Here is a 57,671-nt window from a genome sequence, read left to right as displayed (position 1 = left end):
TTAACACGGAAGCCCCGCCTGCGGAACGCGACATTGGCATGACGGGGCTCTACGAAAGTCGCATGTCCCCAATGGATTGGCGTCGTCCCGCTCAGGCCGCCGCGATGGCGCCCTTGAGCTGGTCCCGAACCTGGCCCGCAATGGCGCGGTAGATCGCCGCATGGGGGCCGTCCGGCTCGCTGTCGACGACGGGATTGCCGGCGTCCGAGGTAGCGCGAATCGCCATGTGCAGCGGGATCTCGCCCAGGAACGGGACTCCGAGCTTCTCGGCCTCGTGGCGCGCTCCGCCATGGCCGAAGATGTCGGATTTCGTGCCGCAATGCGGGCACTGGAAGTAGCTCATGTTCTCGACGATGCCGAGCACGGGCACGTTGACCTTGCGGAACATCGCAAGCCCCCGCCGCGCGTCGATCAGCGACAGGTCCTGCGGGGTCGAGACGATCACGGCGCCCTTCAGCGGCACGTTCTGCGCCAGCGTGAGCTGGGCATCGCCGGTGCCCGGCGGCATGTCGACGACGAGCACGTCGAGGCTACCCCATGCGACGTCGCGCAGCATCTGCGTGACCGCCGACATCACCATCGGACCGCGCCAGATCATCGCGGTCTCTTCCTCCACCAGGAAGCCGATCGACATGATCGCGAGGCCGAAGCGCCGGAGCGGAATCATCTTGCGCTCGCCATCCAGCTCCGGCTTGTCGCGCAGGCCCGTCAGCCGCGGCACCGAGGGGCCGTAGATGTCGGCATCCAGAAGCCCGACCTTGAGGCCGAGATCCCGCAGGCCCAGCGCCAGATTGAGCGCGGTGGTGGACTTGCCGACGCCGCCCTTGCCCGAGGCGACCGCGATCACGGCGGCGACGCCCGGAATCTCCGATTGCCGCGCCATCGGCGACCCACCGCCCTGCGGCGGCTTGTGGGCATGGACCGGCTGCACGCCCGGCGTGCCGCGGCTTGGCGTGGGCGGCGGCGGAGGTGCAGAGCCCGGCTTGCGCTCGGCGGTCAGCGCCACCATCACGGTGGTGGCGCCGGGAATGGCGCGCACGGCGGCCTCGGCCTCGGCCCGGACGGCCTCCCAGGCCCGCGCCTCCGCGGCATCGACATTGATCGAGAAGAACACCTTGCCGTCCGAGGCGCTGATCGCGCTCAGCACATTGGCATTGGGAAGCGCGACCCCGCGCGGCGATTTGATCCGGGCGAGGCTGTCGAGAACCTGTTGCTGCGTCACGCTCAAAGCGCATCTCCTTGAGTCCAGGATGTGCCCCATTAGAGCGGAAACGCCCAAAAGGCTACTGCCTGCCGATATCGTCAGCCATCTCGGCGGGCGCCGCCCCCTGCTCCAGGGCTGCCTCGTAATTCAGCTCGATCATCACCCCGTTGGGGTCGTGCACGAAGATCTGCCAGAGGTCGCCGCCGGGCACCTGGCGGGAGTCGAATTTCATCCCTTTGGACGTCAGCCGCTGCTTCATGCCGTCAAAACCGCGGCTGACGAAGGCGACGTGGTGAACAACGCCGGAATCCGGCTTTTGTGGCTCCGAGGTCGGAGAAATATCGACGAGGTGCACCACCGGCCTGCCCTCGCTGTACATCCAGGCACCCGGGAAAGCGAAATTCGGCCGGGCGCCTTTTTCCAGGCCCAGCACGTCCTCGTAGAAGCGGACCGTCTCGGCCAGATTACGGGTCCGGATGTTGAAATGATCGAGGACGCCAACGCTCACGCCGCCCATGCTTTCGCTCCCTTTTTTTGAAGTCCTTTAGTCCCGCCATCCTAGCACAGGGGGCCGCCAAACGAAGCCGTTGCCCTCTGCCCTCAAGGGTTTATGGTGCGCCCCGATCCGCCCTCACGGCGGAACCCGGCGCGCCCCGCCCGGCAAGAACCGTAAAACCCAAACTACGGACAAGGTACCACACATGGCTAAAGTCGCTTTCCTCGGTCTCGGCGTGATGGGCTTCCCCATGGCCGGACACCTCGTAAAAAAAGGGGGCCATGAGGTCACCGTCTACAACCGCACCGCGGCCAAGGCGAAGGAATGGGCGGACAAGTTCGGCGGCAAGACCGCGGCGACCCCGAAGGCCGCCGCCGAGGGCCAGGATTTCGTGATGTGCTGCGTCGGCAACGACAATGACCTGCGCGCGGTGACGATCGGCCCCGACGGTGCCTTCGCCGGCATGAAGAAGGGCGCGACTTTCGTCGACCACACCACCGCCTCCGCCGAAGTCGCGCGCGAGCTCGACGCGGCCGCCACCAAGGCCGGCTTCAAGTTCATCGACGCCCCGGTCTCCGGCGGCCAGGCCGGTGCCGAGAACGGCGTGCTGACGGTGATGTGCGGCGGCGCCGAGGATGCCTACGCCGGCGCTGAGCCGGTGATCACCGGCGCCTATGCGCGGATGTGCAAACTGCTCGGGCCCGCCGGCTCTGGCCAGCTGACCAAGATGGTCAACCAGATCTGCATCGCCGGCCTCGTGCAGGGCCTCTCCGAGGGTATTCACTTCGCCAAGAAGAGTGGCCTCGACGTCGCCGCGGTAATCGAGACCATCTCCAAGGGGGCGGCGCAGTCGTGGCAGATGGAGAACCGCTACAAGACCATGAACGAGGGCAAGTACGATTTCGGCTTCGCCGTCGAATGGATGCGCAAGGACCTGTCGATCTCGCTTGCCGAAGCCCGCCGCAACGGCGCCACCCTGCCGGTGACCGCGCTGGTCGACCAGTTCTACGCCGAAGTCGAGAAGATGGGCGGCAAGCGTTGGGATACGTCCAGCCTGCTCGCGCGCCTCAACCGCTGACACCTGACCATCTGAAACGACCTTGCTGATCGCGATCGCCGCCATCTTCGTCCTGGCCTATGCGGCGATCGCGCTCGAGCACCCGCTTCGCGTCAACAAGAGCGCTTCCGCGCTGCTCGGTGCGGGCCTGCTCTGGAGTGTCTACGCGATCGCGACGGGCGACCACGCGCTGGTCGGCCGCCAGCTCGACGAGTCCGTCGGCTCCACCGCGCAGATCGTTTTCTTCCTGATCGGCGCCATGACCATCGTCGAGGTGATCGACGCCCATGACGGCTTCGAGGTCATCACCTCGCTGATCCGCACCACGAGCCAGGTGGCGCTGATCTGGCTGATCGGCTTCGTGACGTTCTTCCTGAGCGCGATCCTGGACAATCTGACGACCACCATCGTCATGATCTCGCTGATCCAGAAGCTGATCGCCCGTCGCGACGACCGCCTGCTGTTCGCCTCCCTCATCGTCATTGCCGCCAATGCCGGCGGCGCCTGGACCGTGATCGGCGACGTCACCACGACCATGCTCTGGATCGGCGGGCAGATCTCGCCGCTGAGGATCATGAGCGCGGTGTTCCTGCCCTCGCTCCTCAATCTGCTCGTGCCGCTCGCCTTCATCAGCTTCTCGCTCAAGGGCAAGACCATCGCGCCGCCGTCGAAGGACACCGGGCTGCTGGCTGTCGACCGGTTCGAGCGCAACCTGATGTTCTATCTCGGGCTCGGCACCCTGATCGCGGTGCCGGTGTTCAAGGCGGTGACGCATCTGGCGCCCTTCATGGGCATCCTGTTCGGGCTCGGCGTGCTCTGGCTGGTCGGCGAGATCGTGCACCGGCACAAGGACGAGCATGTGCGCCAGCCCCTCACGCTGGTGCATGCGCTGGGACGGATCGACATGACCTCGGTCGTGTTCTTCGTCGGCATCCTGCTCGCGGTCGCCTGCCTCGACCATGCCGGCCTGCTCTCGATGCTGGCCAAATGGCTCGACGCCACGCTCGGCCGACAGGACGTCATCGTCGTCGTGCTCGGCCTGCTCAGCGCCATCATCGACAACGTGCCGCTGGTCGCCGCGACCATGGGCATGTACGACCTCGCGCATTATCCGCCCGACAGCTTCATCTGGGAGTTCATCGCCTATTGCGCCGGCACCGGCGGCTCGATCCTGATCATCGGCTCGGCCGCGGGCGTTGCCGCGATGGGGCTCGAGCGGATCGAGTTCCTCTGGTATGCCCGCCGCATCGCTGGCCCCGCGCTCGCCGGCTATCTGGCGGGTGCGGTGGTGTACATCGCACAGCACGCGGCGCTGCATTGAGCGGTTCGGACCGGCTCCAGATTAACGCCCGGTTAACGTAATTCTTTAGCTCCTTAAGTCAGCTCTTAAGGATTTCTTGCCAGAGATAGACAATGCAGAAGGCCCGCGTCCGGCGTGGGCAGGAATCGTGTTGCTTGATGAGTAACCCCGCTGAAAAGCCTGAGGTTGTGCAGCTTCCGGCCGAGCCGGTAAGCGCTCCATCGGCGAGCAGCCGAAGGGCTGCGGCGCAGCGGGTGCGCGAGGCGCGCGATAAGTTAACGTCGACCAGTGGAACCCGGCCGGCTTTCGACGCCGAGATGCTGCGCCAATATGCCCAGACGCGGCTGTCGGCCTCCTATGTCGTGATGCTGCTGGTGGTTGCGACCGGCGTGCTGTTCGGACTGTGGATGCAGCCGATCCCGGCCGCGGCCTGGACCGCCGGCATGCTCTGCATCCACGGCGCGATGATCCGCAGCTGCCGCCGGTTCCTGACCGAGCCCGCCTCGCCCGCCGCAACGCGCGCGTGGCGAACACGCTTCGTCGTGCTCGACCTGCTCTACGGCCTGTGCTGGATGGCGATCCTGATCCATCCCGTGCTCGACATGGTCACGGAAACGCTGATGATGTTCCTGATGCTGCTGGTGATCGCAGTATCGAGCATGCTCGCCGCCAATCTGCCGATCGCCGCCCTTGCCGCCACCGCACCGGTCGCAGTCGCCATGGCGCTGAGCTTTGCGGTGACCGGCTCGCTGGACAATTACATCCTGGCCGCACTCGCGCTCGCCGCCGAAGGCTATTTCGTGCTGCTGGCGCATCGCCTGCATTCCTCGACCTTCGCCACGCTCGAGGCGCGCGCCGAGAAGGACGCGCTGATCGGCGAACTGGAGCAGGCCAAGGCGATCTCGGACGAGGCGCGCCACCGCGCCGAATCCGCCAATGTCGCCAAGTCGCGCTTCCTCGCGCAGATGAGCCACGAGCTGCGCACGCCGCTGAACGCGATCCTCGGCTTCTCCGAGGTGATGAAGAGCGAGATTTTTGGCGCGCATGCCGTGCCGGTCTACAAGGAGTACTCGGCGGACATCCACAATTCCGGCGTGCACTTGCTCAACCTCATCAACGAGATTCTCGATCTGTCGCGGATCGAGGCCGGCCGTTACGAGCTGAACGAGGAAGCCGTGTCGCTGGTCGGCATCGTCGCCGACTGCCACCATCTGATGAAGCTGCGCGCTTCCAACCGCGGCATCACCATCCACGAGGTATTCGAGCAGGCCATGCCGCGGCTCTGGGCCGACGAGCGCGCGATCCGCCAGGTCGTGCTCAACCTGCTCTCCAACTCGATCAAGTTCACGCCGCAGGGCGGCGAGATCTGGCTCAAGGCCGGCTGGACAGCTTCGGGCGGACAATATCTCTCGGTGAGGGATACCGGCTCCGGCATCCCCGAGGACGAGATTCCGGTCGTGCTCGCTTCCTTCGGCCAGGGCTCCAACTCGATCAAGTCGGCCGAACAGGGCGCAGGGCTGGGCCTGCCGATCGCAAAGAACCTGATCGACCTGCATGGCGGCACGTTCACGCTGAAATCGAAGCTGCGCATCGGCACCGAGGTGATCGTCACCTTCCCGCCGGAGCGCGTGATGAGCGCGCTGGCGCCGCTGTCAGATGATTCTCCGCCGCTCCAGCCTGAGGGCTCCCTCGCGCCTGACGAGAAGCGCCGGCCGCGCCACAAGCCGATCATGAGCGCAGGCACGGGCTCTTAACGATATGCTTGCAGAAATGCCCGACCATCCCTCACTATGCCGAAATGAGCAAAGAAACGCCGTGCGTCGCCGTCTGCATGATCGATCCCAAGACCAAGCTGTGCTTCGGCTGCGGCCGCACTTTGCCGGAGATCGCGCGCTGGCACGCCATGGAAAGCGCGGAACGGCTCTCGGTCATGGCGCTGCTGCCGGCACGCATGGCGGAAGCTGGACTTGCGCCGATCGCGGGATCGCGGAAACACGCCTGACCGGCCGGCGCGCATATGGAGGTGCGCAATGATCCGCTTCCTGCTCGTTCTCGTCATGCTTGCCGGCACCGCCGGTGCCGTCGTCGCCTATGGCGATCCCGATCAGATCGCGCGCGCGAGCAACAAGGTCTCGCACATCTTCCGCACCCAGACCGTCACACCGGCACCCGCCGTGCAGATCCAGCGCGGCCAGGGCGGTGAATTCGCGCTGCGCGCGAAGATCAACGGCGTCGCCGCACCGATGGTGATCGACACCGGTGCGACCTCCGTGGTGCTGACCTGGGAAACCGCAAAGGCGATCGGGCTGCCGCTCGAGATGCTCGAATATGACGTCGATCTCGAAACCGCGGGCGGCCACACCAAGGCGGCCCGGCTCACGCTCGACCGTCTTGCCGTCGGCCACCTCGTCGAGAAATCGGTGCCGGCCCTCGTCGTGCAGCGCGGGCAGATGAAGACCAACCTGCTCGGCATGAGCTTCCTCGACCGCCTGGAGAGCTGGGGCGTGCGCGCCGACAAGCTGATGCTCACCGGCTATCCGGAGCTCCAGGGCAGCCCCCGCCGCGCGCGGATGGCGGTCGACTAGAGCGCCGACGCGAGCCGCCGCTCGCCAGCCGACAGGCTCAATCGCGCGGGCTGTGACCCATCCAGACCACGACTTCAGTTGGCGCGCCGCGGTGTGGCATTTGCCCTATTTACAAACCGCCTAGTCGGTTTATAACAATCGCAGTCCCGGATCGGGGTTGGACAGGCGCTGCTCCCGAAGGGACGCGGCCAAGTGGGAGATTGTGAATGATGACTGCAAGAGCCGCGTTACGCCGCACGATGTGCGCCCTGCCCTTTGCGGCTGTGTTCGCCGCAGGCAGCGCCTGCGCTGCCGACCTGTCGCCGCGCTATGCAGCGCCCGCCTCCGCCTATACGGCACCGCAGCCGGTGTATTCGTGGACGGGTCTCTATGCGGGCTTCAACGCCGGCTATGCCGAGAGCGGCGACGACGCCTTCAACAATCTCGCTGGCGCGACTGGCGGCAAGGTCAAGCGCGCCGTCGGCGGCGTGCAGATCGGCTACAACTACCAGCTCTCGCCGATGTTCGTGGTCGGCATCGAGAACGACTTCGAAGGCGGAGACATCAAGAACCACGACGCACTCAACAGCGCCGCGGTCAGCCTGCCCTGGTACATGACCGGCCGCGCCCGCGCCGGCATCGCGACGATGGATTCACGCCTGCTGTTCTTCGGGACCGCCGGCCTTGCCGCCGGCGAATTCAAGGACGGTCCGATCAACAAGATGAAGATGGGCTGGACAGCGGGTGGCGGCGTCGAATGGGCGTTCCTGCCGAAATGGTCGGCCAAGGCCGAATATCTCTACACCGAGTTCAAGCACGACGACCTGCCGGACTGGAACGCTGCGAAATTCCACACCTTCCGCGTCGGCGTGAATTATCACTTCGACCTGTTCCGTTGAGGCCGATCGACGAAGAGCCGGATGTTGCGATCCGGCTCTTCACGTCGCGGCAGTCAGGCGGCCGCCTCCGCCGGCGCACGCACACCGACGCGCGCGATCGAATCGCGCAGCACGTCGAGACCGGCGCCCGGCTTTACCCCCTGCTCGGCAAGATAGCGGCGGAAGGCACGCGCACCGGGCACGGCGTGGAATGCACCGACGAAATGCCGTGTGATGGCGTGCAGCCGCGTACCGCGCGCGAGCTGCGCCTCGATATAAGGCATCATCGCTTCGAGCGCGTCCTGCATGGTCGCATGCGGCGCCGCCTCGCCGAAGATATCGGAATCGACGGAGAGCAGCCGCCATGGCTCCTGATAGGCGGCGCGGCCGAGCATCACGCCATCGACGTGTTCAAGATGCGCCTTCGCCTCGTCGATGCCTGGGATGCCGCCATTGATGATGACGGGCACATCAGGCATCGCGCGCTTGAGCCGATAGACGCGCTCATAGTCGAGCGGCGGAATATCGCGATTCTCCTTCGGTGACAGGCCGTTGAGCCAGGCTTTCCGGGCATGCACGATCAGCGCATCGCAACCCGCTGCGACCACCGCGTGCGCGAGCGTATCGAGCGCCACCTCCGGATCCTGGTCGTCGATCCCGATGCGGCACTTCACCGTGACGGGCACGGCAACTGCGCGCTTCATCGCATCGACGCACCTCGCCACCAGCTCCGGCTCCGCCATGAGACAGGCGCCAAAGCGGCCATCCTTCACGCGATCGGACGGACAGCCGACATTGAGATTGATCTCGTCATAGCCAAACGCCTCGCCGATGCGCGCGGCCTGCGCGAGCTCGCTCGGATCCGAGCCGCCAAGCTGAAGCGCCACCGGGTTTTCGCACGCATCGAACCCGAGCAGCCGCTCCCGGTCGCCATGGATGATGGCGCCGGTGGTCAGCATCTCCGTATAGAGCAGCGCCCGCCGCGTGAGATGACGGTGGAACACCCGGCAATGCCGGTCGGTCCAATCCATCATGGGGGCCACGGCAAATTTGCGCCCTAAGCTGTTCATCTTATTGAGGTATTTCAACTCCGATCAGTCCTTTATGTGATTAGACCGACTGAGAATTCTCGTTTGACGAGGGCTTCCGTAGCCTGGCTCTTCTAGGACGATATTTGCATGAATTGGAAGCGGAAATCGCTTCTTCGGATTCTCAGTGCACACGTCAGGCGGAGGTCAAGTCGTGCATGTGCAGGCAAAGCTTCTTTGGACATCGAGGTTGTAGCTGCCTGAGTCATACTCACTTCGCGGTGTGAGTATAATTTCTGCTCACGAATTTCCCTCTTCAATCGAGACCTTCGCAGCCCAGCTCGCGCAGAGAAGAATCCCTGCGCGCCCGCCACAATGTTCGAGATCTGCTTCCGCTCCGCTCGGACTTTTCTGTGGCAGCTTTTAGTAACCTATCGACATCGTCAAACGGTACAAAGAGCAACCCATAGTCATTTCTGATGATGAGATCGCCTCGCTCAGCGACCGCTTTGAACGGCCAACGCTCCGGCTATCTTCCAATCGTTCCATGACCGTTCAGCGATGTCAGTTCGCCTTCGCTTTCACAAATCGGCCCGGTGCCGCTTCCCCCGGAGGATAGAGGTTGCTGCCGAGTTGCGTCCGGGCGGGCACCCGGTCTTCAGCCCACGGCTTGAGCCACGCGATCCAATCGTTCCACCAACTGCCCGGCCTTTCGTCGGCGCTCGCAAGCCACGCGGCGGGATCGTCGCATCGCTGGTCCGACAGCCAATAGCTTCGCTTGTTCTTGGAGGCGGGATTGATCACGCCGGCAATGTGCCCACTGGCGCCGAGCACAAAGCGGGTGTTGCCACTGAACAGGCCGGTGGTGCGATAGGCCGATCGCCACGGCACGATATGATCTTCGGCGGTCGCCAGCACGTAAGCAGGCAGATCGACCCGGGCCAGATCGACAGGAGTGCCGCACATTGTCAACCGGTTCGGCTCCCGAAGATTGTTCTCCAGGTACATGTTCCTGATGTAGAAGCAATACATCGGTCCGGGAAGGTTGGTGACATCCGCGTTCCAGAACAGCAGATCGAAACGCTCCGGCGACTTTCCCTTCAGATAGTTGTTGATCACGTTCGGCCAGATCAGCTCCTTCGACCGCAGCGTCTGAAAGACGAAGCCGAGCTCGGCGCCGCGGTAGATGCCTTCCCTCCCGATCGTCTGCTCGCGCTGCCGCACCCCTTCCTCGTCCACGAATACGCCAAGATCGCCGGGTTCCCGGAAGTCGAGCATGGTCGTCAGCAACGTCACACTGGCAACCGATTCATCGCCGCGCGTTCGCAGAATGGCGAGTGCGGATGACAAGATCGTTCCGCCGACACACCAACCCAGGACGTTGATCTTGTCTACACCCGAAATCGATCGGGCGATGTCGATGGCGCGTATGGCGCCATCCTCAACGTAGTCGTCCCATCGAATGTGGCCACAGGAGGCATCCGGGTTGCGCCATGAAACCACGAAGACCGTGAAGCCGTTCTCGACCGCGAATCGAACGAACGAATTGGCCGGCTGGAGGTCGAGAATGTAGAACTTGTTGATGCAGGGCGGCACGATCAGCAGAGGCCGGGCGGCCACCTGCTCCGTCGCAGGCGCGTATTGAATGAGCTGAAACAGCTCGTTTTCGAACACAACCGCGCCCCTGGATGCGGCGACATCCTTTCCGACCTCGAAAGCCTCCTCATCCGTGATCGTCAGGCTACCCCTGCCCAGATCGCTCATCAGGTTCTCCAGGCCCGCCTTGAGGCTTTGACCTTCGCTGTCCGTCGCGAGCTTGATGACATCCGGATTGGTGGCCAGGAAATTGGTCGGGCTCATCGCCTCGATGAGCTGGCGCGTGAAGAAGCGCAGTCGATGCTTTTCCTTCTCGTCGAGATCGAGCGCCTCGACGAAGTCGACGCAGTAGCGCGAGTTCAGCAAATAGCATTGCTTCAACAGACTATAGGCCGCATCGTCCCGCCATTCCGTGGCGTTGAACCGGCGATCGCCGCGTGCAGGCTCAATGCCTCCTTCGCCTTGCACGCCGGCGGCCGATTTGATGACGTGCTCGGTGAGCTGGTATAGCCGCTTCATGTGCTCGGCCTGCAATTCGGCGAGACGCCCCGATAAATTCAGGGCTGAGCCGAGGTTCGCCCCGTCGCGATCGCTGTTCGGTGCCCACCCAAGCGATCGCCACAGACTTTCCCCCGCCTTCAAAAAGCCCTCGACAAATTCATCAGGCACGTTGAATGGCCGATTCATGGCGTTCCTCAAGATCTGATTGGTTCGTTGCCTTCCGATAACGGGCGGCTTCTGCCGGCGCCCTTTGCCCTCGGCTGCACCGGGAGCGTGCTAGCTATCTGGGCCCGCATGGGCGGGCCGGTCGGTTCGTCCCACGGTCCGCCGCGATCTCAGGACCCGGAGCGGACGGCCGCACCCTCCCTGATGCCATCGACATTCACGGAGAGGCGTTTGATCTTGTCGTACAGCGTCTGCTTCGGAATGCTGAGAAGCGCGGCCGTTGCCTGGACGTCGCCCTGCTTGCGCCGGAGCGCGTCCTCGATGATCGATCGCTCGATGTTCTCGAGTTGCCGCGGCAATGACACATCCGACGTACCGAAACCGGATTTATTGACCGCCTTGCTGTCGAGGACACCGAGCACGAAACGGTCGGCGACGTTGCGAAGCTCGCGTACGTTGCCCGGCCACGAATAGGCCAGCAGGTGAGACATGGTCTGTTCGTCCAGAATCGGGGCGTCACGCTCGAACCGCCTCGCCGCATCCAGGGTGAAGTGCTCGAACAGCAGCGGGATATCCTCCCGCCGTTCGCGCAACGGCGGGAGCTCGATGAAAGCGACGCCGAGGCGATAGTACAGATCGGCACGAAACAGACGCTTTTCGCTCAGCTCGAGCAAATTCACCTTGCTCGCAGCCACGACACGGCAATCCACCGCGATCGCCTTGTTGGTGCCGACGCGCTCGATCGAGCGATCCTGGAGCGATCTCAGCAATTTAACCTGGACGCTCAGCGGCATGCTCTCGATCTCGTCGAGGAACAGCGTTCCGCCACTGGCGTATTCGATCTTTCCTATCCGCTGACGGGTGGCGCCGGTGAACGCGCCCACCTCGTGGCCGAACAGCTCGCTCTCGACCAGCGATTCCGGCAGACCGCCGCAATTCACCGCGACATAATTGCCGCCGCGGCGGCCGCTGTGATTGTGCAGGCAGCGCGCGACGACGTCCTTGCCGGTTCCGGTCTCACCATAGATCGTGACGTCGACATTGGTCGCCGCCAAGGTGGAGACGAGCCGGCGCACCTCCTGGATCTGCGGTGATCGGCCGAGCAAGCTCGCCTCGATTCCGTTGCGGTCCGCCAAGGCGGACCGCAACGATCGCACCTCGAGCGTCAGCCGCCGCTTCTCCGCCGCCCGGCGCACCACTGAGATCAACTGCTCCGAGGAGCAGGGCTTCTCGATGAAATCATAAGCGCCGGTCCGCATTGCCTGCACGGCCATCGAAATATCGCCATGACCCGTGATCAGGATCACAGGCAGATCCTGGTCCAGTCGGCGCAGATCGGACAGCCAGTCGAGACCGCTACGCCCGCGCAGGCGCACATCGCAGACCACGACAAAAGGCATATCTGCCCGAACGGAGCCGCTGGCGCTCTCAACCGAGGCAAATCCGGAAACGGAAAATCCTGCGAGCTCGAGCGCCTGGACGCCGCCGATCCGGACGTCGTCGTCGTCCTCGACATAGATCACGCCGATCGATTGGTCATCACCCATGCGAGGCCGCCTCTGCTATCTCTGCCAATGGAAGGGTCACGACGAATTCGGCACCATCAGGCGTCAGGTTTCGCGCATGCAGTTCGCCGCCGAACGAGCGTGCAATGTGATTAGAAAGCATCAGGCCAAGGCCGAGCCCCTTTCCCGCGGGCTTGGTCGTCACGAACGGCTCGAACATGCGCTGCAGGACGTCGGAGGCGATCGTCGGCCCGCTGTTGCTGATCACGATGCGGCAGCGGACGGTCTGCGCCTCTTCCCTGCCCGCCCGGATCAGGATCGACTTCCGCTCGACACCTTCCACGGCATCCAGCGCATTGGCCACGATGTTGCACAGCAGCTGCTCCAGCCGTGTCTGATCGGCAATGACGAAGAGCTTAGCGTCGATCTCTGTCGCCACGGCAACACCGCCCTCCTTGACACGCCCGGCCAATATCTTGAGCGATTCAGCCACTGCATGCTCGACGGACACCGCGCCAAGCGGGCTGCTCGACTTGTACGCGAACACGCGGAGCTGGCTGGTCAAGCGGCCGAGCCTCCGCACCAATTCGCCAATTCGGGTGAGATTTCCGCGAGCATCGCCAATCGATCCGCGATCAACGAGCAGGACCGCATTGTCGGCGGCAGTTTGCAGGGCCGCCAGCGGCTGGTTCAACTCGTGCACGATGCCGGCCGACATCTGGCCGAGGGCTGCCAGCTTGCCGGCATGAACGAGTTCATCCTGCGCAGCCCGCAATTCGGCGGTGCGCTCCTGCACCCTGGTCTCGAGCATGTCGTTGGCCGCCTGCAACGCAGCTTGGCTCGCCAAGCGTTGCTTGATCTCCCGGCGGCGTTGCTCGACAAGACCAAGCGCCAGCAGCGCGACGAGGGCGGCGAGACCCGATATGATCCCGATGATGAGCGCGGTCTGCCGCGTGGGCGCCTCGTCGTCGAGAAGCACGAGCTTCCACAGACCGCGGTTGATTGGGACCTCGCTGACCGTATAGGCGGTACCGTTCTCCGCTATGATCCGTGCCGTGCCGTTCTCAGATTGATCGACGAGCGTCCATCCAAGTGGCACAAGATCGTGGTTTCCGTAGGGTTTGAATCGCGCAATGTCATCACGTGTTGGAACCGAAAGCGGCGCCATGGGGCGATAGCGCCACTCGTCGCGGGCGGCAAGGATCGTCACCTTGCGCTCGTCGACCAGAAGAATGTCGTTGTCGGTGCTGCGCCACGCCCGCTCGAACGAATCCAGATTGACCTTGACGGTCGCGATCCCCTTTGTCGTTCCGCCGTCCTTCAGCGCATAGGACAGATAGTAGCCGGCGCGCGCGGTCGTGATACCGACACCAAAGAAGGCGCCGCGGCCATTCGAGAGCGCCTCGCTCACATAGGGGCGATACGACAGGTTTTCGCCGAAGGGCGTGCCGGGCTGGTCGAAATCAGCCGCGGCCAATGTCGCGCCGGTGACGCCAAGGACATAGAGATTGTCGGCTCCCGCAAGCAGGTTGATCGACTTCAGATACAAGCTGACGTTTTGCTGCAGTGCAGGATCGCTGGGCGCCTCGAGCAGCCGGAACACGCTGGGCGATGTCTCCAGGAGAGACGGAAGATATTCAAATCTCGACAGGTAGCCGTCGAGCCTCGCGGCCTCGACGGTCAGCCGCTGCTGGGCCGCGGCGTGCAGATGGTCCAGTCCCCGGCGGAACGTGACCATGTATCCCAGCCACGCCGCCGCGGCGACCAGCGCGAGGGCAAATGCGCCACGAACGAGCCAACGCGTGGAAACCGGCACCACCGAACTGACTTTGGCAGGTCCCTTGACGCTCACCAGGGATAGAAGCTCCGTCATCTCCTGAACCAGCACAAACTGTGGAGCACCGGCCACTGCGGACGACGGCTCACGCATAGTCCAACTCTATGGCCTTGCCTCGGAATACGCGATAGGAAAATCCGGTGTAGGCGATGATGACCGGCAGTGTCACGCAGACCCCGATCAGGATCACCTTCAGCGACTCCGGGCTGCTGGCGGCCTGCCAGACCGTGAGCCGGTCGATCACGACAAACGGATAGATGCTGTAGCTGAGCCCGAGGAAGCTCAGGAAGAAGACCAGGACCAGCAGCGCGAAGGGCAGCCAGCACAGTGCCCCGCGCACGGCTGGCGTCCCCAGCAGAAGGCGAACTGCCAGCAGCGCAACGCCGGACGTGATCGGGATCGCCGCCACCGCGATGATCGCCGGCAGCGTGAACCACCTGACGCGGACGGTCTCGCTGATCCATGGCGTTGCCATCGAGATCAGGATCAGGCCCAGGACCATGGGTGCCCAAGCGATCTTGCTCCACTCGATCGCCTTCTCCTGCAGTTCACCCTGCGCCTTCATCACGAGCCATGTCGCGCCCAGCAGCGCATAGGCCATCGGCAGCGCAGCGGCGATTGCGCCGGCAAAGATCGGATAGTTCCAGCCGTCGCCAAAGCCGCTGATGTAGCGACCGAGCATCCAGCCCTGGCATACCGACGCAAGCATCGACCCGGCGATGAACATGCGATCCCACATTGCCTTCCGGCCGGTCTTTGCCTTGACCCGGAAATCAAACGCTGCGCCGCGGAGGACCAGGCCGACCAGCATCAGCGCGGTCGGAAGATATAATTCCGACAGCACCAGCCCATGCGCTTTCGGGAACGCGACCAGCAGCAGACCGACGCCAAGCACGAGCCAGGTTTCGTTGGCGTCCCAGAACGGGCCGATCGACGCGACCATGGTATCGCGCTCCTCGGGCGTCGCGCGGTGCATGAGCATGCCGACCCCAAGATCGTAGCCGTCGCTCACGACGTAGACGAGCAGCGACACGCCCATCAACCCGATGAAGATCAGTGGAAGCATCTCGTCGAAGAACATCAACGTCATGCGAACTCTCCGCGGCTGCGATAGCGATGCGGATCCTCTGCAAAATCCTCCGACATGATGGCCTCCGCGCCCTTTTCCGGCTTCTCCGCCATGTATTTCAGCACGCCGACATAGGCCGCCAGCAGGCCGACATAGAGCGCCACGTAGATGGCCAGGGTCAGCGCGATACTAGCTGATGGAACACGCGAGACGACCTCGCTGGTTCGAATCAGGCCTGATACGATAAAGGGCTGGCGCCCGATTTCCGTCACGTACCAGCCTGCGATGGTTGCGACCCACCCGGCGAAGGTCATCCCCGCGAACAGTTTGAGCAGTGGTCGCGGCATAAGGGAAAAATCCCAACCATCGCGCCAATGCCGCCAGAGGCCGACCCAACTGACCAGCAGCATCAGGATGCCCGTTCCCACCATGATTCGGAACGACCAGAACAGCGGCAGCACCGGCGGATGGGCAGATGGAAACTCGTTCAGCCCCTTGAGCTCCCCGTCAGGGTCGTGACGTAGGATCAGGCTCGCGAGCTTTGGCACCGGCAGCTCGAAACGGTTCGACCGCGTCGCATCGTCGGGAATCGCAAACAGCAGTAGCGGCGCGCCACGCGTGGTTTCCCAGATGCCTTCAACGGCCGCGATCTTTTGCGGCTGATGCTCGAGCGTGTTGAGCCCGTGAAAATCGCCGGCCACGATCTGTGCGGGTGCCGCCAGCGCTGCGAACACAAGCCCCGTTCGCAGCACACGCGACACGCTCGTTGTCGCAGCGCCCTTCAGAAGCTGCCAAGCACTGATCCCGATCAAAAGGAACGCGCAAGTCAGCGACGATGCAAATACCATATGGACGAAGCGATAAGGAAAGGATGGATTGAAGACGATCTCCAGCCAATTCTTCGCATGGAATTGGCCGTCGACGATCTCGTATCCGGCCGGCGTCTGCATCCATGAATTGAGGGCGAGGATCCAGAACGCGCTCATCAACGTGCCGAGCGCGACCAGAAAGGTCGCCCCCAGATGAATCATCTCGCCGACGCGGCGGTGGCCGAACAGCATCACACCGAGAAAGCCCGCTTCCAGGAAGAACGCGGTCAACACCTCATAGCCCAGCAGCGGGCCTGCAATATTGCCGACCCGCTCCATGTAGCCCGGCCAGTTGGTGCCGAACTGGAAGCTCATAGTGACGCCGCTGACCACCCCGAGCGCAAATGTCAATGCGAACACCTTGGTCCACAGCCGATAGGCGCGCAGCCAGTCCAGCTTCTGCTGCGGGTCGGTTGCGCGCAGATGCCTCAGGCGGAAGAACAGCAGCACCCAGCCCAGTGCGATCGAGATCGACGGAAACAGGATATGAAACGTGATGTTCGCGGCGAACTGGATACGCGCGAGGAACACGGCGTCCATCAGCATCCTCTCCAGGTCAGGCACCGCGCCATGTGCATAACGGCCCACACGACATCCATTCTCTCCGCGACCGCAATCAGTGGAGCTTCACATGCGGTTCGGTCCGCCGCGTGATCAGGCGGGCCAACGTGTCGAGCGCTACCTTCACCGAACCATGCAGGGCGTGCTCGTGCATCTTGTACAGCGACAGGTACATCATCCGCGCGAACAGCCCCTCGAAGACCAGGCTGCCGCCCACCAGCGCCCCCATCATCGAGCCGACCGTGCTGAACTCGCCGAGCGAGACCAGGGATCCGAAGTCACGGTAGCGATAGTCCTTGATTGCCTCGCCCCGCAGATGCCGCGGGATCTGCGAATAAAGGTGGGACGCCTGCTGATGCGCCGCCTGCGCACGCGGCGGCACGTTGCCCCGGTCGCCCCATGAGCAGGCCGAGCAGTCGCCGATCGCAAAGATGTTATCGTCGCGCGTGGCCTGCAACGTCGGCCGTACGACAAGCTGATTAATGCGGTTGGTTTCGAGGCCTGCGATCTCCTTCAGGGAATCGGGCGCCTTCACGCCAGCAGCCCAGACGATCAGTTCGGCGGGAATCGTTCGCCCGTCTGTCAGGCTCACATGGTCGGAGTCGACTACGGAGACCTTGGCACCCACGAGCACATTGACGCCCAACCTGACGAGCAACTTTTCCGTCTCCTTTGAAACCCGTTCGGGCAGCGCGGGAAGTACCCGGTCCGCGGCTTCGATCAGCGTGATTCTGATGTCCTTCTGCGGATCGACCTGATCTAGCCCGTAGGCCACGACTTCTCGCGTCGTCCGGTGCAGCTCCGCCGCAAGCTCGACACCGGTCGCGCCGGCGCCGATGATCGCGACCTTCAACTGGTGTTCCCCAAGTGGCGAGGATTGGGCATGGCCGCGGATACACGCATTGACCATTCGCTCGTGAAAGCGCTTCGCATCTGCCTGCGATTCCAGCTTGATCGCGTGCTCCGCGACGCCCGGCGTGCCAAAATCGTTGTTCTGGCTGCCGACAGCGATGACGAGGACGTCATAGTCAAAGCTCCGCTTCGGCGTCACCTCACGGCCTTCGGCATCGAGATAGGGCGCCACCAGCACCTGACGGCGCTCCCGGTCGATTCCGATCATCTCCCCGATCCGGTAGCGAAAGCCGTGCCAATAGGACTGCGCGAGATAGTCGACCTCGTGGGCCGCGATATCCATGCTTCCGGCGGCGATCTCGTGCAGCTTCGGCTTCCACACATGGGTGCGGTTGCGCTCGATCAGCGTGACCTCGAGCTTGCCCTTGCGGCCGTATTTGTCGCCGAGGCGGGTTGCGAGTTCCAGACCGCCCGCCCCGCCGCCGACGATCACGACCCGGGGTTTTCCCGATTGCGCCTCACTCATGTTGGCCTCGATCGATCGTGTTCACAGTCCGCCCAGCCGGATCTCCAATCAGTCTCTCTCCGACACCGCATCCGCGGCTGCGACAGCGGCCATGTTCACGATGCGGCGGACGGTGGAGGACGGCGTGAGAATGTGCGCCGGCTTTGCCGCGCCAAGCAGAATGCCGCCGACCGTCAGCCCCTGCCCCGCAGCCATCCGCAGCAGATTGTAGGAGATATTGGCGGCGTCGAGATTGGGCATCACCAATACGTTCGCAGGCCCTGCGAAGCCGGACTCCGGAAACTCGTGGTCACGCACCGACTGCGAAAGCGCGGCATCTCCACGCATCTCGCCTTCCACCGCGAGGTCGGGCGAGCGCTCGCGAATGATCGTGCGCGCTTCCCGCATCTTGTGCGCTTCCGGGACCGCGGAGCTTCCGAAGCTCGAATGCGAAAGCAGCGCCACGCGCGGCGTGATGCCGAACCGCTTAACTTCGGCGGCCGCCAGCAACGCGATGTCAGCAACCTGCTCGGCAGTCGGATTGAGATTGCAGTGCGTGTCGCAGATGAACAGCTGATGCTGCGGGAGAATGAGCATCTGCATCACGGCGAGGGTCCGCACATCGTCCCTCGTCCCGATCACGTTCTTGATCGCGGCCAGGTGATCGGCGGTTCGCCCGATCACCCCGCAAAGCATCGCATCGCCGATCCCCCGCTCGAGCAGGATCGAGGCGAGCACGGTCGCGTTGCTCCTTGTCTCCGACAGCGCAAGGGCCGCCGACACGCCGTCGCGCTTCCTGCGCGCATGATAAACATCGGCGCATTTGGAATAGACCTGCGCATCGTGCGGATCGATGATCTCGCAGTCCTGTCCGGGTCTGAGCCGGAGACCGAAGGCCTTGATGTGCTGTTCGATCGTCGCCGGCCGGCCAAGCAGCAGCGGCCTTGCGATCCGCTCGTCGGCGATGACCTGTGCGGCCCGCAGCACACGCTCATCCTCGCCCTCCGCCAGAACAAGGGATTTTCCGCTCCCCTTCGCCACCGAAAAGACCGGCTGCATCGCATTTCCGGACTGATAGACGAAGCGGCTCAGCTTCTGTCGATAAGCGTCCATATCGACGATCGGACGCCTGGCAACACCCGTATCGGCAGCCGCCTTAGCCACCGCCGGCGCAATCATCTCGATGAGACGTGGATCGAACGGCTTTGGAATGAGATAGTTGCGGCCGAAGCGAAGGTCCTCGCCCTTGTAGGCTGTGGCGACCACCTCTGGCACCTCAGCCATGGCCAGGTCCGCCAGCGCGCGCACCGTCGCAAGCTTCATCTCCTCATTGATGGTCGTCGCGCCGCAATCGAGCGCGCCGCGGAAGATGAACGGGAAGCACAGCACATTGTTGATCTGGTTAGGGTAGTCCGAACGTCCCGTGCCGATGATCGCATCGGGGCGGACCGCCAGCGCGTCCTCCGGCATGATCTCCGGAATCGGATTGGCCATCGCGAAGATCAGGGGATCGCGCGCCATCTTCTTGACCATGTCGGGCGTCAGCACCTTGCCGGCCGACAGGCCAAGGAAGATGTCCGCGTCCTGAATGATGTCATCTAACTTGCGCGCCTCCGTCTTCACAGCATAGCGCGCCTTGTTATCGTCCATGCTTTCCGCGCGGCCGGCATACACGACGCCCTTGGCATCGGTCACGATGATCCGCTCGCGGCGCAGTCCAAGGCTCACGATCAGATCGAGGCAGGCGAGCGCCGCAGCGCCAGCGCCGGAGCACACCAGCTTGACGTCGGCGATGTCCTTCTTGACCAGCTTCAGTCCATTGAGGATCGCCGCCGCGGCGATGATCGCAGTGCCGTGCTGGTCGTCGTGAAAGACCGGGATCTTCATCCGCTCGCGGAGCTTCTTCTCGATGTAGAAGCATTCCGGCGCCTTGATGTCCTCCAGGTTGATACCGCCAAAGGTTGGCTCCATCCTGGCGATCGTCTCGACCAGCGCATCAGGATTCTCCTCGGCGAGTTCGATGTCGAAGACATCGATCCCCGCGAATTTCTTGAACAGGCACGCCTTGCCTTCCATGACCGGCTTGCCAGCCAATGCGCCGATATTGCCAAGGCCGAGCACGGCGGTTCCGTTGGTGACGACGGCGACGAGGTTACTGCGCGCCGTCAGCACATCTGCTTGCAACGGATCCTCCGCAATGACCAGGCAGGGCTCCGCCACGCCGGGCGAGTAGGCCAGCGCCAGATCGCGCTGGGTGGCCATCGCCTTGGTCGGCACCACCGAGATCTTTCCCGGCGTCGGCAGGCGATGGTATTCGAGTGCGGCTTCCTTCAGATCCTGGTCCATCGTATCCCTTCGACTTGATTCCCTCGTTCGGGAAGCCGATACGCGGCCTCCCTCTGCTCTCAAGCGGCCTCAGATCATGTGCTGGCCGCCATTCGCCGAGATCGTCGATCCCGTGATGAAGCCGGCATCGTCGGAGGCGAGGAACACGACCGTGCGCGCGATCTCGTGTGGTTCGCCGAGGCGACCGACCGGAATCTGGGGCAGGATGTTCTTGGCTACGATCTCCGGATTGATCGCCTTGACCATCTCGGTCGCGATATAGCCGGGGCAGATCGTGTTGACGGTGATGCCGGCGCGAGCCCCTTCCTGAGCCAGCGCCTTCACGAAGCCGATATCACCTGCCTTGGCGGCGGAATAATTGACCTGGCCCATCTGGCCCTTCTGACCATTGATCGAGGAGATGCAAATCACCCGGCCGAACTTGCGCTCGCGCATGCCTTCCCACACTGGCCGCGTCATATTGAACAGCGAGTTCAAATTGGTGTTGATGACCGCGTACCATTGCTCCGGCGTCATCTTATGGAACATGCCGTCCTTGGTGATGCCGGCATTGTTGACCAGCACGTCCACCGGACCAAGGTCGGCCTCGACCTGTTTGAGACCCGCGGCACAGGCGTCGTAGTTCGAGACGTCCCATTTGTAGACGTTGATGCCGGTCTGGCCCTTGAACTTCGCAGCCGCCTCGTCGTTACCGGCATAGCTCGCGGCTACCTTGTAGCCGGCCGCCTTGAGCGCGATCGAAATCGCCTCGCCGATACCGCGCGTTCCGCCGGTCACCACCGCAACTCTGGACATGATCTCCTCCTGATCCTGGTCGGTTCAATCTCTATTTGCCGGCGCTCGGCCAGCCGTTGTCGTTCGCGGACGGCGTGGTGCCGTCAGCGATTCTCTCCGGTTCCAAAAGCCGGCTTTGCTCGTCTAGCGTTCGACCGTTAGGGCGACACCCATGCCGCCGCCGATGCACAACGTGGCAAGCCCCTTCTTCGCACCCCGCTTCTGCATCTCGAACAGCAGCGTCGTCAGCACGCGGGCGCCGGATGCACCGATCGGATGGCCGATGGCGATGGCGCCGCCGTTCACGTTCACGATCGACGGATCCCAGCCCATGTCCTTGTTGACGGCGATGGCCTGAGCCGCAAAGGCTTCGTTGGCCTCGACGAGGTCGAGATCTTTGACCCTCCAGCCAGCCTTTTCCAGCGCCTTGCGCGAGGCCGGAATCGGCCCCGAACCCATCACCGCCGGATCGACGCCGGCCGTGGCCCACGAGACGATCCTGGCAAGAGGCGCCAGGCCGCGCTTGCTGGCTTCGTCCGCGCTCATCAACACCAGAGCGGCCGCGCCGTCGTTGAGGCCCGAAGCGTTGCCCGCCGTCACCGAACCTTCCTTGTTGAAAGCGGGCTTCAGCTTGGCCAGCGACTCCTGCGTCGTGCCGGGGCGGATATATTCATCCTGGTCGACGACGACGTTGCCCTTCCTGGTCTTGACGGTGACCGGAACGATCTCATCCTTGAACCGGCCGCCCTTCTGCGCATCCTCGGCCTTGTTCTGCGAGCTGGTCGCGAACGCATCCTGCTCCTCGCGGGTAATCTGCCATCTGGCGGCGATGTTCTCCGCCGTGACGCCCATGTGATAGCCGTGGAAGGCGTCCATCAGGCCGTCCTTCAGCATGGAATCGACGAACTTGACGTCGCCCATCTTGGTGCCGCCCCGCATATGCGACAGATGCGGCGCCATCGACATGGACTCCATGCCGCCGGCGACAATGATTTTGGCATCGCCATTGGCGATCTGCTGCAGCCCAAGCGCAACCGACCGCAGGCCCGAGCCACAGAGCTGGTTCATGCCCCACGCCGTCTTCTCCTGCGGAATGCCAGCCGCCATCGCGGCCTGCCGCGCAGGGTTCTGCCCCTCACCACCGGATAGCACCTGCCCCAGGATGACTTCGTCGACATCCTCGGGCGAGACCTTGGCGCGATCCAGGGCGCCTTTGATTGCGACAGCTCCGAGCTCGTGTGCGGACAGCGCGCCGAACGCCCCGTTGAAGGAACCGACTGGCGTCCGCGCCGCGGAGACAATTACCACATCCGTCATGACCAACTCCCTTGATAGCCCTTGATGTCCGGGCGGTGATCGGTTGGCACCATCGTGCCCTTAGCCCGTCGTTACGGCGACCTCGATGTCGGTCGGATCGATGTTGCGATCGAGTGCGACGCGCAGCTTCTCGCGGTCGAGCTCACCCTCCCACCAGGCGACGACGACGCAGGCAACGCCATTGCCGCACAGGTTCGTCAGGGCCCGGCACTCGCTCATGAACTTGTCGATGCCGAGCACGATCGCCATGCCGGGAAGCAACTCGGGCCTGACCGCGGCGAGCGTACCGGCAAGGGTGATGAAGCCCGCGCCCGTGATGCCGGAAGCGCCCTTCGACGTCAGCATCGCAACGACGAGGATCGTCATCTGCTCACCGAACGAGAGATCGACGTTCATCGCTTGGGCGATGAAAAGCGTCGCCAGCGTCATGTAGATGTTGGTTCCGTCGAGATTGAACGAGTAGCCGGTCGGCACGACCAGTCCGACGACGGACTTTGAACAACCGAGAATCTCCAGCTTCTCCATCATCTGCGGAAGAGCGCTTTCCGAGGACGACGTGCCGAGCACGATCAGCAGCTCATCCTTGATGTATTTGAGGAACTTGAAGATCGAGAAGCCAGCGACGCGGGCGATCAGGCCGAGTCCCACGATGACGAAGATCAACGCGGTCAGGTAGAAGGTTGCGATGAGTCCCGCAAGGTTGCCCAGCGCCTGCGGACCGTATCGACCGATGGTATAGGCCATCGCCCCGAACGCACCGATCGGCGCGACCTTGACGATGATCGAGATGACGCCGAACATCGCGTGGGCGACGTCGTCGACAAACGCACGGACCGTGTGAGCTCGCTCGCCGAGGCCCATCAGCGCAAAGCCGAACAATATGGCGAACAGCAGAACCTGGAGGATTTCGCCCTGCGCGAATGCGCCGACGACCGTGTCCGGAATGATGTGCAGCACGAAGTCAACCGACTTCATCTCGCTCGCCTGTTTCGCGTAACCGGCGACGGCCGCAGCGTTCGACTGCCCCTGGAAACCCGCTCCCGGGCGCAGCACGTTGGCGACGATCAGGCCCAACGCCAGAGCAAAGGTCGAAACGACCTCGAAGTAGATCAGCGCCTTGACCGCGACCCGGCCGACCTTCTTCACTTCGGAAATGTGCGCAATGCCGGAGACGACCGTACAGAAGATGATCGGCGCAATGGCCATCTTGATGAGCTTGACGAATCCGTCGCCCATCGCCTTGATCCAGTCGTTCTTGGCGAGATCCGGCCAAAGCCAACCGACAATGACGCCAAGCGCGATCGCCACGAGAACCTGAACATAGAGGATCCGATAGAACGGCTTCTTCTGCGTCGCAGTCGCCGTTGCAGAGGTCGCAGTGATTGTTGCGGACACCGTGTTTCTCCCTGATCTCGCTGTGCCTGCGTATCGGCAGGCGGCGCTATTTTCTCTTCTGCGGCGGCAGATCCGTGCAATGTCCCTCGAACACCTCGGCTGCCATGCCGATGGACTCGCCGAGCGTCGGATGCGGGTGGATGGTCTTGCCGATGTCGGCAGGCTCGCAGCCCATCTCGATTGCAAGACAGATTTCGCTGATGAGATCGCCCGCATGCGTCCCGACGATCCCGCCACCGACGATGCGATGGGTCGTTGTATCGAACAGCAACTTGGTGAACCCCTCGTCGCGACCGTTGGCGATGGCGCGGCCGGAGGCTGCCCAGGGGAAGACGGCCTTGCCGAACTTGATGCCCTCGTCCTTGCATTGCTCTTCCGTCCTGCCGGCCCAGGCGACTTCAGGATCGGTATAGGCGACGGACGGAATCTGCCGCGCGTCAAAATAGGACTTCTCGCCATGGGCGACTTCGGCAGCCACATGGCCTTCATGCACGGCCTTGTGCGCCAGCATCGGCTGGCCCACGATGTCGCCGATCGCAAAGATGTGCGGCACATTGGTGTGCATCTGCTTGTCGACGTCGATGAAGCCGCGATCGGTCACCGCGACACCAGCTTTCTCGGCGCCGATCTTCTTGCCGTTCGGGCTTCGGCCGACGGCTACCAGAACGAGGTCATAGACCTGCGGCTCGGCGGGCGCCTGCTCGCACTCAAATCGCACCTCGATCCCGGCCTCGGTCGCCTTCGCGCCGACGGTTTTGGTCTTCAGCATCGCCTTGTCGAAACGCTTCGCGTTCATCTTCTCCCAGACCTTGACCAGGTCACGGTCGGCGCCCTGCATCAGGCCGTCGAGCATTTCGACCACGTCGATGCGCGCACCAAGCGCCGAATAGACCGTCGCCATCTCGAGCCCGATGATGCCGCCGCCGATCACCAGCATGCGCTTCGGGATCGACTTCAGCAGCAATGCGCCCGTCGAGTCGACGATGCGCGGATCCTCGGGCAGGAACGGCAGCTTCACCGCCTGGCTGCCAGCAGCGATGATCGCCTTGGCGAACTTGATCGTCTTCTTGCCGCCCGCAGTGACCACTTCAAGATGATGCGGATCGAGGAAGGCACCGACGCCGGTCACCACCTCGACCTTGCGCGCCTTGGCCATCCCGGCGAGACCACCGGTCAGCTTCTTGATCACGCCGTCCTTGAACCCGCGCAGCTTGTCGAGGTCGATCTGCGGCGCACCGAACGAGATTCCGTGGTCCGGGAGATGCTTGACCTCATCGACGACGGACGCCGTATGCAGCAACGCCTTGCTTGGAATGCAGCCGACATTGAGACAGACGCCGCCGAGCGTATCGTAACGCTCAACCAGCACGGTCTTCATGCCGAGATCGGCGGCGCGGAAAGCGGCCGAATAGCCGCCGGGACCGGCGCCGAGCACCAGCATCTCGCATTCGATATCCGCCTTGCCGGAATGAGATGCCGGGACAGGCGCAGCTGCGGACGACGTAGCGGCAGGCTTTGACGCCGGCGCAGGCGGCGGAGCGGCCGCGGCCCCCGCAGTCTCCAGCACGAGGATGATCGAGCCTTCACTGACCTTGTCGCCAACCCTGACTTTGACCTCCTTGACGATTCCGGCATGCGAGGACGGGATCTCCATCGACGCCTTGTCGGACTCGACCATGATGAGGCTGGTGTCGACCGCCACGGTCTCGCCGGGCTTCACCATGACCTCGATCACTGCGACGTCCTTGAAGTCGCCGATGTCAGGAACCTTCACTTCGATCTGCTGAGCCATGCTGCTCTCCCCCGAACTCAGAACAGCACCCGCCGCAAATCGGCGAGCACGCTGGCGAAGTAGACGTTGAAGCGGGCGGCGGCCGCGCCGTCGATGACCCGGTGATCCCAGGACAGCGACAACGGCAAGGTCAGGCGCGAGGCCCAAGTCTTGCCGTCAGGCGAATGCCGCTTCCAGTATCCCTTGCATACGCCCATGATCGCGACTTCCGGCGCGTTGATGATCGGCGTGAAGTAGATGCCGCCGATGCCGCCGAGCGACGAGATCGAGAAAGTGCCCCCTTGCATCTGGTCCGGCTTGATCTTGCCCTCGCGCGCAAGCTTGGCGAGCGCGTTCATCTCGTTGGCGATCTCCGGCAACGACTTCTTGTCGGCATCGCGGATGACAGGCACCATCAGTCCGTTCGGCGTGTCCGCTGCAAAGCCGATGTGCCAGTAATTCTTGTAGACCAGGGTGTCGCCGTCGAGGCTGGCGTTGAACTCCGGAAACTTTTTCAACGCCGCAACGGCCGCTTTCACCATGAACGGCAGCAGCGAGAGCTTGACGCCGCTCTTCTCCAGCTCCTTGTTCATCTTGACCCGGAACTGCTCGAGTTCGGTGATGTCGGCCTCGTCATGAGTTGTGACGTGCGGAATGACGACCCAGTTGCGATGCAGATTGGCTGCCGAGATCTTCTTGATGCGGCCGAGCTCCTTGCGCTCGACTGGCCCGAACTTCGCGAAATCGATCTTGGGCCAGGGCAGAAGATCGATGCCGCCGACACCGCCTCCGCTCGCCGCCGCAGCCTGCGGCTTGGCGGCGGGCGCACCACCCTTGGCAGAGGCCTCGACGTCCTCACGCACAATCCGGCCGTGATTGCCCGAGCCCTTGATCTTGCCGAGATCGACGCCCATCTCGCGCGCCAACTTGCGCACCGCCGGACCGGCATAGGCCAGCGCGAAGGCTTGTTCGTCGACCCCTGCGGCTTGCACCGCCAAAGCCGCGGCTGTCGCCTGTGATGCGGGTGCCAGTGCGGGCGCGGCAGCGTTCGCCGCAGCGGATGCGTCACCGGTCGCTAGCACGAGGATAATCGCGCCCTCGCTGACCTTGTCACCCGTCTTCACCTTGATCTCGCGCACCGTACCCGAGAGCGGAGCCGGCACTTCCATCGTTGCCTTGTCCGATTCGAGCGCAATCAGCGGATCCTCCGCCTTGACGCTATCGCCGGGCTTCACGAAGATCTCGATGACCGGCACGTCCTTGAAGTCACCAATGTCGGGGACGCGTACCTCGGCCACACCGGCCGGCGCGCTGACCGGCGACGGCGGCGCACTGACGACCGGGCGCGTTTCGGCCTGCTCGGCGCCCGCGCCCTCGAATTGCACGATCACCGCACCTTCGCTTACCTTGTCGCCAACCTTGACGACCACGGACTTCACCACGCCATCGCGCGGTGACGGCACTTCCTGGTCGCCTTGTCGGACTCGAGCGCGACCAGCGGGTCCTCGGCCTTTACCTTGTCGCCCGGCTTGACGAAGACCTCGATCACCGGGACGTCCTTGAAGTCGCCGATATCGGGAACCTTGATGTCGATCAGCCCACTCATTGCTCTGCCCTCGGCTCCCAGCCTCACACGGTCCACGGCGCAGCGCGCCCGGCATCGATTTGATATTTGGCGATGGCCTCGGCCACGACCGCGGGCTTGATCGCTCCCTCATCGGCGAGCGCCTTGAGGGCGGCGACCGCGACGTAGTGCCGGTCGACCTCGAAGAATTTGCGCAGCTTCACGCGATAGTCGCTACGGCCGAACCCGTCGGTGCCGAGCACGACGTAGCGGCGCCCCGCCGCCTGTACATATTCCCGGATCTGGTCGGGGTAGTTGCGCATATAGTCGGTGGACGCCACGACCGGCCCCGGATATCCCTTGAGCTGCGATTCAACCCAGCTCTCGCGACGTGGCTCGGTCGGATGCAGCAGGTTCCAGCGCTCCGCCGCCATGCCATCGCGGCGCAGCTCGTTGAAGCTGGTTGCGCTCCAGACGTCCGCGGCGACGCCGAAGTCTGCCTTGAGCAGATCGGCGGCCGCGATCACCTCGCGCAGGATCGTGCCCGACCCGACTAGCTGAACGCGGAGGCCCTTCTTCGCGGTCTCGCCTCCGTTTTTCAGGAGATAGAGTCCCTTGAGAATCCCCTCCTCCGCCCCTTCGCCTGCATCGGCCAGCGCTGGATGCGGATAGTTCTCGTTCATCAGAGTGAGGTAGTAGTAGACGTCCTCCTGCGCCTCATACATGCGGCGCATGCCTTCGCGCACGATGGTCACGACTTCATAGGCGAAAGTCGGATCGTAGGAGATGCAGTTCGGGATCGTGGCCGCGAGCACGTGGCTGTGGCCGTCCTCGTGCTGCAAGCCTTCGCCGTTTAGCGTAGTTCGGCCGGCCGTGCCGCCGAGCAAGAAGCCGCGTGCCCGCATGTCGCCTGCGAGCCAGGCGAGATCGCCGACACGCTGCAGGCCAAACATCGAGTAGTAGATGTAGAACGGGATCATCGGCACGTTGTTCGTCGAGTAAGACGTTGCCGCGACAATCCAACTCGACATCGCACCGCCTTCGTTGATGCCCTCCTGGAATACCTGCCCGCTCTTGTCTTCGCGGTAGTACATCAGCTGGTCGGCATCCTGCGGCCTGTAGAGCTGGCCGACTGACGAATAGATGCCGAGTTGCCGGAACATGCCCTCCATGCCAAAGGTGCGAGATTCGTCCGGCACGATCGGCACGATGTGCTTGCCGATCACCTTGTCGCGCACAAGGGTGCCGAGCAACTGCACGAAGGCCATCGTCGTCGAGATCTCGCGGTCGCCGGTATTTTCGAGCAAGCGCTGGAACGTCGAGAGCGGTGGAATTTGCAAGGACGCGGATTTCCGCCGGCGTTGCGGCAGGTAGCCGCCGAGCTTTTCGCGCTGTGCCCGGAAATACTTCATTTCCGGGCTATCCTCCGGCAGCCGGAGGAAAGGCACCTTGGCCAGGTCCGCGTCGGCGACCGGCACCTGGAAGCGATCACGAAAGCCACGCAGCGCGTCCTGCGTCATCTTCTTCGCCTGATGGGCGATCATCTGGCCTTCGCCGGATTCGCCCATGCCGTACCCCTTGACGGTTTTCGGCAGAATGACCGTTGGCTGGCCCTTGTGGTTCACGGCCGCGGTGTAGGCGGCGAAGACCTTCTCGGGATCATGGCCGCCGCGCGCGAGTTGCCAGATCTCGTCGTCGCTCATATCAGATACGAGCTGCTTCGTTTCCTCGTACTTGCCGAAGAAGTGTTCACGAATGTAGGCGCCGCTCTTGCTCTTGAAGTCCTGGTATTCGCCGTCGACGCATTCTTCCATGAGCCTGAGCAGCAGCCCGCTCTTGTCCTTTTCCAGCAGGCGGTCCCACCCCGAGCCCCATAGCACCTTGATGACGTTCCAGCCCGCACCGCGGAATACGCTTTCAAGCTCCTGAACGATCTTGCCGTTGCCCCGAACGGGTCCATCGAGCCGCTGCAGGTTGCAGTTGATGACGAAGATCAGATTGTCGAGGTTCTCGCGGCCGGCGAGCGAGATGGCGCCGAGCGATTCCGGCTCGTCGGTTTCGCCGTCGCCCATGAACGCCCAGACCTTGCGGTTGGACGTCTCGGCCAGCTTGCGGTTCTCGAGATATTTCAGGAACCGCGCCTGATAGATCGCCATCAGCGGCCCGAGGCCCATCGACACCGTCGGGAACTGCCAGAAATCCGGCATCAGCCACGGATGCGGATAGCTCGACAAACCCTTGCCGCTCGTCTCCTGCCGGAAGCTGAGAAGCTGCTCCTCGCTCAATCGCCCCTCGAGAAAGGCGCGCGCATAAATGCCGGGCGAACAGTGTCCCTGAACGAAAATCAGATCGCCGCCATGGGCATCGGTCGGCGCGTGCCAGAAATGGCCGAAGCCGATGTCGTAGAGCGTCGCAGCGGACTGGAAGCTCGCGATATGGCCGCCGAGCTCCGAGCTTTCCTTGTTGGCGCGCAGAATAATCGCCAGCGCATTCCAGCGGATGATGGAGCGAAGCTTGTGCTCGATCGCCCGATCGCCTGGCAGCGCCGGTTGCTGCTCCGGCGGGATTGTATTGCTATAAGGCGTCGTCAACGACTGCTCGATCTGGAGGCCGCTACGTCGCGCCGCATCCAGCATCGCATTGACGACGAACCCGGCGCGTTCATTGCCGCGGTGCCCGCGGACCGCCGACAGGGCATCAAGCCATTCCCGGGTTTCCTGCGGGTCCTGATCGTGAGCGTCCGCGATCGTCATTACCTTCTCCATTGCATGCCAAGCCGAAGTCGAGCGCCAACACTCATTGCGGTCCGCATTCATGCGAACGCGCGCAATGCCGAACGGGCGATATCCCGGTCGCTTAGGTCGTGAGTTGAACGTTGGCTGGCATCTGAGCGTCCCCTCGCGTGGCTTGTTTTAGAGCTGTCGCTTCTTTTGACAGGTTATTAAGCAGCATTCGTGCCAGCCCACGGAAGAATACGGCCTTCCCAGCGATGCCTTTCAGTTTGCTTGGTTTTGCCGGATAGATCATTGCTCCCGCGAGGGCATCCGGGCGGAATCCGTCTGAAGCTCCGGAAAACCGGCCAGGGCAACCACCCGAAATATCGGATCGCCCCGACAGAAGGGTTCGCGATGCCGCCACCCGACCGGCCCGCTGAGACTGAAGCATCCGCGCAAGGGTGCGCCCGGTCACCCGAGTGAGCGCGATTACAAAGCGGCACGCGCATATCTTTGCCCCGTAAGCGCTTCCTGTTCAGCCGAAATGAAAACCGCGGCGGGGCAAGAGAGAAGCAACGCCGGTCAGGAATGAGCTAATGACAAGAGCCTAGGAGCGGCCTCAGCAAAGATGGTCCAGCAGCTCAATTCCGTGTGAGGCGGCCGGATCATTTTGAGTGAGCTGACAAGCGGGCCGATTTGCGCGCCGCGCAGCGAGAAGGCGCCGTAACGGGCATTCGGACCACTCATTGGCGCGACCAAACCGAGCTTGACGGTGCCTTCCTCGGTCCGCTCGAAGGCACCGGAGGAGATGGCCTGAAGCCCAATCAGAGCGTTCCGATGCAAAATCCTCGTCGGCTCAACTCGATCGTCATTTGCCCGCTCCGTTGCTACAATGATGCTTCTGATCGCGTCGTAAGCAAATGCCGACTTTCTTCTTCTGCATCAATCCGAGCGAGACCTCGCCGATCGTCAGGATGCGCGGCTCGGACATCATAGCCCGCCGATCGTGACAATCTGCTGCTCGCGCCCTGGTGATCTACGTCCTTCAGACTCCGGCCTTGAAATTACATTTGTCTCCATTGGAGATCATATGTATAATTATCGAACGCATCCAAGCCGTTTAGCGGCGTCAAGGGACGGGAGAGCGCCAGAAACCTCACGTCAAGCGACTGCGATGACTATCCCAACCTCGCGCAGCGAGAAGTAAGGCGTTTGATTCGAGCGAGAGACCGCTGCGCGCCCAACGCACGGCATGACACGCGACCTAAAGCAGAGGCGTCATGGTCCGAGTTATTCAGATTTCCGATACGCATCTCAGCCCGAGCAAGCAGCACTTCGAGGCAAACTGGGGGCCGCTTGCCCGTTGGATTGGGCAGCATAAGCCAGATCTCGTCATACATACCGGCGACGTGACGGTCGACGGGGCCGATCAAGAGACCGACGCGGCATATTGCGCGGCTCAACTGGCCTCGCTCGGCGTCCCTGTCGTGGCAGTTCCGGGAAATCATGACGTCGGCGAGGTCGGCAATCCGCATCAGCCGGTAAATAGCGAGCGGCTCGATCGCTTTCGCCGCCACTTCGGTGACGACCGCTGGCTACGCGATGCGGACGGTTGGCGCCTGATCGGCCTCAATTCGATGATCTTCGGCGGCGGCTCCGAAGACGCGCGGCAGACCGAATGGCTCGAGGCCGCGATGGCCGATGCTGCGGGGCGTCGCCTTGCCTGGTTCACGCACCGGCCGCTGTTCATCGAGTCACCGACCGAGGCCGACACCGGTTACTGGTCGGTCAAGCCGGAGCCGCGCCGCGCCCTTCTCGATCTGCTGCAACGCTACCGGGTGGAGATCGTGGCCTGCGGCCATCTGCATCGCTGGCACGAGATCCGGCTGAACGGCACGCACTACGTCTGGGGGCCGGCGGCCGGCTTTCTGGTCGGTCAGAAACTGGCGCCGCCGATGGGCGGCGCTGCACGGCTCGGGGCGGTGGTCTACGACATCGACGGCGAAAATATCGACGTGAGCATTCGTCCGGTGCCCGGCCTCACCGATTACTGGATCGACGACGTCGTGCACGAAGTCTATCCGCCGCGCGAAGCTGAGGCGTGATCTGCGATGGCCGGCCTCACATTGCGCGGAATCCATAAGGCTTTCGGCGACACATCCGTCCTCAACGACATCGACCTCGATATTGCGGACGGCGAGTTTCTGACGCTGGTTGGCCCCTCCGGATGTGGCAAGTCGACGCTCCTGCGCATCATCGCCGGCCTCGAATCTCAGGACCGCGGCTCGGTGTCGATCGGAGGGACTTCGGTGGACCATATGCGGCCTCACGAGCGCAGAATCGCCATGGTGTTCCAGAATTACGCGCTCTATCCCCACATGTCGGTGTTCGACAACATAGCACTGCCGCTCACCATGACGCGCCTCAACCTGTTCGAGCGCCTGCCCTTGATGCGTCATTTGTCGCCTCGCCGCAGGCGCGTCATGGGCGAGATCGCGCGTGAGGTGCGAGCCGTCGCCGAGCAGCTTCGCATCGAAGCTTTCTTTCACCGCCGCCCCGGACAGCTTTCGGGCGGCCAACGGCAGCGCGTCGCGCTCGGCCGCGCAATGGTGCGTCATCCGCAGGCTTTCCTGATGGACGAGCCCTTGTCGAACCTCGACGCCAAGCTGCGCGTGCACATGCGCGGCGAGCTGACCGAGCTGCACGCGCGTCTCGGCGTCACGATGATCTACGTGACACACGACCAGATCGAGGCGATGACGATGTCCGATCGCCTCGCCGTGATGGATCACGGCGACATACTCCAGCTCGGCACCCCCGCCGATGTCTATGAACGGCCAGCTACGATCGCGGTCGCGCAGTTCATTGGCAGTCCTGCGATTAATCTATTTCCGGCCCGCGTGGGGCCCAGCGGCCAGGTCGAGCTGCTCGGCCGGACGCTGCCGATCGATGTTCGCAACGCGCCGGCGCCGGAACTGACGGTCGGCGTGCGCCCGGAAGCGATGCGGATCGGAAGCGGACCGTGCGTCGTCACGTGCAGATTCCGGCGCCGCGAAAATCTCGGCTCGGAAAGCATCCTTCACTTCGACCTCGTGGCCTCTCCGGAGGTCGCGGTGCTTTGCCGGGTCGACAACGACATGCCGATACCCGAGGGCGAGGCCACGCTCGCCTTTGAGCCGCGGGATTGTCACGTATTCGACCACAACGGCCAGCGCATCGAGGTGGAAAGCCGTACGGCGGCCAGCCGCGATGTGCGCCGCGCGAGCGAGGTCCGATGACCACGGTCGCGGCTCAAATCACTCCGCTCGACGCGGCGCCGCCGGCCAGCCGCCAGCGATGGATCGAGCGGTTCGCGGGCCTCGGTTTTTCCGCTCCGGCCTTCATCCTGCTGGTCCTCACGAATCTGGCGCCGCTGGCTGCACTCGCCTTCCTGAGTTTCACCAACTACGAGTTGGGCGCGCTCGATTTCTCGTTCGTCGGCCTCAAGAACTTCAGCGCGGCGCTGCAGGATCCCGTGATTCGGCGCTCGGTGACTAACACGCTGCTCTACGTGGCGATTGTCGTGCCGGGTGGCGTCCTGATCTCGCTGCTCATCGCAATCCTGATCCACCAGCGCAAGCGCACGCGCAGCCTCTATGAGGTTATTTACTTCCTTCCTGTCACCTCGACGCTCATCGCGATGGCCACGATGTGGCAGTTCCTGCTGCACCCGACCCTGGGGCTGATCAATCACACTCTCAAGGGGCTGGGTTTCGCCGAGACAGCTTTCCTGAGCGAGCCGCGCCTCGTCATCCCGACGCTCGCCGCGATCGGCATCTGGCAGCTCGTCGGCTTCAACATGGTGCTGTTCCTTGCCGGCCTCTCGGCGATTCCCCGCGATCTTTATGAGGCCGTCGATATTGACGGCGCAAGCCATCCCATCGACCGCTTCCTGAAGGTGACGTGGCCGATGCTCGGTCCGACGACGATGTTCGTGACCGTGACGACCTTCATCACCGCGTTCAAGATCTTCGACACGGTTGCGGTGATGACGCGTGGCGGCCCCGGAGGCGCATCCGAGGTGCTCCTGTATGCCATCTATCTGGAGGGATTTCAGTACTTTCACATGAGCTATGCGGCGACGCTCACACTCGTCTTCCTGGCGTTTACGCTGGTGTTCTCGGTGCTGCAAACCTTCATCCTTGATCGACGGGTGCATTATTGACGCGTACATCGGCCACGATCGCCCGTCCGCCTACACCGGTGGCGATCCGGATGCGGCACCTCGTGTCGCTTGCGCTCGTCCATGCGGTGCTGATCGGCGGTGCCGTCTTCATGCTGCTGCCGTTCGTCTTCATGCTGACGAGCGCCATCAAGCCGCCGGGCGAGATCTTCGAGGCGACGTTCCGGCTCTGGCCGCGCCAGTTCTACGGATGGCAGAACTTCGAATCTGCCCTGAGCACCGCGCCACTCCTGCGCTTTCTGCTCAACGGTCTCATCGTCTGCGGCGGAATCCTCGTCGTCCAGCTGCTGGTCGCGATTCCCTGCGCCTATGCGCTCGCCAAGCTGAAATTTCCGGGACGGCCGATCTTGTTTTCGCTGGTCCTGCTCGGACTCTGCATTCCGGTCCAGGCGCCCTCGCTCCCGCTCTACATCGCGTTCGCCGAGCTCGGCATTCTCAATACTTACCTCTCGATGATGATGCCGTTCTTCCTGTCGGTGTTCGCGATTTTCCTGTTCCGCCAGTTCTTCAAGTCCTATCCGGACGAGATCATCCAGGCCGCTCGGCTGGACGGTGTCGGGGAGTTCGAGATCGTGTGGCGCATCGTCGTGCCGAGCGTCTGGCCGGCCATCGCGGCGTTTTCGATCTTCTCTGTCGTGGCGCACTGGAACGACCTGTATTGGCCGCTCATCGTCGTCTCCGACACCAAGCTCGCAACGCCACCGCTCGGCATGATGTACTTCGCCGATTCCGAGCTGGGCTCGAATTACGGGGCGCTCGCCGCCGGCGCCACCATCATCACGGCGCCGCTGGTCATCGCCTTCCTAATTGCACGGCGGCATTTCATCGCCGGCATCACGATGACCGGAATCAAATGACTTCAACCACCGCCAGGGGAGACACCGCCATGCTGCATCGCCGAGACCTCCTGAAGAGTGCCGCGGCCGTCGGGACGACCGCGCTTTCAAGTCCGTTTCTGACGCGGTCGGCCTACGCGCAGGACGTTACGCTGGATGTGCTTTATGCCTTTCCCGCTTTCGCCAAGTTCCATGAGCCGATCGCACAGGAGTTCATGAAGCGGCAGTCGAGCATAAAGATCCAGTTCCGGGCACCGGCGGCGAGCTATGACGAAGGTCATCAGACCATGCTGCGGCAGGCCGTCACCAACCAGCTGCCGGACGTGTACTATTCCGGTTACCACCTGCTCGCCGAGCTCGTGCGCACGCTGGTGAAACGAAACCAGATCACCGAGGTCGCCTCGCTGCTGCAGAAGGAGGACGCCGCCTGGCGCAAGGCCAATTACTCCGACGGGATCCTGACCCTCGGGGCGGTCGACGGCAAGATCTACGGCCTCGCTTTCAACGCGTCGCTGCCGGTCATCTATTTCAACGCGCAGCTCGTGAAGGAGGCGGGCGGCAATCCGGACAAGATGCCCGACAACTGGACGGACATGATCGCCCTCGCCGTCAACATCAAGAGCAAGGGGTCCGATGTCGCCGGCATCGCCTATAACATCCATGACTGGCCCGACGACTGGCTGTTCCGTTCCCTGATCCTGCAAGGTGGCGGCCAGATGCTCGATGCGTCGGAAACCGCTGCCGGTTTCGGCAACGACGCCGGGCGCAACGCGCTCGCTCACTGTCGGAAGTTCGTAGCCGATGCCAAGATGCCGTTGATTGATTGGGACTCCTCGCGTCAGCAGTTCATCGCCGGGAAGATCGGCATTTTCGCCGACACGCCGGCCCGGTTGCGCCAGGTCACCGACCTGATCGGCGACAAGTTCACCTTGCGCACCTGCACCTTCCCGATCGACGACAAGCAAAAGGGTGGGCTGCCCACCGGCGGCAACGCGGCGATCATCACGGCGAAAGATCCGGCGAAGCAGCAGGCCGCCTGGGAGTTCCTGAAATTCGTGAGCGGACCGGAAGCGCAGAAGATCGTGGTTGAGACCACGGGCTACATGCCGACCAATTTGCGCGCCTCGGGGCCCGATTTCCTGGCTCCATTTTACGACAAGAACCCGAACTTCCGCACCGTCTCGCAGCAGATCGAGCGCGCGAAGCCATGGCAGGGCTATCCAGGCGGACAGTCCGTGAAGATCTGGCGCACGCAGCGCGAGATCATCCATGCCGTCATGCGCGGCGAGACGACCGCCGAGGCCGGGCTCGATCGCATGGTCAAGGAAAGCAACGCCTTGATGAAGAGTTCGTAAGCAACGGACAGCCGGCCACAGCAGGTGGCCAAGCGCTGGTAAAGGCCCTTCTCCCCGGAACCAGGACTCCCGTGTTCATCATTGCCCAGCTGAGCGATTTCCATGTGCGTCCGCATGGCAAGAAAGCTTACGGCGACATCGATACCAACGCGATGTTTCACGACGCGATCGACGCCGTGCTGAACCTCGATCCGCAACCCGACTGCGTCGTGGTCAGCGGCGATCTGACGGATTGCGGGCTCGAGGAGGAATACGAGATTGTCGCGGCTGGGCTGGCCAGACTACCGATGCCGGTATTCGTCATTCCCGGCAACCACGATCGGCGCGAGCGGTTCATACAGTCGCTGCGACCACGCCACCGCTATCTTCCGTCCGACGGCTTCATCAACTTTGTCGTGAACGATTTCCCGGTCCGGCTGATTTTCCTCGACAGCGTCGAGGCCGGACGGACCCACGGGACTTTCTGCGCGGCACGGCAGCAGTGGCTACGCGAAGTGCTCGCGGCTGGAGGCGGCAAGCCGACGGTCATTATCATTCATCATCCGCCGTTCCTCGTCGGAGCCGACGGGATGGACGAGCTGGGTATCAGCGAGGCTGCAGCGCTCAACGCAATCATCAAGGACCATCCGGATATCGAACGCGTGCTGTGCGGTCACTATCACCGCTCGATCACGGTGCGCTACGCGGGGACCGTGGGCTACGTGGCGCCAAGCACCGCGCACCAGGTCGCGCTCGACCTGCGGCCCGGCCGTGGTAACCGCTTCATCAAGGAGCCGCCGGGATTTGCCTTGCACCATTGGCGGCCGGACATGGGCATCAGCAGCCATCTCGTTCCGATCGGAGACTATGGTCGCCCGTTCGACATCGCGCCCGATCAGGACGATCCGGGAATCGAGGAGCGCAAGAGCCTTCCGACGCTGTTAGGGCGCGCAGAGGCCGTTGTTGCCGAGGCTGCGGCCAGGCTAGTCGCGATGCAATCCACCCAGTTGCGCACAGAGCGCAAGGACGGGCTCGATATCGTCACCGAGGCGGATCTTGCCTCCGAGGCGATCGTCGTCGCGGGCTTGAAGGCGCTGACGCCCGATGCCGGCATCCTGGCCGAGGAGAGCGGCGCGAGCCAAGGGGACAATGCTGCGCGCTGGATCATCGATCCACTCGACGGCACGATCAACTACGCGCGGGGACTGCCGTGGTTTTCCGTGACGGTCGCCTACGAGGTCGGCGGTGAGACGAAACTTGGCCTGATCAACGCTCCCAAGATCGGACTGACTGCGCGCTATCTCGCGGGGGAAGGTGCAACGATCGATGGCGTGCCCGCCCGCGTCTCCACGACGCGTTCGCTGTCGGATGCGGTCGTCTCGGTGATTCTGACCTCGCATTTCTCGCTCGACGAAGTCCAGCGGACGACACGTGTCATCGAACTGCTCGGCAAAGTGGCGCGCGGCGTGCGTATCGTCGTCTCGGGCGCCTTCGAGACGACGATGGTGGCCTCGGGTCGCCTGGACGGCTTTGTCTCCTTGAAAGCCGACATCGTTTCGCACGCTGCCGCGTTGCCGATGGTGTGGGCCGGCGGCGGGAAGGTCACGACACTGACGGGGCGTCCGTGCCGCAACGACGATCTCGACAAGATCGCCTCCAACGGATTGATCCACGAGGAATTGCTGGCGCTGTTGCGCCAGGCGCTGGAGTGACCGGGCTTATCTCGGAAACAGCTTATCGCGGATGTAGCGCGAGGTCGGGGTCAGTCTGGCGCCGCGCGGCTTGCGCCAAACCGCTCGATCGATCTCCTTCTTGTCGCCGACCTTCAGGCGCCCCGACACCTTCTTGGCCAGGAAGATCGCATCACTCATCCGCCGGCCGGTTCGGCTCTTTCTCGCTTTCACTTCCTTCCATAGTTTCAACGGCCCGAGCTTCAGCTTGGGAAGCTCCTCCTTGATCTCACGACGAAGGCAGCTCCTGTCGCTCTCGCCTGCTCTCCTTCGGCCGCCGGGAAACATCCAGAGCCCGTCGCGCCTGCGGCGCACCATGAGAACGCGCCCTTTTTTTGCGACGACCAACTTCGACGATTTCGCCATTGGCACCAGTCCTGCCGAGCACTTGCGAGATAGTGCTCAATCTACGGGCAGATGATCGCCTTGATGATGCCATCGCGCCGCGCGACCTGCTGCTCGAACGCGGCAGGCGTCTGGTCGAGCGAGAATCGATGCGTGGCCAGCGGCGCCAGCTTGACCTGCCCGCCTTGCGCAAGCGCGATGGCGCGCGGATAAACTTCCGGCATGCGTCGTGAAAACTTGATCGACAGGCCCTTTCGACGCGACTCCGCGCCGCTGAGGATGTACTGATTATTCTCCGGGATGCCGACGAGGACGACCCGGCCACCGATACGGGCGCAGCGCGCCGCATGCTCGAAGCCGTGCGATGAGTCGGTTGCCTCGATCACCAGATCGACGCCGCGGCCTTCGGTGGCGTCACCGACCTCGGCGTAGCTGCGGCATGCTACGTCCGCCCCGAGGTCGCAGGCCAGTTCAGTACGCTGCTCGACGGGGTCGATCGCGATGATCTTTCCGCTACCTGCAAGCCGCGCCAGTTGCACGAGCAGCAATCCCACCGGCCCGCAGCCGAGCACCGCCACGCTTTCCAGAAGCCGCGGGTGCGCCAGATCCATCGCATGGATCGCGACGCCAAGCGTCTCCAAGATCGCCGCGCCGGCCGGGTCGATGCTGTCAGGCACCAGATGCACGGCGGATCGGGGCACGCAGACAAATTCGGCCATGGCGCCGTTGTGAGGCGCGTAGCCCAGGAATTTCACGTTGGGGCAGAGATTGGTGTGACCGCGGTGACACCATTCGCAACGGCCGCAGGGAATGGAAGGATCGACCGCCACCAACGCGTCGGCCGAGAACCCCGCTTTTCGCGCCGAGTCCGGCGTGAGGACACCCGAGAACTCGTGGCCCAGGACGAATGGTCTGACGCGCGTCGGGCCAGTTGTTCCGCCCTCGAGATAGGAATGCAAGTCGCTGCCGCAGACGCCGACGGCCTTGACGCGGACGATGAGCTCGTCCTCCGCTAGCGGCATCGGCTCGGGGATATCGAGGACGCGGATATCACGAATGTCTTGGAGCACCGCAGCGCGCATGTCGACGCCATCCTTCTGAGCAATTGTCTCCCCTATATTACATATGTAACCATGGAGTGACAAATGCTTTTGCAGGCGTTTCGGCCCGCGCGCGGGCTGTCGCACCCGGTGCTGAAGGCGCGGGATCCCGTCTCCGTTGCGAGAATGCGGCTATTTTTGCTTGTCGATCAGTTTCAGCGCGGCGACGGCGGTGTTCTCGTCCGTCACCAGCACCTTGCCGATCCGGCCGCGCAGCACCGCGGCGATGATCGGCGCCTTGTTGAGCCCCCCGGCGATCAGCATCGACGTCGGCACGCGTGCCAGCTTCTCGAGCGGCAGCGCGATGGCGCGGCTGTTGATGCCGTGATCTATGGGCCGGCCGGTCTTGTCGAGAAACTGCGCCAGGACGTCGCCGACGGCACCTGCCGCCCGCAGGTGTTCGGCACGAACGTCCGGCGGCAGCCCATGCCGCATCAGCAGCGAGCGCGGCGTCAGATCTCCCATGCTCAACAGCGCTAGATCGATCTTCTCAACGCTGTTCAGCACCTCCTGATAGACCTCTTGGGCCAGGAAGGTGTCGCGCGAGCGCCGGCTGCTGACAAAGATCGGGGCGGCCAGATAGCTGCACTGGGCGTGCAGCCGGCGCGCAAGCTCACCGGCAATTTCGAAGGTGTTGAGCTCGAGTCCGCGCGACAGGCCCCCCATCATGGAGACGATCGACAGTTCGGGATAGTCCGCCGGCGTGACGTAGCGGATGGTCTCGCGCAAGGTCGCGCCCCAGCCGATACCGATGATGCGCGGCCGCTTCTGTTCGAGGAACTTCGATAAATACGCGCCCGCCGCCATCCCGATCAGGCTGCCGACCTGCTCGGGATTCTCCGGGCTCGGGATGACGACCGCGTCCTCGAGACCGCATTCCCGGCGCAAGCGGTGCTCCAACTCCGTGCAGCTCGCAAAGGCGGAGTTGAGGCGGATGTTGACGATACCGGTCTGCCGGGCATCCGACAGCATGCGATTGACGCGAGCGCGGGTCAGCCCCAGCCGCTCGCCGATCTCGGCTTGGGTCAGGTTCTCCATGTAGTAGAGCCAAGCGACCCGCAGGATGGTTTGATCAGTCACGGCGCAGCCCCCCGCAGCGGCCTCAAGGCACAGTCGGACGTCGGAGCATTTGAGGCGATCTTTCGTTGGTCGTCAAATCTCTGCCATGCGGATTTCGTCATGCGGCCCTCGCGCCCGGCACGCCATCCTCGACCACAAAGCTCGTCAGCCGGCGCACGGCGCTTCCCGCGTCCTTGACGTCGTCGAGCGCCTCGAATCCCACAGTGCAATGCCGGGCGTCGAGCTCCACGGTCGCATAGCCCCGCTTGTCGCCACGCGCATAGACCAGATGTGGATTCTCCGCCAGCGCCTTGCGCACGCTGGCTTCGCTCGGACCGTCTGAGGTGATCGACGTGCCGACGAACTCGGTCGCAATGGTCGGTCCATCCGCCCGGGCGAAATCATGCTTCAGATCGGCGGTAAAGAAGGCGTGGCGGTCGCCGCCGATCACGATCGGATTGCGCGGGCGATGCGCCACGAGCGAATCAAGAAGACGGCGGCGTGCATTGGGATAGCCATCCCAGCCGTCCATCCAGAAATGCGCGCCATCGTCCCCTTCCCGCTTGTCCTGCGCCATCAATGTCTGCTGCGCGACGATGGTCCAGCGGCCGCGGCAATCGCGCAGGCGCGCATCGAGCCATTGCTCCTGCTCCTGGCCCAACATCGTCCGCGCTTCGTCGGTCCGGCCTGCACAGTCCCTCACCCAAGTCGGCCGCCCGCTTCCGACACAGGCGGATGTCGAGCGATACTGCCGATCGTCGAGCAACAGCACGTCGAGCGTCTCGCCGAAGCGGTAGTGCTCATAGATCGTGGCGTCCGCACCGCGGGGCCGCGCCGAGGGCGGCAGCGGCATGTGCTCGTAATAGGCCTGATAGGAGGCCGCGCGGATCTTCAGGAACTGAGCGGCATCGCGCACGGTGTAGGAGCGATCATTGGCATAATCGTCCATTACCTCGTGGTCGTCCCAGACCGAGAGCCAGGGAAAGGCGGCGTGCGCCGCTTGCAGGTCGGGATCGCCCTTGTAGAGCGCGTAGCGGTTGCGGAATTCCTCGAGCGTCGTCGGAATTCCAACGCCATGCTGGCGGACGTGGCGCGATCCCCAGGATTTCTCGTAGATGTAGTCGCCCAGATGCATGACGAAGTCGAGATCGCGCGCGGCCATGTCGCGGTAGGCGGTAAAATAGCCCTGCTCGTATTGTTGGCAGGATGCGAAAGCAAAACGTAAAGGCCGCGCCGCCCTGGCGGGCGCGGTGCGGGTGCGCCCGACCGGGCTGAGCGCCGGGCCGGCACGGAAGCGATACCAGTAGACGCGGTCCGGCCGCAGCCCCGTCGCCTCGGCATGCACGGAATGCGCAAGTTCCGCGGTCGTCCGCACGACGCCGTGGGAGGCGACGCGCGAGAAGGCCTCGTCCTCCGCAACCTGCCATTCGACGTCCACTGCCGCGTCCCGCATGCCGCCGCCCTCGAGCGGCTGCGGAGCAAGGCGGGTCCACAGGATGACGCGATCCTCACGCGGGCATCCGGAGGCGACGCCGAGCGTGAAAGGATCTGCGCTGAATGAGACCGGCGCTGCCCGCACGAACCCGGCGGGCGCGGCCAAGGCGGCGCTCGCCAGCGATCCCACGAGAAAGCGACGGCGGGGAATCATGGGCGCGCCGGCATCGTTTCGAGCCTGCGGCGAATGCTCACGGCGAGATCCGGCCGATCGGTCGTGATCTGCCGCACCGGTTGGGCAAGCCAGTAAGCGATCTCCTCTGGCTCGTTGGTCACCCATGCACCGAGACGCTCGGATCCGAGCATCTTGAGGGCGAGCGGCAACGCGAGCCCTAGGAGTGATTTTTCGACCGCGACGATGCAGCCGGGAATGGCGGCCAATTGAGCAAACGCGGGCTTAATTCCGCCCATCATCTCTGCCGAACGACGGTCGAGCGAAACGAGCACCCGCGCCTCCGGCCACCGCCGGAGCACGGTCTCGATCACGCCGGGCACGAAGCAGGTGATGACGGCACGCCGTTCCAGGCCCCGGCGCTTGATCTCGCTGATCAGCCGCGCCTCGAGGCCCGAATAGGAATTGCCAAGCGCATCCGTCTTGATCTCGATGTGGAGTTCGAGCTCGGTTTCGCTGAACACGTCGAGCACCTCGTCCAGGGTCGGAATGCACTCATCACCGGCATCGCGAAGACGTGTTGCCGTCAAGCGTCGCAGGCTGCGCTCGCCCACCGGTCCGCTCTCGAATGTGGTGCGGTCGAGCAGCGGATCATGGATCACGACAAGCCCGCCGTCCGTGCTCTGATGGACGTCGAACTCGACCGCATCGACGCCCTCCTTGCACAGGTTGCGGAAGCCCGTCAGGCTATTCTCCGGCCAAAGATTGCGTCCGCCGCGATGCCCGGCGATGAAAACCATGATCAGTCCCTATTTGCTGCTGTCGATAAGACCCTTGATGAACCAGCGCTGCAACAATAGGACGACCAACACCGGCGGCAACATCGTGAGGAGCGCACCACTCATGGCGATGTTCCAGGCCGGCTCACTGTCGGAGCGGGGGATCAGGCCCTTCAACGCAATGACCGCCGTTACCATGTCCTTATCGGTCGTGAACAGCAATGGCCAGAGATATTGATTCCAGCCGAACAGGAACAGGATGATGGCGAGCGCCATCATGTTCGGAACGGACAGCGGCAGCAGGATGCTCCAGAAGAAGTGCAGCGGCGAGGCGCCATCCAGCCTCGCCGCCTCGCACAGCTCCTCCGGGATCGTCAGGAAGAATTGGCGAAAAAGGAACGTGGCAGTGGCTGAGGCGATCAGCGGAAGGATCAGCCCCGGATAGGTGTTGACCATGTTCCATTCGAGCGTGATCGCGACGTCGTGACCACTGATCCAGCCCCAGAGATCCGCGGCATGCAGCGTGTCCAAGAGCCATTGCAGGGGCAGCGCCGCATTTGCCACGGCTTCGAAGGTCGGCACGATCCGGACCTCGATCGGCAGCATCAGCGACGTGAAGATCAGCCAGAATGCGAGCATTCGATAGCGGAATCGGAAGTAGGTGATGGCGAAGGCCGAGAGCAGCGATACCGCGATCTTGCCGGCCGTGATGCCGAGCGCCACGATAATCGAATTGGCGAAGGTGCGGCTGAAATTGCCCTTGCTCCAGGCCAACTGCAGATTGTCGAAGAACTGGCCTCCCGGCAGCCATGGCAACGGCACTTTCTGCACCTCGGCCACCGTGAGCGAGCCAGCCACGAACGCGAAATACAGCGGTACGCAGACCATCAGCGCGCCGGCGATCAAGATCGCGTGGCAGAGCATGTTAAGGACCGGTGAGCGTTCCACCATGCGGCTAGACCCCGTAGTTGACCTTGCGGTCGAAGTAGCGGAATTGCAGCAGCGTGCAGATCAGCGCAAAGCTCATCAAGAGAACCGACTGTGCAGCCGAAGAGCCGAGATCGAGATTGACGAAGCCGTCGACGAAGACCTTGTAGACCAGAATGTTGGTTGCACCGGCCGGGCCGCCTTTGGTCACGGCATCGATGATGGCGAAGGTTTCGAAGAAGCCATAGATGAAGTTCATCACCGTGAGGAAGAAGATGGTCGGCCCGAGCATCGGCAGCGCGATCGAGACGAAGCGGCGGATCGGTCCCGCGCCATCCACGGCGGCAGCCTCCATCAGCGACACCGGCACCGCGAGCAACCCCACGACCAGAAAGATGTAGTCGTAGCAGATGTGCTTCCATGACGCGGCCAGCGTCACCAGGATCAGCGCATCGGTCGGATTGAGGTTGGGGTCCCATGCAATACCGAGCCCGTGCAGCACCTGCGCGAGCGGGCCGACCGCCGGATTGAACAAAAAGGCCCACAGGATGCCGGCGATCGCCGGCGCGATGGCATATGGCAGCAGGATGATCGTGCGATAGGCCGAACGGCCGCGTACGATCCTGTCAGTGGCAAAGGCCAGCACGAGCGCGCTGCCCAATGTGAGCACGTTCTGCGCCACCGTGAACCAGAACGTCACCGCGATCGACTGGCGGTAGTCGTTACTCGCAAGCAGCGTCTTGAAATTGTCGAACCACACGAACTGGACGTTGGTCCCGAACGGATCGCTGAGCAGAACAGACTGCATCAGCGCCCGCAGCGACGGAATGAAGAAGAAGAACAGCAGGATCAGCAATTGCGGCAGCAACAGCAGCGTCGGCAGGCCGGGACCGTCGCCGAAATTGGCCCGCTTCAGCCCGGCCTCCTCACGCCGCCGCGTTCTCCCTGACGTATGCGATCTGCCGGCGGCAGCCGCCGGCACGGCCTTGGACCCACCGCCCCTGTGCCTTCCCTGAAGCACGGGTGCGCGTGCCTCGCGCCACGGGATGGACAGGCGCGACGTCATGGACGATCGGCTTCCGGAGTCTTCCCGGCATTCAGCTTTTCGAACTGCCGCAGGATCTCGTTACCCCGCTTGACTGCGTCATCCATGGCCTCCTGCGGCTGCTTCTGACCGGCGAACACCGCCTCGACCTCCTGGCGCTGGGCCAGCATCGTCTGCACGAAGTTGCCGAAGCGGAAGCCGCGCGAGTTCTCGTTCGGCGTGCCGCGCGAGAGTTGCAGCACCGCGATCTCCCTGGTCGGATGATCCTTGTAATAGCCCCGCTCCCGTGCGAGCGCATAGGCGCGATTGGTGGCGGGAACATAGCCGGTTGCGCCATGCCACCAGACCTGGGTTTCCGGCTGCGCGACGAAATCCAGAAAGGCTGCGACGGCCTCGTATCGCTCCGGCGTGTGGCCCTTCATGACCCAGATGGCCCCACCCCCGATGGTGCTATTGAGAGGCGGATTGATGTCGCTCTCGTGCGGCAGGAAGGTGGCGCTCCAATTGATGGTCGCATTGCGCTCGATGTTGCCGTGCGATGCGGTCGAATTGACGAAGGTAGAACACCGGCCCGACGTGAACAATTGTTCGGGACTGAAGCCCTGGCCCGCGATCTGCATCACGCCGTCGTCGAGCCATTTCTTGAGCCGTGCGACTTGCGAGACCACCTTCGTCTTGTTGTAGACGAACTCGGTGCCGAGCCCGTCGAAACCGTTCGCGAGCGTACCGTAAGGCTGGTTGTTGATGGCGCTGTAGTTCTCGAGCAGGCTCCAATAGAAGTCGCCGGGCAGCACCGTGCCGCACTCGCTGATCCCCTTGGACTTGATGGTATAGAGCTGCTTCTCCAGCTCCTGCCAGGTGTCGGCCGGCTTGTCAAAGCCCGCCTTCTGGAAGTGATCCTTATTGTACCAGAAGATCGGCGTCGACGAGTTGAAGGGCATCGCCGACATCCGGCCCTTGTAGCTCCAGAAGCTTGCCACGGGTTTGATGAAGTCCGAGAAGTCGATCTTGTAACCCTTCTGCTCCACCAGATCCTGCACGGGGACAATGGCCCCTGAAAGCAGCATCGTCATGTAACCGCGCTCGGCGATCTGCACCATCTCCGGCGGCCGCTTGGCGCGATAGGCGGCGATCACGCCGTTGGTCACCTCATCATAGTTCCCCTTGGCGACCGCGACGACCGTGTACTTGTCCTGCGACTTGTTGAACTTCTCGACCAGCTCATTGAGCCGGTCGCCGAGGACGCCACTCATGGCGTGCCACCACTGGACCTCGACCCGCGCCTGCGCCGGACCAACCAATGCCAACGCGCCGAACAAGGCCGCAATGAATGCGACTTTCCTACCCATGGGCAGCCCTCCCTCGCCGGGCAAAAAGACCCGGATTATACATTTGTATTTTTATAATGACATATGTGTCGAGATGATGAAAGAGGGTCGAATGTCCTCTCCAACGCAGGCCGCGCCCGACGTTGGATGCAAGCCGTGCCTGGGTACGCCCGGTCCAGCTGGCAATGGGGCTACGTAGCACTTCTTATGGCCCGACCGACCTTCTGCAGGGCCTCGAAGGCTCGAAAGCGCCGATCGGCCCAGTCTGCGAGAGCGGCCTGGGGTCGAGAGATGTCTCCCATAACCGACATCGCCTGCATCGCCTCGCCGAGATTGGCATGGTCGCCCGATGCAACTGATCCAAGCATCGCGGAGCCGAGCAGGACGGCCTCCGGGGATGCCGACGCAGCCACCGTCAAACCCGTCATATCGGCGAGGACTTGCCGCACAAGGCGGCTCTTTGCGGCGCCACCGCTGACCACGATCGTATCGACCGCGATGCCCTTGTCCTGCTGGGCGCGAACGATCTGCCTGGCCCCGCAACCGAGACCGCACAGCCCGGCAAGATAAAGCGCCACCAGGCTCTCCAGATCCGAGCGCGTATCGAGCCCCGCAATCAGCGCACGCGCGTCAGGGTCCGCGAACGGCGCGCGATTGCCGAGGAATTCCGGGACGACATGAACCTCGCCGACCAATTGCGGAATCATTCCGTCACCGCCGCGGGATTCGGTTTCCGAAGCGAGCCAATCGGCAAGCGTCTGCTGCTTCTGGTTGGCAGCCTGCGTTGCTTGCGCGGAATGCGGATGCATCTGCAACAGATGCTCGATCGCTGCGCCAGCCGCCGACTGCCCGCCTTCATTGAGCCAAAGCCCCGGCACCATGGCAGAGTAATAGGGTCCCCAAACGCCGGGAACGAAGGACGGATCCGGCGTGGTCGTCATGGTACAGGCGGACGTTCCGAACACATAGGCCATGCGCGTCAGCACCGTGCCCGCTGGGCCGCGCGCACCCACCGTACCAACACCGCCGGCATGTGCATCGATGAGGCCGGCAGCGACCGGCGTACCCGTCGCGAGTCCGAGATCGGCCGCAGCCTCCGCCGTCAGGCCCGCCGTCAACCCCGTTCCGCCGGGCACGATCTCGGTGCCGATCCTGCGGAACTGCTCGTCCGCCAGCACGCCGAGGCCGACCCTGCGGAAGAATTGATCGTCCCATCGGTTTTCATGACCCAGATAGGTCCACTTGCACGTCACGGTACAGATGGAGCGAGACAGGCTCCCCGTCGCACGCCAGGTGAGAAAATCGGTCAAGTCCATGAACTGCCACGCACGGGAAAACGTGTCGGGCATGTTTTCGGCGAGCCACAACAGTTTCGGCGTCTCCATCTCGGGCGAGATCGTTCCGCCGACATAGTCGAGAACCGTCTCGCCCGTCTGGTTGATCCGGCGCGCCTGATCGGCGGCGCGGTGATCCATCCATACGATGACGTTGCGAGCAGGATCGCCCGACAGGCCAACGGGCAGCGGCGCGCCCCCCTCGCCCAGCACCACCAGTGAGCAGGTAGCGTCGAAGCCGATGCCCACGATACTGTCCGGCGCAATGCCGGCCTGCGCCACCGCGCCGCGCACGCTGCGGCATACGGCTCGCCAGATGTCCTCGCTCGACTGCTCGACCACGTCGCCGGTCTCGCGCCAAAGCGCGACAGGCGCGCTATCACTCGCAAGGAGTCTGCCGGAGCGATCGAACACGCCGGCGCGGGCGCTGCCGGTGCCGACATCGATGCCGAGAAAACAGCGGTTACCGGATTGCTTGGTCATCTGGATCGCCGATCGGAAGCTGCTACAGGTCGTTGCTCTGCGGCAGAATGACGAGGTCGCGGATGGTGACGTTCCTCGGACGCGTCAACATGAAGAGCACCGCCTCTGCGACTTCCACCGGCTGCATCAAGCCACCGGCCGCCATCTCCTCCTCGATCTTCGCTTTGGGCCAGTCCTTGAGGAGTGCGGTCACGACCGGACCGGGCGCAACGGCACCGACGCGCAAGCCGTGTTTGGCGACCTGCCGGCGCAGGGTATGCACGAAGGCCTGCACCGCGTGCTTGGACGCGGTGTAGATCGGCTCCCAGACGACGGGGACGAGACCGGCGATCGAACTGGTGACGATGATGTCGCCGCTCTTGCGCTCGACCATATGCGGCAGCACCGCATGAATCGACCGGAACAGCGCATTGATGTTCAGATCGAGCATGCGGTCCCAGGCGTCGGGATCGCCGAGAAGGACCTCGCCGCCGACATAGGCGCCGGCATTGGCGTGGAAGATGTCCAGTTGGCCCGCCTTCTGCAGCACCTGCGGCATCATGGTTGCCACGCTCGCGGGATCCGTGAGGTCGATGCGCAGCGGGATCGCCTGCGCGCCCAGCTCGGCGCAGGCGAGGCTCAGCGCCTCCTCGGCCCGGTCGATCAGCACCACCCGCGCCCCTGCCGCGATCATTGTTCTGGCGCATTCGAGACCGATGCCCGACGCGGCGCCGGTGATCGCGGCAACTTTTCCTGCAAGTTCCTGGGCCAAGGCTTGTCCTTTTCTTGTGAGCGCTATTCAAGCTCGGCCATGGGAAAGGCGTGAGCGCCTTGCCAGCGAATCGACGATGACCGCAATGGCGAGGACGGCGCCCGTTATCATGTACCGTAGCGACGACGATAGATCGAGCAGCGTGAGACCGCTCGCGATGGACTGGATGACGATGACGCCGAGCAATGCGGAATAGGCGCTGCCGCGGCCGCCGAACAGGCTCGTGCCGCCGATGACCGCGGCTGCGATCGCATTCAGGTTCACATCCCCGGTCCCGGCCTGCTGGCTGGACGATGCCAGCCGCGCTGCGGCGAGAATTCCGCCGGCGGCTGCCAGCGTGGCGCACAACACGAACGCCGTCGCATAGACACGGCGGACGTTGATGCCGGCCCGGCGGGCCGCCTCGCGGTTACCGCCGACGGCAGACATCGAGCGGCCCCATTTGGTTCGAGTCAATGCGTAGTTCATGACCACGCACAGGCCGACGAACAGACCGAACATCCAGGGAATGCCGCGCCCGAGATTGAGATAATAGACGACGAATTCGAGCACGATGGTGACCAGCAGTGCCTTCAGCACCATGCGGCCCAGCGAGCTGGCCGATAGCCCCGCCGCCCGCCGGCGCGCGGCCGTCCGGAAGCCGGTCACGAACACGATCAGGCTCGCCACCGCCGCCAGCACATGGGATACGATCGGCGGCATCACGAGCATCTGCCCGAAATTCACCAACGGCGATCCATACGGAAGGTTGATCGAGCCGGAGGAGCCGAGCAGATAAAGCTGAAGCCCGAGCCACCCCAGCAGGCCGGCCAGCGTCGAGACGAAGCTCGGCATTCCCAGACGGTTGAACAGGAACGCATAGAGCGCACCGATGGCCGCGCCCAGCACCAACGCCGTGGCGATTGCCACGGCGACCGGCCAATCCTGACCGACCCAGAGCACGCCAACGAGCGCCGAAGCAAATCCGCTGACCGACCCCACCGACAGATCGATCTCGCCGACCATCAGGATACAGACAATGCCGAGCGCGATCACGCCCACTGTCGAGCAATCGAACAGCAGATTGACCAGATTGTTCGGCGCGAGAAATACAGGATTGAGGCTCTCGAACACCGTGCAGATGACGACGAGCCCGACGACCACCGGCAGCGAACCGAGGTCGCCCGACCGCACGCGGTCGACGAAAGCGCCGATGGCGCTTCCAAGCGTGTCCGCATGCTTGACCCGTTCGTCACTGCGGTCGAACAGCCGCCCCGTCGGAGCCTGTTGCGTGTCGTCGGTCATCGACCAAGCTCCGGCGACTGCTGGGCGTGGCGCCGGCTGGCGCGGCGCGAGACCGAATTTTCATCCGCACCGGTAATCGCGGTGACGAGATCCTGGTTGGACGCGCCGGGCTCGAACTCGCCGTTGTTGCGGCCGAGGCGCAGCACCACGATCCGGTCGGCGACCGCGCGGACATCCTCCATGTTGTGGCTGATCATGATGACGCCGAGGCCGCGGGCGCGAACGCGTTCGACGAGGTCGAGCACCTCCGCGGTCTGGGCGACGCCAAGCGCGGCAGTCGGCTCGTCGAGCAGGATGAGCTTCGGCTCGGTCAACAGCGAACGCGCGATCGCCACGGTCTGGCGCTGGCCGCCGGACAGCGACGCAACGGGCTCACGCACGCTCGGGATCCGCGCCGACAATTCGTTGAGCAGCGTCCAGGCGCGGAGCTCCATGGAGACCTCGTCGAGCCGCACTGGATTGAGCTCGCGGCCGAGGAAGATATTTGCGACCACATCAAGATTCTCGCAGAGCGCCAGGTCCTGGAAAACGGTGGCGATGCCGAGGCCGAGTGCGGTGGATGGATCGGACAGGACGACATGTTCACCACGGAATGCGATCGTTCCTGAGGTGGGCTGATGCACGCCGGCCAGAATCTTCACGAGGGTGGATTTGCCAGCACCGTTGTCGCCCACGAGCGCCACGACCTCGCCGGCATGCACGTCGAGATCGACGTTGGTCAGGGCGGACACGGCGCCGAAATGCTTGGAGATTCCGCGAAGACTCAAGACGGGCTTGCGCAGCCCGTCCTGCGTGGGATCGACATCCGAGACCGTGGTCATGTGCCAGTCCGTCCTCTCGTCGCCTGTCCCGGCCGCCGCGCGCGGCCGGGACAGGCGCGGTTACTGCGTGATGCCAAGCTTCTTGCAGCCGGCGGCATATCGGCCGGTGCAGAGCTGATCGGCCGTCTGGATTTTCTTGTCGATGATCTCCGCCTTCAGGTTCTCCTGGGTGACGACCGCCGGCACGAACAGCTTCGATGGCGCATTGAAGAGCGTGGTTTCCGCCTTGGGCGTCTCGCCGGAGAGGAACCTCACCGCCGCCTGGGCGGCCGCAGCGGCCACGATCTCGCTGGGCTTGGAGATCGTGTTGTACTGATCGCCGGAGATGACGAGCTGAAGCGCGGCGATCGTCGCATCGTTGCCCGTCACCGGCGGCACTGGATCGATGCCTGCGGCCTTGAAGGCGGCAATTGCGCCACCGCCGGTGCCGTCATTGGCGGCCACGACGCCGAGGATCTTCTTGCCAAAGCGGGTGACCTGGCCGCTAGCCCATTGCTGCGCCTTCGGCGGCGCCCAGTCCGGCGTGTCGTATTCGGCCAGAATGGGATAGCCGCTCTTGTCGAGACCGGCGTGAATGCCCTTCTTTATGAGTCCGGCGGCGGCATCGGTCGGCGATCCATTGATTTCAAGCACGCCCTCGCCCTCCTTCGCCGTGACGTTGGCGGCCTTGAGATGCTTGACGAGCGATTCGGAGATGGCCTTGCCAATGGCTTCGTTGTCGAAGGACACGTAGAAATCGACCTTGGCGTCGGGGACCGGCCGGTCATAGGCGATGACCTTGATGCCCTGCGACTGTGCCATCTTGACCAAGGACGCTGCAGCGGTGGAGTCGACGGGGTCGAGCACGATGACCTTGGCGCCCTGCGAGATCGCCGCGTTGAACTGCTGTTGCTGCCGCGCGGCATCGGCACTAGCGTTCTGGTAGATCACCTTGCAGCTCTCGCAGAGCTTCTTCATCTCTGCGGCAAAGCCCGGATAATCGTGTTGTTCGTAGCGGGTCGAGGCCTGGTCCGGCATCAGGAAGGCAACAGTTCCGTCCTTTACCTCGGCGGCCTGCGAGTGCATCGCCGTGGTGCCGAGCAGCGAGAGGGCCAGGGCCAGCCTGCCCGCATGTTTCGGGGAGAAGCTTTTCATTCGGACTTTCCTTTCCAGAACTGGAGTGACGTGGTTGATCCTTGGAGATGCGTGCTTCCGTCGCGGTCGGTGATTGAGTGCCGGTGCTGCGCGGCGAATTCCTGGACAAGCGATTCCTGTCGCGGGCTGCCATCGGCATGCCCACGTCATTCTTCCCGGTGTGGTCGTCCTCCTTTGCTATTTTCGCCGGCTAGGCCGCGCGGGCCGTATTGCTGTTTTGCGCGAGCAATCGCCTGAACCGCGAAGGCGGCATGCCTTTCTCGGCCAAGAACTGCCGGTTGAAATTGGAGAGATTGTTGAAGCCGACCTCGAAGCAGATGTCGGTGATGGACGCCTGCTCGTCGCTCATCAGGATCTGACAGGCGAGATTGATGCGGAGCCGCTTGACGTATTGCACCAGCGACATGCCGGTGTGCCGGCGGAAGGAACGCGAGAACGCGCTTTGCGACTGGCCTGCGATCGCCGCGAGCTCAGCTTCACCGAAAGGCTGCGTCAGGTTCTGCCGGATGAAGGCGAGCGCCTTGTTCATCCCTGCGGACATGTATCCCGAGGGGTCAGGCAAATAGTTCGGGCTGGAGAGCGGACGCGCGCTTCGGGCGCGGGAGAGCGTTCCCAGGATCATCAGGAACAGCTCGATCCGGCGCACACCGTTCGCCGCCGCGATCTCCTCCATCAGCGGAGCAATCTTGTCGCTGGTGCTGCGGGTGAAGAGCGCGCCGCGCCGCGAGAATTCCAGCAGCGCAGCAAGGCCCGAGAGCTCGGGCATGACCTTCGTGAGGTCGCCGATGAATTCCTCGCTGAACTGCAGGATGCGTCCGCGCAGCGGGATGGTGCTCCCCGGCGGCAGATCGCTCACCCAATTGTGCGGCAGGTTGGGGCCGGTCAGCACGAGATTGCCCGGCTCGAACTCGCCGATGAAGTCGCCGACGAAATACCGACCGCTGGTTGCCACGACCTGGTGCAGCTCGTATTCAGGGTGGAAATGCCAACGGACCGTGTGGAATGGGTAGCCGTGCGACCACGCCTTGAACGATTCGCCGCGCCGTATCTGGACAACTTCCAGGTCCGGTTCCATATCCGCTCCCTTCGGGCCGGTGCGGTTTTTGATGATCCGCCCCTGTCCCCTTATCGGCTGAATTGCTCAGCGCTTCCTCTCATTAGGGATCGTAGCGACCGGTATCCGGGCCCGCCACCACGATTTCAATATGCAACCGATACTTTTTTGATGTGCAGCACACGGCCCCGTAACCGGGGGGCCACACTCTCCGCGAAACGGCGCCCCACACGCACGGCGTTGCGCACAGCAGGTCACGATTGCGCGGAAGGCCTCCGGTGATTGAGGCTGATGTTGCCACTCGCGTTCAACCCACGGAATGAGCTGCGACGACCGCGGCCCTGCTCTTCAAAACGTACGCCCACAATGATCATGACTGGATTTTTATGGATCTCTCGGTGCACACGCCGCGCACACGCAGCTATCTAACCAATTGAAAACCCTAAACTCTCGCTCCAATCCATCATGGGCGAGTTTGAGCTAACTCCAGCAATCTATGACCTATTGGGGCCAATCATAGCAAGGTTCGTCCTACCAAAGACAATGCAGAAGACCGTCTTTCACCCTTGCCCCATGAGCCCACCGTGAAATGTCCAGGAGCGCCGAAAACATCCGGCTGCGCATTCATCGACGTCAGCAACGCCCGATGCCACATGACATTGCGCGGCAAATTCGAAGAGCCCGCCGGCGAAGACCAAGGGTGGTCTCAGCAAGGCACAGCTGAGGAAGAGCGAGGCGCAGCATCGCAGCCACTGCGAGCAAAAGCAGTGGGCTAAGATTGCCCCGTTTGGGTCATGTCGGAAATGGCCGGTGCTATGTGGATGGCTTGTGCGGTGACCATAAGAGCCTCCATTTCTTTGATTTCATCGCCGGACGGTCAGCAACATTTGCGAAGTGTCAATCGCATCTGAGCAGCCAACTGGCGATCCGTCTTCGCATTGAAATTTCCTTTGTGTGCAATCGGGCACGTCGTAGAACAGGCGCCAACTGAGGATGTTTCGCGATGCGAATTCTCTTTTGAGTTGATATGACATACGTCCGCATCGAAGTTTCTGCGGTCATACAAGGGCGTACGCCATGCTCGCGTGATGCAACCGAGGGCTGTTTGTTCGATGGTGCAGTGCGCTTCAGTACGTAGTTTTCCCTATTTTCTGTTTCCAGCTTGACGCACTTCGCATTCTCAGAAACATTCTCCAAAATTTTGCAGATCGCCAAACGCTTTTACTTCCATCCAACCGACGCAACATTTGAGCGCCGACACTGACAAAGCCAACCGGGTTTGGACAGCTAACCAATAAATTTTGGGGAGGGGCACAGCCATGTCAAATTCAGCCGCGATCATCGGTACGCCGACGAATTCGACCGTCACCGAAGACACCAATCTGCAGACGCTGGTTGCGGCGGGATCGATTTCGATTTCGGATGCCAATGCCGGGCAGGCGGCTTTCAAGACGACGGTCATCGCCGCTTCGGGCGATCTCGGCACCCTCACCATCGCTGCCAACGGCTCCTACGTCTACTCGGTAGCAGACAGCAAGGTGCAGTATCTCGGCGCCGGCGACACCAAGGTCGATAGCTTCACGGTCACCTCGCTCGACGGCACCCAGAAGCAGGTGGCCTTCACCATCTACGGCGTCAATGACACCGCCATCATCGGCACGCCGACCGTCGTCGACGTGGTGGAAGATGCCACCAGCCCCACCCTCAAGGCGACCGGCACGCTCTCGATTTCGGATGCCGATCAGAGCGAGGCCGCGTTCAAGACCGCCGTAATCTCGGCGTCAGGCAACCTCGGCAATCTGGTCCTGCAGAGCAACGGCAGCTACAGCTATTCGGTCGCCGACAGCGCCGTGCAATATCTCGGAGCCGGCCAGGTCAAGACCGATGTCTTCACGGTCACCGCGCTCGACGGCACCACCAAGCAGATCACCTTCAACATCCACGGCACCAACGACGCAGCCGTGATCGGAACGCCGACCCAGCACAACGTGGTCGAGGATGCCAGCCAGCCTACCCTGTCGGTTTCAGGGTCGATCTCGATCTCGGATGCCGACCAGGGTCAGGCCGCCTTCAAGACGACGGTGACGTCGGCCGCTGGTACGCTCGGCAACTTCGTCCTTGCAGCCAATGGCACCTATACTTACTCCGTCGCCGACAGCGCCGTGCAATATCTCGGCGCGGGACAGACCAAGGTCGATACCTTCACGGTCACCTCGCTCGACGGCACCACCAAACAGGTGTCCTTCACCATCCATGGCGTCAACGACGCCGCGATCATCGGCACGCCGACCGTGCACGATGTGACCGAGGACGCCACCAACCCGATCCTCTACGCGGTCGGCACCGTCTCGATCACCGACGCCGACCAGGGCGAGGCCGCATTCCAGCCGGCGCTGCTGGCCGGCAGCGGCAATCTCGGCGTGCTGATCATCGGCAGCGACGGCGCCTACATCTACGCCGTGCTCGACAGCGCGGTGCAGTATCTCGGCGCCGGCGATACCAAGGTCGATACCTTTACCCTGACGGCACTCGACGGCACCACCAAGCAGGTGTCGTTCACTATCCACGGGGCCAACGACGCCGCCATCATCGGCACGCCGACCGTGCATGACGTGACCGAAGATGCCAATCCCACCACGCTGACCGCCTCCGGCACCATTTCGATCTCCGACGCCGACCAGAACCAGTCCACCTTCAAGACCACCGTGACGGCCGCGGCGGGCACGCTTGGCGCACTCTCGATCGCGACCAACGGCGCCTACACCTATTCGGTTGACGATTCCAAGGTGCAGTATCTCGGCGCCGGGCAGACCAAGACCGAGACCTTCACGGTGACCGCCTACGACGGCACCCAGAAGCAGGTGTCCTTCACCATCCACGGCATCAACGATGCCGCAGTCATTGGCACTCCCAGCGTGCACGATGTCTATTCCGATCCGACCAAGTTCAGCTTGACCGCGACCGGCTCGATCTCGATCTCGGACGCCGATCAAGGCGAAGGAGCGTTCAAAACCACGGTGGTTTCGGCGGCGGGAAATTCCGGGCATCTGACGCTCGCGGCCGACGGCAGCTACACCTATTCCGTTGCGGAAAGCGTGGCGGCCCAGCTCGGCACCGGCGCTTCGAAGGTCGATGTCTTCACGGTCACCTCGCTCGACGGCACCACCAAGCAGGTCTCGTTCACCATTCACGGCGGGACCCCGGCGAACACGCCGGCAACGATCGGCGATCCCACCAACGCCAGCGTGACCGAGGACGTCGGCGGCAGCACGCTGACGGCATCCGGCACCATTTCGATCAGCGATCCCGACGCCGGCCAGGCCGCGTTCCAGACCACCGTTGCCCCGGGAGCCGGCAATATCGGCACGCTGTCGCTACAGAGCAACGGCAGCTACACCTACTCGGTCCTCGACAGCGCCGTGCAATATCTCGGCGCCGCTGACAGCAAGGTCGACATCTTCACCGTCAAATCGGTCGACGGCACGTCGAAGGTCGTCTCCTTCACGATCCATGGTGCCAACGACGCCGCCGCCATCGGCGCTCCGCAAACCCACGACGTCACGGAAGACAGCGGCGTTCAGCCCTTCGGCAACCTCGTCGCGTCAGGCCAGTTGACGGTGGTCGATCCGGACCAGAACCAGTCCTCGTTCCAGCCCGGCACCATCACGGGCGCCGGTAATCTCGGCACCCTGACGCTGGCGGCCGACGGCACCTACACCTACGCGGTTGCCGACAGCGCCGTGCAATATCTCGGCGCCGCTGACAGCAAGGTCGACACCTTCACCGTCAAATCGGTCGACGGCACGTCAAAGGTCGTCTCCTTCACGATCCATGGCGCCAACGACGCCGCCGCCATCGGCGATCCGCAAACCCACGACGTCACGGAAGACAGCGGCGTTCAGCCCTCCGGCAACCTCGTCGCGTCAGGCCAGTTGACGGTGGTCGATCCGGACCAGAACCAGTCCTCGTTCCAGCCCGGCACCATCACGGGCGCCGGCAATCTCGGCACCCTGACACTGGCGGCCGACGGCACCTACACCTACGCGGTTGCGAATTCCGCGACCCAGTCGCTCGCGGCTGGCGATACCCATATCGACAATTTCACCGTTCATTCGTCTGACGGCACCGCCAAGGTGATTTCGTTCAGCGTTCACGGCACCAACGATGCGGCCACCATCGGCGATCCGCAGGCGCACGACGTCACCGAAGACGCAACGACGCCGACCCTGTCGGTGTCGGGCCAGTTGACGATGAGCGATGCGGATCACGATCAGTCCGCCTTCGCCACCAATGTGGTATCGGCTGCGGGCAATCTCGGCCAGCTCACCATCACCGCCGACGGCCATTACACCTACAGCGTCAATAACGCTGCGGTGCAGGGCCTCGCGGCGGACGAGGTCCGGATCGAGACCTTCACCGTCTCCTCCGTCGACGGCACGCAAAAGCCTGTTGCGTTCACGATCCACGGCACCCAGGACGCCCCTGCCCTGCAAATCGCAACCGCCTCGGGCGCCGACGACGCCCCGATTTCGCTCTCCATTGCGGCCCATCTGGTCGACGATAGCGGCACGCTGGCGCCGATCGTCATCACCGGCATTCCGTCCGGCTATACGCTCAACCACGGCACCTTC

General features: G+C 63.3%; 43 protein-coding genes and 1 pseudogene (1 of these 44 running past the window's edge). 14 read left to right on the top strand and 30 right to left on the bottom strand.

The window, feature by feature from the left end; translation table 11 throughout:
• Window positions 1-91: 91 nt before the first annotated feature.
• Together AAFG50_RS17550 and AAFG50_RS17545 are read right to left on the bottom strand one after the other, a co-directional pair.
• Complete coding sequence (locus tag AAFG50_RS17550; protein ID WP_028170828.1) at window positions 92-1,228, bottom strand: Mrp/NBP35 family ATP-binding protein; 1,137 nt, start codon at window positions 1,226-1,228, stop codon at window positions 92-94.
• Window positions 1,229-1,283: 55 nt separating this feature from the next.
• Window positions 1,284-1,721, bottom strand: coding sequence for a VOC family protein (locus tag AAFG50_RS17545; RefSeq protein ID WP_028170827.1), 438 nt, complete (start codon window positions 1,719-1,721; stop codon window positions 1,284-1,286).
• A gap of 184 nt (window positions 1,722-1,905) precedes the next feature.
• Here AAFG50_RS17545 and AAFG50_RS17540 point away from each other — a divergent pair, with 184 nt between their 5' ends.
• The 6 genes from AAFG50_RS17540 to AAFG50_RS17515 all read left to right on the top strand — a co-directional run bounded on the left by AAFG50_RS17540 (window position 1,906) and on the right by AAFG50_RS17515 (window position 7,520).
• Complete coding sequence (locus AAFG50_RS17540; RefSeq protein ID WP_011086521.1) at window positions 1,906-2,778, top strand: NAD(P)-dependent oxidoreductase; 873 nt, start codon at window positions 1,906-1,908, stop codon at window positions 2,776-2,778.
• A 22-nt stretch (window positions 2,779-2,800) separates the two neighbouring features.
• Window positions 2,801-4,078 (top strand): sodium:proton antiporter NhaD, encoded by a 1,278-nt coding sequence (gene nhaD / locus AAFG50_RS17535; RefSeq protein ID WP_028170826.1) that lies wholly within the window; start codon window positions 2,801-2,803, stop codon window positions 4,076-4,078.
• Window positions 4,079-4,215: 137 nt separating this feature from the next.
• A complete protein-coding gene (locus AAFG50_RS17530) occupies window positions 4,216-5,811 on the top strand; it encodes an ATP-binding protein (RefSeq protein ID WP_028170825.1) in 1,596 nt (531 codons plus the stop codon).
• Window positions 5,812-5,855: 44 nt separating this feature from the next.
• The gene (locus AAFG50_RS17525) at window positions 5,856-6,059 is read left to right on the top strand and encodes a DUF1289 domain-containing protein (protein ID WP_011086518.1); all 204 of its coding nucleotides are present in this window, start codon (window positions 5,856-5,858) and stop codon (window positions 6,057-6,059) included.
• 28 nt (window positions 6,060-6,087) lie between these two features.
• Entirely contained in the window at window positions 6,088-6,642 is a 555-nt protein-coding gene (locus tag AAFG50_RS17520; protein WP_028170824.1) for a TIGR02281 family clan AA aspartic protease, read from the top strand.
• 209 nt (window positions 6,643-6,851) lie between these two features.
• Entirely contained in the window at window positions 6,852-7,520 is a 669-nt protein-coding gene (locus AAFG50_RS17515; RefSeq protein ID WP_028170823.1) for an outer membrane protein, read from the top strand.
• Between the two features lie 53 nt (window positions 7,521-7,573).
• On the opposite strand, the gene dusA is transcribed toward AAFG50_RS17515, so the two are convergent.
• The 14 genes and pseudogenes from dusA to aceE form a co-directional block, all read right to left on the bottom strand.
• Complete coding sequence (gene dusA, locus AAFG50_RS17510) at window positions 7,574-8,533, bottom strand: tRNA dihydrouridine(20/20a) synthase DusA (protein WP_028170822.1); 960 nt, start codon at window positions 8,531-8,533, stop codon at window positions 7,574-7,576.
• 558 nt (window positions 8,534-9,091) lie between these two features.
• Window positions 9,092-10,765, bottom strand: coding sequence for a class I poly(R)-hydroxyalkanoic acid synthase (gene phaC / locus AAFG50_RS17505; protein WP_231166693.1), 1,674 nt, complete (start codon window positions 10,763-10,765; stop codon window positions 9,092-9,094).
• A 194-nt stretch (window positions 10,766-10,959) separates the two neighbouring features.
• On the bottom strand, window positions 10,960-12,336 hold the full coding sequence (locus AAFG50_RS17500) for a sigma-54 dependent transcriptional regulator (RefSeq protein WP_011086512.1): 1,377 nt from the start codon (window positions 12,334-12,336) through the stop codon (window positions 10,960-10,962).
• Entirely contained in the window at window positions 12,329-14,224 is a 1,896-nt protein-coding gene (locus AAFG50_RS17495) for an ATP-binding protein (RefSeq protein WP_028170820.1), read from the bottom strand. Before AAFG50_RS17495 ends, AAFG50_RS17500 begins: the two co-directional genes overlap by 8 nt.
• Window positions 14,217-15,221, bottom strand: a complete 1,005-nt coding sequence (locus AAFG50_RS17490; protein ID WP_074077052.1) for a cytochrome d ubiquinol oxidase subunit II — start codon at window positions 15,219-15,221, stop codon at window positions 14,217-14,219. The genes AAFG50_RS17495 and AAFG50_RS17490 overlap by 8 nt, the downstream gene beginning before the upstream one ends.
• Window positions 15,218-16,609 carry a cytochrome ubiquinol oxidase subunit I gene (locus tag AAFG50_RS17485; RefSeq protein ID WP_166466017.1) on the bottom strand — a complete coding sequence of 464 codons (1,392 nt, stop codon included), beginning with the start codon at window positions 16,607-16,609 and terminating at the stop codon, window positions 15,218-15,220. The genes AAFG50_RS17490 and AAFG50_RS17485 overlap by 4 nt, the downstream gene beginning before the upstream one ends.
• A 76-nt stretch (window positions 16,610-16,685) precedes the next feature.
• Window positions 16,686-18,008: an NAD(P)/FAD-dependent oxidoreductase gene (locus AAFG50_RS17480; protein WP_028170817.1), complete on the bottom strand. Its 1,323-nt coding sequence runs from the start codon at window positions 18,006-18,008 to the stop codon at window positions 16,686-16,688.
• Window positions 18,009-18,056: 48 nt separating this feature from the next.
• Window positions 18,057-20,333: an NADP-dependent malic enzyme gene (locus AAFG50_RS17475; RefSeq protein ID WP_028170816.1), complete on the bottom strand. Its 2,277-nt coding sequence runs from the start codon at window positions 20,331-20,333 to the stop codon at window positions 18,057-18,059.
• A 69-nt stretch (window positions 20,334-20,402) separates the two neighbouring features.
• Entirely contained in the window at window positions 20,403-21,128 is a 726-nt protein-coding gene (gene phbB, locus AAFG50_RS17470) for an acetoacetyl-CoA reductase (RefSeq protein WP_028170815.1), read from the bottom strand.
• Window positions 21,129-21,251: 123 nt separating this feature from the next.
• Complete coding sequence (locus AAFG50_RS17465; RefSeq protein WP_028170814.1) at window positions 21,252-22,424, bottom strand: acetyl-CoA C-acetyltransferase; 1,173 nt, start codon at window positions 22,422-22,424, stop codon at window positions 21,252-21,254.
• Window positions 22,425-22,484: 60 nt separating this feature from the next.
• Entirely contained in the window at window positions 22,485-23,819 is a 1,335-nt protein-coding gene (locus AAFG50_RS17460; protein WP_028170813.1) for a dicarboxylate/amino acid:cation symporter, read from the bottom strand.
• Between the two features lie 46 nt (window positions 23,820-23,865).
• Window positions 23,866-25,611: a dihydrolipoyl dehydrogenase gene (gene lpdA / locus AAFG50_RS17455; RefSeq protein ID WP_028170812.1), complete on the bottom strand. Its 1,746-nt coding sequence runs from the start codon at window positions 25,609-25,611 to the stop codon at window positions 23,866-23,868.
• Window positions 25,612-25,628: 17 nt separating this feature from the next.
• A pseudogene (locus tag AAFG50_RS17450) lies at window positions 25,629-27,196 on the bottom strand (dihydrolipoyllysine-residue acetyltransferase).
• Between the two features lie 23 nt (window positions 27,197-27,219).
• Window positions 27,220-29,901 (bottom strand): pyruvate dehydrogenase (acetyl-transferring), homodimeric type, encoded by a 2,682-nt coding sequence (gene aceE, locus AAFG50_RS17445; RefSeq protein WP_028170811.1) that lies wholly within the window; start codon window positions 29,899-29,901, stop codon window positions 27,220-27,222.
• A gap of 1,247 nt (window positions 29,902-31,148) precedes the next feature.
• Between aceE and AAFG50_RS17440 the strand changes: the two genes are divergently transcribed.
• From AAFG50_RS17440 to AAFG50_RS17415, 6 genes are all read left to right on the top strand, one after another.
• Window positions 31,149-31,973 carry a metallophosphoesterase gene (locus tag AAFG50_RS17440; protein ID WP_028170809.1) on the top strand — a complete coding sequence of 275 codons (825 nt, stop codon included), beginning with the start codon at window positions 31,149-31,151 and terminating at the stop codon, window positions 31,971-31,973.
• Between the two features lie 6 nt (window positions 31,974-31,979).
• Window positions 31,980-33,146, top strand: a complete 1,167-nt coding sequence (locus AAFG50_RS17435) for an ABC transporter ATP-binding protein (protein WP_028170808.1) — start codon at window positions 31,980-31,982, stop codon at window positions 33,144-33,146.
• Window positions 33,143-34,072: a sugar ABC transporter permease gene (locus AAFG50_RS17430; protein ID WP_028170807.1), complete on the top strand. Its 930-nt coding sequence runs from the start codon at window positions 33,143-33,145 to the stop codon at window positions 34,070-34,072. Before AAFG50_RS17435 ends, AAFG50_RS17430 begins: the two co-directional genes overlap by 4 nt.
• A 50-nt stretch (window positions 34,073-34,122) precedes the next feature.
• Window positions 34,123-34,947 (top strand): carbohydrate ABC transporter permease, encoded by an 825-nt coding sequence (locus tag AAFG50_RS17425; protein WP_028170806.1) that lies wholly within the window; start codon window positions 34,123-34,125, stop codon window positions 34,945-34,947.
• A gap of 29 nt (window positions 34,948-34,976) precedes the next feature.
• A complete protein-coding gene (locus AAFG50_RS17420) occupies window positions 34,977-36,281 on the top strand; it encodes an ABC transporter substrate-binding protein (protein WP_028170805.1) in 1,305 nt (434 codons plus the stop codon).
• Window positions 36,282-36,352: 71 nt separating this feature from the next.
• A complete protein-coding gene (locus AAFG50_RS17415) occupies window positions 36,353-37,972 on the top strand; it encodes an inositol monophosphatase family protein (protein WP_063623005.1) in 1,620 nt (539 codons plus the stop codon).
• Between the two features lie 6 nt (window positions 37,973-37,978).
• On the opposite strand, the gene AAFG50_RS17410 is transcribed toward AAFG50_RS17415, so the two are convergent.
• The 5 genes from AAFG50_RS17410 to AAFG50_RS17390 form a co-directional block, all read right to left on the bottom strand.
• A complete protein-coding gene (locus tag AAFG50_RS17410) occupies window positions 37,979-38,356 on the bottom strand; it encodes an NUDIX hydrolase (protein ID WP_028170804.1) in 378 nt (125 codons plus the stop codon).
• Between the two features lie 41 nt (window positions 38,357-38,397).
• Complete coding sequence (locus AAFG50_RS17405; protein WP_028170803.1) at window positions 38,398-39,417, bottom strand: alcohol dehydrogenase catalytic domain-containing protein; 1,020 nt, start codon at window positions 39,415-39,417, stop codon at window positions 38,398-38,400.
• A 150-nt stretch (window positions 39,418-39,567) separates the two neighbouring features.
• Complete coding sequence (locus AAFG50_RS17400; RefSeq protein ID WP_198046586.1) at window positions 39,568-40,515, bottom strand: sugar-binding transcriptional regulator; 948 nt, start codon at window positions 40,513-40,515, stop codon at window positions 39,568-39,570.
• Between the two features lie 97 nt (window positions 40,516-40,612).
• Complete coding sequence (locus tag AAFG50_RS17395; protein WP_028170801.1) at window positions 40,613-42,142, bottom strand: alkaline phosphatase D family protein; 1,530 nt, start codon at window positions 42,140-42,142, stop codon at window positions 40,613-40,615.
• Window positions 42,139-42,828 carry a glycerophosphodiester phosphodiesterase family protein gene (locus AAFG50_RS17390; protein WP_231166730.1) on the bottom strand — a complete coding sequence of 230 codons (690 nt, stop codon included), beginning with the start codon at window positions 42,826-42,828 and terminating at the stop codon, window positions 42,139-42,141. The genes AAFG50_RS17395 and AAFG50_RS17390 overlap by 4 nt, the downstream gene beginning before the upstream one ends.
• Here AAFG50_RS17390 and AAFG50_RS17385 point away from each other — a divergent pair.
• Entirely contained in the window at window positions 42,754-42,960 is a 207-nt protein-coding gene (locus AAFG50_RS17385) for a hypothetical protein (RefSeq protein ID WP_231166764.1), read from the top strand. The genes AAFG50_RS17390 and AAFG50_RS17385 overlap by 75 nt on opposite strands.
• Here the strand turns inward: AAFG50_RS17385 and AAFG50_RS17380 are convergent.
• The 9 genes from AAFG50_RS17380 to AAFG50_RS17340 form a co-directional block, all read right to left on the bottom strand.
• Window positions 42,910-43,830, bottom strand: coding sequence for an ABC transporter permease subunit (locus tag AAFG50_RS17380; protein WP_028170799.1), 921 nt, complete (start codon window positions 43,828-43,830; stop codon window positions 42,910-42,912). The two genes, AAFG50_RS17385 and AAFG50_RS17380, sit on opposite strands and share 51 nt — an antisense overlap.
• A 4-nt stretch (window positions 43,831-43,834) precedes the next feature.
• Window positions 43,835-44,872 carry an ABC transporter permease subunit gene (locus AAFG50_RS17375; protein ID WP_080667992.1) on the bottom strand — a complete coding sequence of 346 codons (1,038 nt, stop codon included), beginning with the start codon at window positions 44,870-44,872 and terminating at the stop codon, window positions 43,835-43,837.
• Complete coding sequence (locus tag AAFG50_RS17370) at window positions 44,869-46,200, bottom strand: extracellular solute-binding protein (RefSeq protein ID WP_063623004.1); 1,332 nt, start codon at window positions 46,198-46,200, stop codon at window positions 44,869-44,871. Before AAFG50_RS17370 ends, AAFG50_RS17375 begins: the two co-directional genes overlap by 4 nt.
• Before the next feature lie 170 nt (window positions 46,201-46,370).
• Window positions 46,371-47,996, bottom strand: coding sequence for an FGGY-family carbohydrate kinase (locus AAFG50_RS17365; RefSeq protein WP_028170796.1), 1,626 nt, complete (start codon window positions 47,994-47,996; stop codon window positions 46,371-46,373).
• A 22-nt stretch (window positions 47,997-48,018) separates the two neighbouring features.
• Window positions 48,019-48,747 (bottom strand): SDR family oxidoreductase, encoded by a 729-nt coding sequence (locus AAFG50_RS17360; RefSeq protein WP_028170795.1) that lies wholly within the window; start codon window positions 48,745-48,747, stop codon window positions 48,019-48,021.
• 27 nt (window positions 48,748-48,774) lie between these two features.
• Window positions 48,775-50,031: an ABC transporter permease gene (locus AAFG50_RS17355; RefSeq protein WP_028170794.1), complete on the bottom strand. Its 1,257-nt coding sequence runs from the start codon at window positions 50,029-50,031 to the stop codon at window positions 48,775-48,777.
• Complete coding sequence (locus AAFG50_RS17350) at window positions 50,028-50,852, bottom strand: ATP-binding cassette domain-containing protein (RefSeq protein WP_028170793.1); 825 nt, start codon at window positions 50,850-50,852, stop codon at window positions 50,028-50,030. Before AAFG50_RS17350 ends, AAFG50_RS17355 begins: the two co-directional genes overlap by 4 nt.
• A 60-nt stretch (window positions 50,853-50,912) precedes the next feature.
• Window positions 50,913-51,986 carry a sugar ABC transporter substrate-binding protein gene (locus AAFG50_RS17345; protein WP_028170792.1) on the bottom strand — a complete coding sequence of 358 codons (1,074 nt, stop codon included), beginning with the start codon at window positions 51,984-51,986 and terminating at the stop codon, window positions 50,913-50,915.
• Between the two features lie 190 nt (window positions 51,987-52,176).
• Entirely contained in the window at window positions 52,177-53,061 is an 885-nt protein-coding gene (locus AAFG50_RS17340) for an AraC family transcriptional regulator (protein WP_028170791.1), read from the bottom strand.
• Between the two features lie 1,298 nt (window positions 53,062-54,359).
• On the opposite strand from AAFG50_RS17340, the gene AAFG50_RS17335 reads away from it, so the two are divergent.
• A protein-coding gene (locus AAFG50_RS17335) for a VCBS domain-containing protein (RefSeq protein WP_028170790.1) crosses the window boundary here: on the top strand, window positions 54,360-57,671 show its 5' end (the start). The gene runs 9,075 nt beyond the window's last position; 3,312 of the gene's 12,387 nt are visible here — the first part of the coding sequence; the start codon lies at window positions 54,360-54,362; the stop codon falls past the right edge of the window.

Source organism: Bradyrhizobium sp. B039, from assembly GCF_038965675.1.
Taxonomy (GTDB): domain Bacteria; phylum Pseudomonadota; class Alphaproteobacteria; order Rhizobiales; family Xanthobacteraceae; genus Bradyrhizobium; species Bradyrhizobium diazoefficiens.
Note: the sequence above shows the minus strand (reverse complement) of the source record. Positions and strands in the feature narration are given on the sequence as shown.

Bases quoted from the DNA above. Each gene is read 5' to 3' on its own strand.
- AAFG50_RS17545 (WP_028170827.1), bottom strand. From the start codon at position 1,721: ATGGGCGGCGTGAGCGTTGGCGTCCTCGATCATTTCAACATCCGGACC.
- AAFG50_RS17540 (WP_011086521.1), top strand. From the start codon at position 1,906: ATGGCTAAAGTCGCTTTCCTCGGTCTCGGCGTGATGGGCTTCCCCATG.
- AAFG50_RS17530 (WP_028170825.1), top strand. From the start codon at position 4,216: ATGAGTAACCCCGCTGAAAAGCCTGAGGTTGTGCAGCTTCCGGCCGAG.
- AAFG50_RS17525 (WP_011086518.1), top strand. From the start codon at position 5,856: ATGAGCAAAGAAACGCCGTGCGTCGCCGTCTGCATGATCGATCCCAAG.
- AAFG50_RS17520 (WP_028170824.1), top strand. From the start codon at position 6,088: ATGATCCGCTTCCTGCTCGTTCTCGTCATGCTTGCCGGCACCGCCGGT.
- AAFG50_RS17515 (WP_028170823.1), top strand. From the start codon at position 6,852: ATGACTGCAAGAGCCGCGTTACGCCGCACGATGTGCGCCCTGCCCTTT.
- dusA (WP_028170822.1), bottom strand. From the start codon at position 8,533: ATGATGGATTGGACCGACCGGCATTGCCGGGTGTTCCACCGTCATCTC.
- AAFG50_RS17500 (WP_011086512.1), bottom strand. From the start codon at position 12,336: ATGGGTGATGACCAATCGATCGGCGTGATCTATGTCGAGGACGACGAC.
- AAFG50_RS17495 (WP_028170820.1), bottom strand. From the start codon at position 14,224: ATGCGTGAGCCGTCGTCCGCAGTGGCCGGTGCTCCACAGTTTGTGCTG.
- AAFG50_RS17490 (WP_074077052.1), bottom strand. From the start codon at position 15,221: ATGACGTTGATGTTCTTCGACGAGATGCTTCCACTGATCTTCATCGGG.
- AAFG50_RS17485 (WP_166466017.1), bottom strand. From the start codon at position 16,609: ATGGACGCCGTGTTCCTCGCGCGTATCCAGTTCGCCGCGAACATCACG.
- AAFG50_RS17480 (WP_028170817.1), bottom strand. From the start codon at position 18,008: ATGAGTGAGGCGCAATCGGGAAAACCCCGGGTCGTGATCGTCGGCGGC.
- AAFG50_RS17475 (WP_028170816.1), bottom strand. From the start codon at position 20,333: ATGGACCAGGATCTGAAGGAAGCCGCACTCGAATACCATCGCCTGCCG.
- phbB (WP_028170815.1), bottom strand. From the start codon at position 21,128: ATGTCCAGAGTTGCGGTGGTGACCGGCGGAACGCGCGGTATCGGCGAG.
- AAFG50_RS17465 (WP_028170814.1), bottom strand. From the start codon at position 22,424: ATGACGGATGTGGTAATTGTCTCCGCGGCGCGGACGCCAGTCGGTTCC.
- lpdA (WP_028170812.1), bottom strand. From the start codon at position 25,611: ATGGCTCAGCAGATCGAAGTGAAGGTTCCTGACATCGGCGACTTCAAG.
- AAFG50_RS17440 (WP_028170809.1), top strand. From the start codon at position 31,149: ATGGTCCGAGTTATTCAGATTTCCGATACGCATCTCAGCCCGAGCAAG.
- AAFG50_RS17435 (WP_028170808.1), top strand. From the start codon at position 31,980: ATGGCCGGCCTCACATTGCGCGGAATCCATAAGGCTTTCGGCGACACA.
- AAFG50_RS17430 (WP_028170807.1), top strand. From the start codon at position 33,143: ATGACCACGGTCGCGGCTCAAATCACTCCGCTCGACGCGGCGCCGCCG.
- AAFG50_RS17425 (WP_028170806.1), top strand. From the start codon at position 34,123: ATGCGGCACCTCGTGTCGCTTGCGCTCGTCCATGCGGTGCTGATCGGC.
- AAFG50_RS17420 (WP_028170805.1), top strand. From the start codon at position 34,977: ATGCTGCATCGCCGAGACCTCCTGAAGAGTGCCGCGGCCGTCGGGACG.
- AAFG50_RS17410 (WP_028170804.1), bottom strand. From the start codon at position 38,356: ATGGCGAAATCGTCGAAGTTGGTCGTCGCAAAAAAAGGGCGCGTTCTC.
- AAFG50_RS17405 (WP_028170803.1), bottom strand. From the start codon at position 39,417: ATGCGCGCTGCGGTGCTCCAAGACATTCGTGATATCCGCGTCCTCGAT.
- AAFG50_RS17395 (WP_028170801.1), bottom strand. From the start codon at position 42,142: ATGATTCCCCGCCGTCGCTTTCTCGTGGGATCGCTGGCGAGCGCCGCC.
- AAFG50_RS17385 (WP_231166764.1), top strand. From the start codon at position 42,754: ATGGATCACGACAAGCCCGCCGTCCGTGCTCTGATGGACGTCGAACTC.
- AAFG50_RS17380 (WP_028170799.1), bottom strand. From the start codon at position 43,830: ATGGTGGAACGCTCACCGGTCCTTAACATGCTCTGCCACGCGATCTTG.
- AAFG50_RS17375 (WP_080667992.1), bottom strand. From the start codon at position 44,872: ATGACGTCGCGCCTGTCCATCCCGTGGCGCGAGGCACGCGCACCCGTG.
- AAFG50_RS17370 (WP_063623004.1), bottom strand. From the start codon at position 46,200: ATGGGTAGGAAAGTCGCATTCATTGCGGCCTTGTTCGGCGCGTTGGCA.
- AAFG50_RS17365 (WP_028170796.1), bottom strand. From the start codon at position 47,996: ATGACCAAGCAATCCGGTAACCGCTGTTTTCTCGGCATCGATGTCGGC.
- AAFG50_RS17355 (WP_028170794.1), bottom strand. From the start codon at position 50,031: ATGACCGACGACACGCAACAGGCTCCGACGGGGCGGCTGTTCGACCGC.
- AAFG50_RS17350 (WP_028170793.1), bottom strand. From the start codon at position 50,852: ATGACCACGGTCTCGGATGTCGATCCCACGCAGGACGGGCTGCGCAAG.
- AAFG50_RS17345 (WP_028170792.1), bottom strand. From the start codon at position 51,986: ATGAAAAGCTTCTCCCCGAAACATGCGGGCAGGCTGGCCCTGGCCCTC.
- AAFG50_RS17340 (WP_028170791.1), bottom strand. From the start codon at position 53,061: ATGGAACCGGACCTGGAAGTTGTCCAGATACGGCGCGGCGAATCGTTC.